Below are 55,703 nucleotides of genomic sequence, written 5' to 3' on the forward strand. Positions count from 1 at the left end.
GAGAGACGCAGAATCGCACGTTCGGGCACCGAATCGTGCGATTCTGCGTCTGCTCGGCGATCCTGCCAGCGCGCCGCCCCGTCCGGTGGTATCACGGGAGAAGGCGTAGGCGTAATCCATCGTCCCGGGTCGGGCTAGGAGCACACGCACGTGGTTGACACGGCAGACGTGAGGACTGAACCGTCGCCCGGTGATGAGCGTGTCGACGCCGCCACCGCCGAGCAGTCACCGCACGCCTTGCTCGCCCCGCTGCTACCGGGCGGTGAACCAGTCGAGTCGCTGCTGCGCAAGGCGCAGTACTTCACCGCCGGCACACCCACTCCCGACCATCGCGAGGTACACCGGCGCGGCGGCCGCGGCGCCGAGGAGTTCTACCGCGAGCGGTGGCGGCACGGCAAAGAGGTGCGCTCGACGCACGGGGTGAACTGCACCGGCTCGTGCTCGTGGAAGGTGTTCGTCAAGGAAGGCATCATCGCCTGGGAGACCCAGGCCACCGACTATCCGTCTGTCGGCCCGGACAGCCCCGAGTACGAGCCGCGCGGCTGTCCGCGGGGCGCCTCGTTTTCCTGGTACACCTATTCGCCGTCGCGGGTGAAGTTTCCGTACGTCCGCCAGCCGCTGCTGGAGATGTGGCGGGAAACCCGTGCGCGCCTTGAAGATCCGGTCGAGGCGTGGGCCGAGATCACCGCCGACCCGGCACGCACGGCCCGGTACAAAGAGAATCGCGGCAAGGGCGGGTTCCTGCGCACCACGTGGCAAGAGGTCAGCGAGCTGATCGCGGCCGCCCACGTGCACACGATCAAGACCTACGGCCCCGACCGGGTGGTGGGGTTCTCTCCGATTCCGGCGATGTCGCAGGTCTCCTACGCCGCGGGCACGCGGTTCTTGTCGATGATCGGCGGCACGATCCTGTCGTTCTACGACTGGTACGCCGACATGCCGCTGGCCTCGCCGCAGGTCTACGGCGACCAGACCGACGTGCCGGAGTCCGGCGACTGGTTCAACTCGGCGTACCTGATCATCTGGGGCACCAACCTGCCGATCACCCGAACCCCGGACGCGCACTTCATGGTCGAGGCCCGCTACCGCGGGCAGAAGGTCGTCGTCGTCAGCCCCGACTACTCGGATCACACCAAGTTCGCCGACGATTGGCTCGCGTGCGCGCCGGGCGCCGATGGCGCGCTGGCGATGGCGATGGGCCACGTGGTGCTATCGGAGTTCTTCCGCGACCGGCAGGTGCCCTACTTCCAGCAGTACGTGAAGACCTACACCGACCTCCCGTTCCTGGTGACCCTGCGCGAACACGGCGATGCGTATGTGCCCGACCGGTTCCTCACCGCCGCCGATCTCGGCCACAACGACGAACGCGCCGTGCACCAGACCGTACTGCTTGATGCCAAGACCGGAGAACCGGTCGTGCCCAACGGCACGCTGGCCGACCACTACACCGACGCAGGCAAGGGCAAGTGGAACCTCGACCTCGGCGACGTCGACCCGGTGTTGAGTCTGCACGGCCGCGGCGGCGAGGCGGTCGCAATTGACTTGCCCCGCTTCGACATCGGCGAGACCGAGGGCGGCGCGGCGATCCGCCGCGGCGTCCCGGTGATGCGAATCGGTGATCGCCTGGTGACGACGGTGTTCGACCTGCTGATGGCCCACTACGCGGTGCGCCGCGACGGGCTGCCCGGCGAGTGGCCCACCGGCTACGACGATGCGTCGCAACCGTATACGCCGGCGTGGCAGGAGGCGATCACCTCGGTGCCCGCCGCCGCGGCAGCACGGGTCGCCCGCGAATTCGCCCGCAGCGCAGAGCTTTCCAAGGGCCGGTCGATGATCGCGATGGGCGCGGGCACCAACCACTGGTTCCACTCCGACCAGATCTACCGCACCTTCTTCACACTGACCATGCTGTGCGGCTGTCAGGGCGTCAACGGCGGCGGCTGGGCGCACTACGTGGGGCAGGAGAAGGTGCGGCCGCTGACCGGCTGGCAGCAGGTCGCGTTCGGGCTGGACTGGCAACGGCCCACCCGGCACATGACCGGGACGTCGTTCTTCTACTTGCACACCGACCAGTGGCGCTACGAGCAGTTCGGCGCCGACGAACTGTCCACCCCGCTGGGCCCGGGACTGTTTCGCGGCAAGGCGGTGGTCGACGCGCTGGCCCAAGCCTCCCGGCTGGGCTGGACGCCCACCTTCCCCACCTTCGACCGCAACACGCTGGAATTGGCCGACGCGGCAGCGCAGGCCGGTAAGAGCGTCGCGGATTACGTGGTCGACGAACTGCAAAGTGGCCGTTTGCATTTCGCCGGTGAAGACCCGGACAACCCGGTGAACTTCCCGAGGGTGCTGACGGTGTGGCGGGCCAACCTGCTGGGGTCCTCGGGCAAGGGCATGGAGTACTTCATGAAGCACCTGCTCGGCACCCACAACGCAGTGCGCGCCGACGAGACCCCCGAAGAGCTGCGCCCGGCAGAGGTGCGCTGGCACGACGAAGCACCCTGCGGCAAGCTGGATTTGGCCGTGGCCATCGACTTCCGGATGACCAGCACCTGCACGTATTCCGACGTCGTATTGCCGGCGGCCACCTGGTACGAGAAGCACGACATCTCCACCACCGACATGCATCCATTCGTGCACTCGTTCAACCCGGCCATCCCCCCGCCGTGGGACGCCCGCACCGACTTCGACGCGTTCGCCACCATCGCACGTGACTTCTCCCGGCTGGCCGCCAAGCACCTGGGGACCCGCACCGACGTGATCGCCGCCCCGCTGCTGCACGACAGCGCCGACGAGCTGGCCCAGCCCGGCGGGGTGGTGCGCGACTGGCGTTACGGCGAATGCGAGCCGGTGCCCGGCAAGACCATGCCGAAGCTGGTGACCGTCGAGCGCGACTACGGCGCGGTGGCCGAGAAGATGGCCGCGCTCGGCCCGCTGGTCGAGACGGCCGGCACCCAGGTCAAGAGCGTATCCTGGAAACCCGTTGCGGCCGTGGACTTTCTGGCCCGCAAGAACGGCACCGTGCACCGCGGGGTCGCCGCCGGGCGGCCGTCGCTGGCCCGCGACGTCCACATGGCCGAGGCGATCCTGGCGTTGTCGGGCACCACCAACGGCGCGGTGGCACTACAAGGCTGGGAGGCGCTGGAGGAGCGCACCGGCATGCGTCTGGCGGACCTGGCCGAGGAGCGCGCCGGTGAACACATCACATTCGAGGACACCCAGATCCAGCCGCGCTCGGTGATGACCTCACCTGAGTGGTCGGGCAGCGAGACCGGCGGGCGCCGCTACTCCCCGTTCGTCGTCAACGTCGAACGCAAGAAACCCTGGCACACGCTGACCGGGCGGATGCACTTCTTCCTCGACCACGACTGGATCGCCGAATACGGCGAGTGGCTGCCGGTTTACCGGCCACCGCTGAACTACTCGAGACACTTCGGCAACCAGGCACTCGGTGAGGAAGGCCGGCCCGACGTCACCGTGCGCTACCTCACCCCGCATTCCAAGTGGTCGATCCACTCGGAGTACCAGGACAACCTGCACATGCTGCGGCTGTTCCGCGGCGGGCCGGTGATCTGGATGAGCCCGGCCGACGCCGCCACAATCGGTGTGGCCGACAACGATTGGATCGAGGCCTACAACCGCAACGGCGTGGTGGCCTGCCGGGCCGTCGTCACCCACCGGATGCCCAAAGGCACGGTGTTCATGTACCACGCGATGGACCGGCATCTGATGACCCCGAAGTCCGAGGTGTCGGGATGGCATGGCGGCGGCGATAATTCGCTGACCCGGCTGGCGGTCAAACCGACCCACATGATCGGCGGCTACGCCCAGATGTCGTTCGGCTTCAACTATTACGGTCCCACCGGCAACCAGCGCGACGAGATCACCGTCATCCGTCGCCGCTCGCAGGAGGTGCAGTACTGATGCGGGTGATGGCGCACGTGGCGATGGTGATGAACCTCGACAAGTGCATCGGCTGCCACACGTGCACGGTCACCTGCAAGCAGGTGTGGACCAACCGGCCCGGAACCGAGTACGTCTACTTCAACAATGTCGAAACCAAGCCCGGCATCGGCTATCCCAAACGCTACGAAGACCAGGAACAGTGGCACGGCGGCTGGACCCTGGACCGCAAGGGCCGGTTGCAACTCAAGGCGGGCGGGCGGCTGCGCAAGCTGCTGTCGATCTTCTACAACCCGGACCTGCCCAGCATCGACGACTACGGCGACCCGTGGACGTATGACTATCAGACCGTCATCGACGCGCCGCTGGGCACCGCAAACCCCAGCGCGCACTCGATTTCGGCGCTGACCGGACGCGACATGACCGTACAGTGGGGCAGCAACTTCGACGACGACCTGGCCGGCGCACCCAAGTTCGCCGTCGACGACCCGAACCTGGCCGGCCTCGAGGACCGGGTCAAGATGGAATTCGAGCAGGTATTCATGTTCTACCTGCCGCGCATCTGCGAGCACTGCCTCAACCCGTCGTGTGTGGCGTCCTGCCCGTCGGGGGCGATGTACAAGCGCGCCGACGACGGCATCGTGCTGGTGGACCAGGACCGCTGCCGGGGCTGGCGGTTCTGCGTGTCCGGATGTCCTTACAAGAAGGTGTATTTCAACCACCGCACTGGCAAGGCGGAAAAATGCACATTCTGCTATCCGCGCACCGAGCAGGGCATGCCGACGGTCTGCTCGGAAACTTGCGTGGGCCGGCTGCGCTATCTGGGCCTGTTCCTCTACGACGCCGACAAGGTGCTGGGTGCGGCCGCCACGCCCGACCTTCAAGACCTCTACGAGGCCCAGCTCGGCGTGTTCTTGGATCCGAATGACCCGACCGTGCAGGCCGAAGCCGCACGGGCGGGCATCCCGCACGACTGGATTCAGGCCGCGCAGCGCTCCCCCGTCTACGAGCTGGCGGTGCGGCACAAGGTCGCGCTCCCGCTGCACCCGGAATTCCGTACGCTGCCGATGGTTTGGTACATCCCGCCGCTGTCACCGGTGGCCGACGTGGTCAATGCCGCCGGCTACGACGACAACCCCGACAACGTGTTCGCGACCATCGACGCGCTGCGCATCCCGATCGAATACCTTGCCAACCTGTTCACCGCCGGCGACGCCGAAGTGGTGCGCACCGTTCTGCGCAAACTGGCTGCGGTGCGGGCTATTCAGCGCGCCGGGCAGCTCGGCCTCGACGTCGACGAGAACCTGCCCGCATCGGTCGGCGCCACCACCGACGATCTCGCCGACCTGTACCGGCTGCTGGCCATCGCGAAATACGAAGAGCGCTATGTGATTCCGCCGGCACACACCGAAGAGGCCGGCAAGCTGATGGGTCAGCACGAGCAGCTGTTCTGCAGCCTCGACACCGACGGCGGCCCCGGCATGGGCGGTTACGGCCCTCCCGAAACAGACGGTGGCAGAAGAGGTTTCAACCTGCTGAACTGGAACGGCAAGGACCGGGCGCCCGGGATGTTCCCCAAGGCTGGCCAATGAACACCGCCACGGTCAAGCTGGCCTCGGTGCTGCTGCAATACCCGACGACGGCACTGTTCGACGGTCTCGACGCGCTCGAGAAGTTCGCTGCCGACACCACCCCGAAGCCGGCGCGGGAATCGTTCGGCCGGTTCCTGGGCTGGCTGCGCGCCACCCCGCCCGACGAGGTGGCGCAGCACTACGTGCAGACATTCGACCTGCACCGGCGATGCACGCTGTATCTGACCTACTACCGCTACGGCGACACCCGCAAGCGCGGCATGGCGATGGTCATCTTCAAAACCGCTTACCGCGACGCCGGTTTCGTCCCCTCCGACGACGAGCTGCCCGACTACCTGCCGATGGTGCTCGACTTCGCCGCGCTGTGCCCGCGGGGCAAGCGGCTGCTCGCGGGACATCGCGCCGACCTGGAGTTGTTGCGGCGCAACCTGACCAAGGCCGAATCGCCCTACGCCGACGTCGTCGCCGCGGTGATCGCCGACCTGCCCGGCCTCGGCAAGCGGGAGCTGGAGCAGGTGCGGGCCGCCTGGGAGGCCGGCCCGCCCCGCGAAGACGTCGGGCTGGAGCCGTTCGCCCCGCCCGAATACCTCTCCGGCTACGGAAGCGGGGGCGCGCCATGGCAACCATGACCACCTGGAACATCTGGTGGTGGGTGATCCTGCCCTACATCGCGCTCGTCGTCTTCGTCGTCGGCCACATCTGGCGCTGGCGCTACGACCAGTTCGGCTGGACCAGCCGCTCGACCCAACTGCAGGAGCGCCGGCTGCTCAAATGGGGTTCGCCGCTGTTCCACTACGCCACGTTCGCCGCGATCGCCGGACACGTCCTGGGCATCCTCGTGCCCAAGGAGTTCACCGACTGGCTCGGCATCCCCGAAACCTGGTACCAGGATTTCTCCGCGGTCGCCGGCTCGACCGCCGCGGTCGGCATCCTGATCGGCGCCGGCATACTGACGTTCCGCCGCACCGCCATCCCCCGCGTGCGCGCCACCACCAGCGCCGTCGACTACCTGGCGCTGATCCTGCTCGGCATCATCGTGCTGCTGGGCATCTTCCTGACCCTCGGCATCGAGGACACCTCGCACTACGAGTACCGCAACACCGTCGGCGTCTGGTTCCGCAGCCTGTTCGCCTTGCACCCCAACGTCAGGGCGATCACCAGCGCGCCGTGGCTTTACCAGGTGCACGCCGTCGCGTCGTGGGCGATCTTCCTGGTGTGGCCGTTCAGCCGCCTGGTCCACGCGTGGAGCTATCCGCTGTGGTACTTGTGGCGGCCCTATATTGTCATCCGCAGCCGTGTCGCGAAGCAGCCCCAAGAGCCGGGCACCGGCGGGCGGAAGTGGCGAAAGATTGGTGTCCCTTACTGAGACCGACCGGGCAACCGGCGTCCGCGAAGCAGTACGAACGCTGCATCCCGGCTACTTCGCGCTGGTGATGGCCACCGGCATCGTGTCGATCGGGATGCACAACCACGGCATGTACGCGCTGTCGGTGGTGTTGCTGTGGCTGGGCTTTTTGTTCTTCGCCGTCCTGGTCGTTCTGACCACGGCACGGATCGTTCTTTTCCGCGCCGACTTCGCCGCGGACCTGCGCGACCCACGCCGCGCGTTCGGGTCCTTCACGTTCGTTGCCGCCGCCGACGTGCTGGGCACCCGGCTGGCCGTCGACACCCATTACCGAATTGCGTTGGCGCTGTTGCTGGTCGGCTCGCTGGCGTGGCTGGTTCTGGGCTACGTGGTGCCCTGGGCCGCGGTGTTGCGCACCACGCACCGGCCGGTTCTGCAGCACGCCAACGGCACCTGGTTCATCTGGGTGGTGGCAAGCGAGTCGGTCGCGGTGCTCGCGGCAGCGCTGGAACCCGAGCTGGAAACCGGGCGACGGGAACTGGCGCTGCTCGCGGTGCTGTGCTGGTCGGTCGGGGTATTCCTCTACGGCGCCGCCGGCATCTTCGTCGGCGCGCGGATGCTGCTTTACGGGCTGAAACCCGAGGACCTCACCCCGCCGCTGTGGGTGTCGATGGGCGCCACCGCGATCACCGTGGTCGCCGGCGCCCGGATCGTCGAGATGGCACACGCGCCGATGGTCGACGCCACCAGCGGCCTGATCGCCGGAATGTCAGTGGTGTTCTGGGCCTTCGGCACCTGGCTGATCCCGCCGCTGATCGGCGCCGGCATCTGGAAGCACGTGGTGCATCGCATCCCGCTGCGCTACGAGGCGCCGCTGTGGAGTGTGGTGTTCCCGCTGGGCATGTACGGGGTGGGCGGCGACTACCTGGGCAAGGCCGACCGGCTGCCGATCGTGGAATACATCGGCGCCGACGAAAGCTGGATCGCCTTGGCGGCGTGGGTGATCACGTTTGTCGCGATGCTGCACCACGTGGTGACCACGCTCAGGCGTCCGGAGGCGCAAAGCTCCAGTTGTCCGGATTCTTCTGTGAGTACAGCACCGGCAGCAGCTGACCCATCGTCGGCCAGTCGTCGACGTTGACGGCCATGCGCTGATAGACGGGGTGCTCGTTGACGGTCGGCCCGTTGATCACTCCGGCGATCGTGACGAACTGCTGGCCGGCGGCGTCGGGCCGCGGACTGACGCCGGTCACCAGCAAGGTCCCGCTGAGCGCGTCGGCGGTCCGTCGCTGACGCAGCCTGGGCGCCAAGAGCACCAGCACCGCGCCGATCAGCAAAAGAAGCACACCGATTTCCCAGCCCATTCGGCCATGGTAGGACTACCACCATGACGCGCCCCGACGATCTCGCCGTGGCGTTGGCACTGGCGGACCGCGCCGACGCGGTGACGCTGGCCCGGTTCGGTGCGCTGGATCTGCAGGTCGACACCAAACCGGACCTCACGCCGGTGACCGACGCCGACCGGGCCGTCGAAACCGAGCTGCGCGAGGCGCTGGCCCGCGAGCGTCCCGACGACAGCATCGTCGGCGAAGAGTTCGGCGGCTCAACGGCTTTCAGCGGGCGGCAGTGGGTTGTCGACCCGATCGACGGCACCAAGAACTTCGTCCGCGGGGTGCCGGTGTGGGCCAGCTTGATCGCGTTGCTCGACGACGGCGTGCCGCGCGTCGGGGTGGTCAGCGCACCCGCGCTGCAGCGGCGGTGGTGGGCGGCCGCCGGCGAGGGCGCGTTCACGACGGTCGGCAACTATCCGCCGCGACGGCTGTCGGTGTCCTCGGTGGCGGAGCTGAGCGCGGCCAGCCTGTCGTTCTCCAGCCTTTCCGGGTGGGCGCAACTCGGGCTGCGCGACCGCTTTGTCGAACTGACCGACGACGTGTGGCGGGTGCGCGCCTACGGCGACTTCTGGTCGTACTGCCTGGTGGCCGAGGGGGCCGTCGACGTCGCCGCCGAACCGGAGGTGTCGGTGTGGGACCTTGCCGCACTCGACATTTTGGTGCGCGAGGCGGGCGGGACGTTCACGAGCCTCGACGGTGCGCCCGGCCCGCACGGCGGCACCGCGGTGGCCACCAACGGACTGTTGCACGAGCAGGTGCTAGCCAGGCTGCGCGCGTAACCTTAAGCGTCGGGAGCTTTCGCGATGACCGACCCGTTCACGATCCCGACACAGCACTGGCATCGCCTCGACGACGGCCGGATTCAGTGCGACGTGTGTCCGCGGGCCTGCAAGCTGCACGAGGGCCAGCGCGGCCTGTGCTTCGTCCGCGGCCGCATCGGCGATCAGATCCAGCTCACGAGTTACGGGCGCTCGAGCGGGTTTTGCGTCGACCCGGTCGAGAAGAAGCCGCTCAACCACTTCCTGCCCGGCTCGGCGGTGTTGTCGTTCGGCACCGCGGGCTGCAACCTGGCCTGCAAGTTCTGTCAGAACTGGGACATCTCCAAGTCCCGCGAGACCGACACCCTGACCAGCCGCGCCACGCCGGACGACATCGCCCGGGTTGCCGACGAATTGGGTTGTCGCAGTGTGGCTTTCACGTACAACGATCCGACCATCTTCTGGGAATACGCCGCAGATGTCGCCGACGCCTGCCACCAGCGGGGCATCGAATCGATCGCGGTGACGGCGGGCTACATGTGCGCTGCGCCACGCGCGGAGTTCTACCGGCACATCGACGCCGCCAACGTCGACCTGAAGGCGTTCACCGAAGACTTCTACCGCAAGGTGTGCGTCGGACATCTCGACGACGTGCTGGACACACTGATCTACCTGTGCCGCGAAACCGACGTGTGGGTGGAGATCACCACGCTGCTGATACCCGGCCGAAACGACAGCGACGCCGAGATCGCCGCGCAGTGCGCCTGGATCGCCGAGAACCTGGGCGTCGATGTGCCGGTGCACTTCACCGCATTTCACCCGGACTACAAGATGACCGACACGCCGCCGACCCCACCGGCGACGCTGATGCGGGCCCGGCGGATCGGCATCGCGGAAGGCCTGCGCTACGTCTACACCGGAAACATCCATGACCCCGACGGCGGAACCACCTCGTGTCCGGGGTGCGGGTCGGCGGTCGTCGTGCGCGACTGGTATGCGATGCGGGGCTACGCGCTGACCGACGACGGCCGCTGCCGCGAGTGTGGTTTCCGGGTGGCGGGTGTCTACGACGGCCCGGCGGGGCAATGGGGGCGACGGCGCCTGCCGCTGCTGACCAGCCTGAGCAAGGTGTGAAGTATTTAACAGGCGCGTTCTATCTTACTCCGGAGTAAGATCGGCGGTACCGCATTGGCCCAACGACCGTGCTCAATAAAAAGGCTGCTGACATGACCAACACCGTCCCCGCCACCAACGGACGCCCCAAGCGAACCGGCCGAAAGACCGCCGTCGGCGAATACAAACACAAGCGAACCGGGATCGACATCAGCCTGGCGCTGCTCACCCCGATCGTCGGCCAGGACTTCCTGGACAAATACCACCTGCGCGACCCGCTGAACAAGACCCTGCGCTACGGCGTCAAGACGATGTTCTCCGCCGCCGGCGCCACCAACCGGCAATTCAAGAAGGTTCAAGGCCTGCGCGGTGGGCCCACCCGGCTGAAGGCAAGCGGCAAGGACTACTTCGACCTGACGCCCGACGACGACCAGAAGCTGATCGTCCAAACCGTCGAAGAGTTCGCCGAAGAGGTGCTGCGCCCGGCCGCGCATGACGCAGACGAAGCCACGACCTATCCGCCGGACCTGATCGCCAAGGCGGCGGAGCTTGGCATCACCGCCGTCAACGTTCCGGAAGACTTCGAGGGCATCGCCGAACACCGCTCCAGCGTCACCAATGTGCTTGTGGCCGAGGCGCTGGCGTACGGCGACATGGGTTTGGCCCTGCCGATTCTGGCGCCCGCGGGTGTGGCGGCGGCGCTCACCCATTGGGGCAGCGCCGACCAACAGGCCACGTACCTCAAGGAATTCGCCGGCGAGAACGTTCCGCAGGCGTGCGTGGCGATCGCCGAACCCCAGCCGTTGTTCGACCCGACGGCCCTGAAGACCACAGCAGTGCGCACTCCGAGCGGCTACCGGCTCGACGGGGTGAAGTCGTTGGTGCCGGCGGCCGCCGACGCCGAGCTGTTCATCGTCGCCGCGCAACTCAACGGCAAGCCGGCGCTGTTCATCGTCGAGTCGTCGACGAAGGGCCTGACCGTCAAGCCCGACCCCAGCATGGGCATCCGTGCGGCGGCGCTGGGCCAGGTCGAGTTGGACAAGGTGTCGGTACCGTTGAGCGCCCGCCTCGGCGAGGACGACGCCAGCGACGCCGACTACTCCGAGGCGATCGCGCTATCCCGGCTGGGTTGGGCGGCATTGGCGGTCGGCACCTCGCACGCGGTGCTCGACTACGTCGTGCCCTACGTCAAAGAACGCGAAGCGTTCGGGGAGCCGATCGCCCACCGCCAGTCGGTGGCGTTCATGTGCGCCAACATCGCGATCGAGCTCGACGGCCTGCGGATGATCACCTGGCGCGGCGCGGCACGGGCCGAGCAGGGCCTGTCGTTCACCCGTGAAGCGGCGCTGGCCAAGCGACTCGGCGCCGACAAGGGCATGCAGATCGGCCTGGACGGCGTGCAGCTGCTCGGCGGTCACGGCTACACCAAGGAACACCCGGTCGAGCGGTGGTACCGCGACCTGCGAGCCATCGGCGTCGCCGAGGGCGTCGTAGTTATCTAAAAGACCTGCAACCCGAAAGACCAATCATGGCAATCAATTTGGAACTTCCCCGCAAGATGCATGCCGTCATCGACAAGGCGCACCAGGGTGCCGCCGAGATGATGCGGCCGATCGCACGCAAGTACGACCTGAACGAGCACGCCTATCCCGTCGAGCTCGACACGCTGGCCAACCTGTTCGAAGGAGCCGTCGAATCCAACGGCCTGGGGCTCTCCGGGGCCGAAGCGTTCCGAGCGAGCGAAAGCAAGGACGAAAACCGCAACGGCGCCAACATGGCAGCGGTGCTGCAAGCGTTGGAAGCCAGTTGGGGCGACGCGGCGATGATGCTCTCGATGCCCTACCAAGGGCTGGGAAACGCCGCGATCTCCGGTGTGGCCACCGACGAACAGCTGCAGCGCCTGGGCAAGGTGTGGGCGGCGATGGCCATCACCGAACCGGGATTCGGATCGGACTCCGCCGCCGTGTCGACCACCGCCAAGCTCGACGGCGACGAGTACGTGATCAACGGCGAGAAGATCTTCGTCACCGCGGGTTCGCGCGCCACGCACATCGTGGTGTGGGCGACGCTGGACAAGTCGAAGGGGCGTCCGGCGATCAAGTCGTTCATCGTGCCGCGGGAGCACCCGGGTGTGACTGTCGAGCGGCTCGAGAACAAGCTGGGCATCAAGGGCTCCGACACCGCGGTGATCCGGTTCGACAACGCACGGATCCCCAAGGACAACCTGCTGGGCAACCCGGAGATCGAGCCCGGCAAGGGGTTCGCCGGGGTTATGGAGACCTTCGACAACACCCGGCCGGTTGTCGCCGCCATGGCCGTCGGTGTAGCCCGCGCCGCCTTGGAGGAGCTCCGCAAGATCCTGACGAACGCCGGTGTCGAGATCTCCTACGACAAGCCGTCGCACGCCCAAAGTGCCGCCGCCGCAGAGTTTTTGCGGATGGAGGCCGACTGGGAGGCCAGCTACCTGCTGACGCTGCGTTCGGCGTGGCAGGCCGACAACAGCATCCCCAACTCCAAAGAAGCGTCGATGGCCAAGGCCAAGGCCGGCCGCGTCGGCAGCGACATCACGTGTAAGGCCGTCGAATTGGCCGGCACCGCAGGCTATTCCGAGCAGTCTCTGCTGGAGAAGTGGGCACGCGATTCGAAGATCATGGACATCTTCGAGGGCACACAGCAGATCCAGCAGCTGGTGGTGGCGCGACGGCTGCTGGGGCTGAGTTCGGCCGAACTCAAGTAAGTTTGCGCGCCCCGCGCCGTGCGCCAGCGTGCGGCTGGCCGCACGCTCGACGCCGACTGTGTGCCTGGCCGCACACTCGGGCTAGCTGAACAGGCCGGTGACCGTTCCTTCGGTGTGGGCCATCGCCTGGCCGGCCTCGCTGATCGTGTTTGCGAGGTTCTGCAACGCATCGTTGAGTTCCGTCGCGGTGCGATCCCACCGGGTCTGGATGGCGTGGTAGGCCTCCGAACCGGACCCGGTCCACGCCGCCATCAGCGTGGTCAGCGAACCCCGGCCCTCGTCGAGCAGGCCGTGGGTGGTCTGGACCGCAGCCTGAAGGTCACTGGCTCCGCCTTCGATGCCGGCGAAGTTCCATACCTGTTCAGTCATCGCGTTGCTCCGTTTGCGTTTGCGGTTGCATCGATGCTACTGGATGCGTCGGTGTGCTCATGACACCAATTTCGGCGGTGCTCGCTGGTCTTTGGTGCCGCGGCTCGGCGGCCATTCGGTAGTTATGCCGTCGACAAACGCGGTAGCTCGACCATCGAGATTTCGTGAGCCTCGCCCGGCTCGATCCCCATGGCGCGCAACAAAAGCTCGGCCGTCGACGACCCGGCCTCGCGCCAGGTCTGATGGCCTTCGAGCACCATCCACATCGCGCTCACAGTGGCGCCGAGGACCAGCGAGGCGATGCTGTCGACGCCCAGCGAGCCGAAGTCGTACCGACCGGCTGCGACGCCAGCGCTGATGTCACGCATGGGCGGTCCGGTCATCACGGCGCGCAGTGATTCCTCGGACAATCCGAACTTAACGGCGAAGCGGCCGAGGGTCGGATTCTCATGCGCGTAGCGAACCCACAATCGCACGCCGGTAGCTAGCCGCGCCGCGGGGTCGTCGATGCCGGCGAAGCTCGCCGAGACTCGCTGATGCAGGTCTGCGCTGAATTCGGCGACCACGCGATCAAACAAGTCACTCACGGACCCGATATTGCGGTAGAGGGTGCCACGGGCCACGTTCGCCGCTTGGGCCAATTCGCTGATGGTCAACTGCGTCGTTCCCTTTTCGACGAACAGTCGGACGGCGGCGTCGCTGATCCGCTGATCCGTGGGTGTGGTCATGGAGCTTTCCTAGGTTCGGTCCAACGAACGATCAGATAGTACACCTATGTTCCATCAATGCAGATTTTGCAATGTGAGAGGCATACTTGACTAATATTGAACATATATGTTCAATACTTCTAACGCACACGGAAGCCAACACACCATGACGAAGACAGCGCACCAAGACCTGCACAGCGAGCAGGGCGCCCTCGCGGGCGAGCATCCAGGCCGATCACGCAACCCGGTCATCAAGGTTCACGACATCGCGTGGTTGGAATTCGAGAAACCCGACCTGACCCTGGCGGAGGCGTTCGCGCACGCCTTCGGTTTCGCAACCGTCCTGCGCAGCGACACCGAACTGCAACTGCGCGGCACCGACGCGGGCGCACCGTGCGTGATCATCCGCCGCGGCGCAACCACACGCTTCCGCGGTATAGCGTTCACCGCGCACGACGAGTCCGACCTGCTTCGGTTGGCGAAGGCGACCGGCGCGCGGACCCGCCCATTGCCCGACACCATCCGCGGGCTGACCGTCGACCTGGTCGATCCTAGCGGCATCCCGGTACGCGTTGTGGCCGGCACACATCCGCTCGAAGCGCTTGCCGGACACCAAGTACCTCACACGTTCAACTTCGGCCACGACCTTCGTCGCGTCAACGCCACCCAACGACCGCCACGCATTCCCACCAAGGTCCAGCGACTGGGCCACGTCGTACTTCAGAGCACCAAATACCTTGCCGCACTGAACTGGTACCTCGACAACCTCGGGATGATCGTCAGCGACTTCCTGTTCTTCCCCGGCCAGCGTGACCGCGGACCGGCCCTCAGTTTCATCCGCTGCGACCGCGGTTCGACGCCCGCCGATCACCACACCCTGGCCCTAGTACTGGGCCCGTCAAACCGCTACGTGCACTCGGCGTATCAGGTGTGTGACCTCGACGCGCTTGCAGCCGGCGGCGAGTATCTCAAAGACCATGGCTACCAACGGTCCTGGGGGATCGGCCGGCACATCCAGGGTAGTCAGATCTTCGACTACTGGCGCGACCCCGACGGTTTCCTGGTCGAGCACTTCACCGACGGCGACATGTTCGACAACACCCTCGAACCCGGTTGGGCACCGTTCACCGCCTCGGGCCTCGCGCAATGGGGACCACCGGCCACCAAGGACTTCCTGGGCACCAGCCCGAGACACGCCCGCGGCGAAGCCCTAGCAGTGTTGACCGCGCTTCGCGGCGACAACGAATTCGACATCCACCGCCTCATCGGCCTACTGAAAGTTGCCAAGTCATGACCATCTCCATCCTGCACACCGTCGACGCCTGGTGGGTCGAAACCCCAACTGGTGCAGCCAAGATCGATACCAGCGCAACCACCACCGCCGGGATGCTGGCCGACCGCGCCACCATCGACGCCGCCGCCACACGCGGCGATACCGTTCCCGTCGACAGCCTCGACCTGGTGTCGCCGGTGACCACGCCGTGCCGGGTGGTGGCGCAGATGACCAACTACGCCTCCCATGTCAAGGACGCCGGCATGGATCCCAAGACCATCCCGCTGACGTTCTTCCGCAAGTCGTCGGCGTCGATCACCGGGCCGCTCGATCACATCGTCAAACCGGCCCATGTCCGATTCCTGGACTACGAGGTCGAGATCGGTCTCGTCATTGGCCGCGACATTCCTGTCGGCACAACCATTTCCGATACAAACCTGTCCGAATTCATCGCCGGATTGGTGGTTACCAACGATGTGTCGGCGCGCGACATCCAGCTGCCGCAGACCCAGTTCTACGAGGCGAAGTCCTACCCCACCTTCACCCCGGTCGGGCCCGCGTTGGTGCTGCTGGACGCGAACGAACTGAAACGCTTTGGCGACCTTCGGCTGCGATTGCGCGTGAATGGTGAACTGCGCCAGGACATGCTGGTCGACGACGACATGCTGTACCGGCCGGTGCAGGCGCTGCAGTCGCTGGCACGCTTCCAGGATCTGGCCGCCGGCGACCTGATCATGACCGGTACTCCCGCCGGCACCGCGCTGAGCGCCCCGCCAAAGCCGATCGAGATCATCGGCTCGCTGCTACCGCCCGCGGTGAAGTGGAAGGCCTTCTTCAAACGGCAATCCGGCAACACCAAGTATCTGCACGACGGGGACGTCGTGGAGACCGCCATTGCCACGGACGACGGCGCCGTCGACCTCGGCGCTCAGCGCAACACCGTGAGGTACGCATGAAACGCAAACCATCCCGAGTCCCGGTCTACAAGCCAGACATCTACTCCGTCGACGCCATCATCGATCCTTACCCTCATTACCAGCGGCTACGGGGCCTCGGTTCAGTGGTGTGGTTGACCAAGCAGAAGGTGTTCGCGCTTCCCCGCTACGCCGAGTGCAAGGCCGTGCTGCTCGACGACAACACCTTCCTGTCCGGAAAGGGGGTCGCCCTCAATCCGATCAGCAACCGACTGTCCCGCGGCACGACACTCACCAGCGATGGCGCCGAACACGACCAGCGACGGAAGCTTCTCGCGCACCGGATGCTACCGCGCGCGTTGCGTGAGATAAGCGACAGCGTGGACGCGACGGCTTCGGCGGTCGTCGAAGCGGCGCTCCACAAAGGCGAGATCGATGGTGTCAGCGACCTCGCGGCCGCGCTTCCACTCGCCGTCGTTCCCGACCTCATCGGTTGGCCCCGAGACCAACGCGATCACCTCATCGAGTGGGGTGGGGCCGCGTTCGACGTCCTAGGCCCGCTCAACTGGCAAGCGATCAAGGCAATGCCCGGTACGTTACGCATGCTGCGCTTCGCGCGCCGCGTCGTACACCAGCGCACGTTTCTCGACGGCAGCATTGCACACGAACTGATGACCGCCGCCGACCAAGGAAAGCTGTCGCACACCGAATGCCCGCCGCTGATGGTCGACTATCTCGTGCCATCGATAGACACCACCATGAGTGCCATCTCCAATACGCTGTACTTGTTCGCCAGACACCCCGAGCAGTGGCAGCTACTCAAGGACAAGCCGACGCTGATGGCGAACGCCATCAATGAAGTGGTCCGCTACGAGGCACCACTGCGCGCATTCGCGCGCTGTGTGCGCCAGCCGACTGAAATCGACGGTGTGACAATTTCTTCCGGCACGCGCGTCCTGGTGATGTTTGCCTCGGCGAACCGAGACGAACGTGAGTGGGAGGAGCCCGTGGTCTTCGATATCCGCCGCGACGCCGGCCGTCAAATCGGGTTCGGGCAGGGCGCCCACGCCTGCGCCGGTCAAAGCTTGGCTCGAATGGAGGCGACCGCCGTGCTTCGCGCGCTCATCGAGAGGGTAGGCCGGATCGAAGTCGCCGGCCCACCGACATGGGCGATCAACAACATCATTCGCCGCCATGAACGCCTGCCCCTCAAGCTGATCGCCGCGTAGCAACCATTCCTCGATCGGAGCGTCATGCACCTTGCATTCATCATCGTATCCGCTTTCTTGGCGCTGGAGATGGCTGTCACCGGAGTTCCAAAGCTCCTACAGCTCAGTGTTGTTCGAGCAAGCGCGGAGCATCTTGGGGTAAGCGCCGGGCTGGACCGAATCATTGGAGTGGCCGAGGTCGCGGCGGCAGCGGCTCTATTGGTTGGAATCGCCTTTCCTGCGCTGTCCATCCTGACCGGTGCCGCGGTGTGCCTACTCATGTTCGGCGCCGTCGGCTACCACATCAAAGCCGAAGACAAAGCCGCCAGGGCGCTCCCGGCAGTGCTGACGGCTGCAGCTGCCATCGCGGTGGTTGCGCTCGCTGCCGCCGCACCGGGTGGATCGTGGTCAACGATCCTGTGATCCCCTCTACCGTCGTCGCCACCACGGGCCGGCAATGTCAATCGTGTACTACGTCCCTACCGAAGACGACGAGGTCCTCGTGTCAACCATGGCGGGACGGGCGAAGGCGAACGCCGTAGCACGGGATGGGAAGGTCAGTCTTTGCGTGCTCGGCCGAGCGCTGGACGTTCTCTTTCCTTCAGGTGTACGCCGACGCCGTCATAGACCGTGACCCGAGCCGGTCGTTGACGTGATGATGGCCGTTAGCTGGTGTCGCCCTTGTATAAGTCGCAGCGGACCGGTGCTCACTCCACCGAGTCCTTCTCGGCACTCAGGTCAAGCGCGATGTCGACGAGCATGTCCTCTTGGCCACCGACCAACCCGCGGCGTCCGGCCTCTTCGAGCAGGGTGCGGGCGTCGACGCCGTAACGTGTTGCGGCGGTTTCGGCATGGCGCAGGAAGCTCGAGTACACCCCTGCGTAGCCGAGTGTGAGAGTTTCGCGGTCGACGCGCACCGGTCGCTGCTGCAGCGGGCGGACGATATCGTCGGCGGCGTCTTGAAGGGCATGAAGATCGCAGCCGTGCTTCCAGCCCAGGCGGTTGGCAGCCGCAATGAACACCTCGAGCGGTGCGTTGCCGGCGCCTGCGCCCATGCCCGTCAGTGAAGCGTCGACGCGACATGCGCCGTGCTCGACGGCGACGATCGAATTGGCGACACCCAGCGACAAGTTGTGGTGGGCATGAATACCGATTTCCGTTGTGGGTAGCAGGCTTTGGCGCAACGCGTCGACGCGGTCCGCGACGTCACCCATGGTCATGGCACCGCCGGAGTCGACGACATAGATACAGGTGGCACCGTACGCTTCCATGAGCTTGGCCTGACCGGCCAGTGCGGTGGGCGTAGTCATATGGCTCATCATGAGGAAGCCGACAGTATCCATCCCAAGTTCGCGCGCTGCAGCAATGTGCTTGGCGGAGATGTCGGCTTCGGTGCAGTGCGTGCCCACCCGCACGACATCGGCACCCGCGGTGTGTGCGTCCTTCAGCTCGCGCACGGTGCCGATGCCGGGCAGTACCAGAGTGGCAACCTTGGCATTTTGAACTACGGCGACAACGGCTTCGATCCATTCCAGGTCGGTGCGGGCGCCAAAACCGTAGACGCAGCTCGATCCACCCAGTCCGTCGCCATGCGCGACCTCGATGGAATCCACCCCGGCGGAGTCAAGTGCCGCAGCAATGGTCGCGGCTTGCTCGATGCTGTATTGGTGGCGCACAGCATGCATGCCGTCGCGCAGGGTGACATCGCTGACGTAGATCATGATGTGGCTCCGGCACCCGTGACTTCGACCAAAACGCTCACCCGGGAGCCGGTGAACTTGCCAGTCTCGGGGATATGCAACGGGTTCTGAGAACTGAACGTTTCGAACTGAATACGCTGCTTCAGCCGGTAACCGGGCACGGACTCTCTGACACGCTCGACCATCGCCAGCACGTCGCTCTCGATCCGCTGATGGTCAACGCCCCCGTCGACGAGGCAGTAGACCGTGTTGCGCATCATGATGGGCGGCTCGGCCGAGTTGAGGACCATGATCGCCTTGGCGCGCTGCGCTCCGCCGTCGACTTGCAGTGCGGCCGCTGCGGTTTCGATGAATTCATCGATGCCCGCGCGAGTGCCGGGGCTGGCCGACTTCGAGGAGATCGACGACACAACCTCGGCATACGACACAGTTCCGCTGCGCGCCACCGCGGTGACGATCGGCACGGTGGCTGCCAGAGTGAGGTCGAGCTCGGTACCCATGGTTGTGCCTTACGTGAAGCTCAGCGACACCGCACCGAGACCGCTGATGGTGGTGGCGACGTCGTCGCCGGCGTGTACGAACGGGGCCGAGGTGATCGATCCGGAGATGACGAAATGACCGGGCATGATCTCGGTTCCGAATGAACCCAGCGCGTTGGCAAGCCAGGCGACCGCGGCAACGGGATCGCCCATCACCGCGGCACCCGTCCCCGAGTCCATTTCGGTTCCGTTGGCGCACAACGATGCCCGCGCACAGGACAGGTCGATGGCATCGTCGAACGACACCCACTCACCGAGGACAACTGCTCCAGAACTGGCGTTATCCGCGACGGTGTCGGGCAGCGTCAGCCGCCACTTGTCGATTCGGCTGTCGACGACCTCCAACGCGACAGCCACCGCCTCCGTGGCGTCGCGGACCTCGTCGACCGTGATCCCAGGTCCGCGCAACGGAGCCCGGAACAGGAAGGCGACCTCGGCCTCGACCCGGGGCGCGCAGAACCGAGCGACGGGCACCGCCGATCCGTTGGCGAGCACCATGTCGTCGAGGATGTAGCCGAAATCGGGTTCGTCGACCCCGAGCAGCATTTGCATCGACTCGGAGGTGAGGCCGATCTTGTGACCTACCAGAGCGCGCCCGTCACGGAGGCGGCGATGCAGATTGACCTGCTGGATGGCATAGGCATCAGCGACGGCTAGCCCGGGATAGCGCTCCGTGAGCGGACCAATCGGCGTTCGGGTGGTTTGAGCCGCATTCAGCAGATCGGCACTCTCTTGGATCACGTTGCGTGTCAGGGTCATTGGCCGGCGCTCTCGGATAGCATCCGCGCGGCGGTGTCGTAAAGCGCGTGGGCATGCAACTCGAACAGCCCGATCAGGTCCACGGCGTCGCCGCCGATCTCCTTGGCGATGAACAGCCCGTCGGCGCCGGCGATCGCGTAGGTGACCAGTTGGTGGATCTGGGCGTCGGTAAGTCCTGGGCCCAGTTCAGCCAGCGTCGCGGCAAGCTGCTCCTGCGTTTGCGTCCGGACTTGGATGAACATCGCTCGCGCCCGCGGCTCGACGGGTCGACGTTCCAGCGCCAGCATCAGCCCGAGTCGAATGAAGTCGGGTGAGTCCAGCAGGGCCTTCGCGATTTGCATCGCCATGCCCACGACGCGCTCATCTGCTGCGCCTTCGCTGGGGACCTGCCAGGCCTTCAACCAGCCGGCGAAGCTGCGCTCGATGACCGCCGCGATCAGGTCGTCCTTGTCCTTGAAATGCCAGTAGATGGAACTGGCCGGTAAACCGCATTTGGCGCTGACCAGCGCGATGCTGGTGCCTTCGTAGCCGCGCTCCGCCGAGATTTCGGTGGCGGCGTCGAGGATGCGTTCCCGTGACAGTTCGCCGTCGGCGCGCTTGCGCCGTTTCGGCTGATCCTTAGCTGCCATTCCGGTCTCCTCTTGACTCCGTAATGATCGCTACATTACCGTAGTGATCACTACAGAACAAGCCCTGACGACAAGAGGCCATCGTGAGCACTTCAGATAGCTATGACGTAGCCGTGATCGGTTATGGGCCGACCGGTGCCACAGCCGCGAACCTGTTGGGGCAGGCCGGCCTGAAAGTGCTTGTGGTCGAGCGTGATTCCGATGTGTATAACCGAGCGCGGGCGATCTCCACCGACGAAGAGGTGATGCGGATATGGCAGTCGGTGGGCCTGGCTGACCGCTTGCAGCAGGACATGCTGCCCGACCGGCCGCTGAACTTCGTCGACGCGGACGGCGTTCCCTTCATCGACCTGAAAATCACCTCGCGCGGGAGCGGACATCCACCGCAGCAGTTCCTGTATCAGCCCGCGGTCGACCACGTGCTGCGCGAGGGCGTGCAGCGTTTCGCGGACGTCGACGTGCTGCTGGAACACGAATGCCTGCGTGTACTGCCTCAGGGCGCCGAAGTCGAGCTCATGCTGGCCGACTTACGTACCGACACCTTCAAGCGGTTTCGCGCGTCTTATGTGATCGCCGCCGACGGTGGATCCTCGGCAACCCGCGGTCATCTGGGCGTCGGCTACACCGGCCGCACCTATTCTGAGCGCTGGGTCGTCATCGACACCAAAGTCCTCAAGGAATGGGATACCCACGACCGCTTGCGGTTCCACTGCAATCCGGCCCGACCGACTGTCGACTGCCCCACCCCCCTCGGCCACCATCGCTGGGAGTACCCCGCGCGCGAATGCGAAGACGACCAAGAACTGTTGCGCGAAGCCGCAATTTGGAAGGTGTTGGGCGACCAGGGAATTACGCCCGAGAATGTGAAGATCCTGCGGGCCGTCATCTACAGCCACCACGTCCGCGTCGCAGACCGTTGGCGGGTGGGTCGGGTCTTTCTGGCCGGCGATGCCGCGCACGCCATGCCGCCGTGGATCGGCCAGGGCATGTCGGCCGGAGTGCGCGACGTCGCCAACTTGTGCTGGAAACTTGCCGCCGTCGTCCGCGGACAAGCACCCGACTCGCTGCTCGACTCTTACCAGGCCGAACGTCAACCCCACGTCATCGAGGTCACCCGGCGTGCCTGCTTCGCCGGCCGGATCATCACCGAGCGCAACCGAGTCGTCGCCGCGGTACGCAACCATGTGCTGCGCACGCTCACCCGTCTGCCCGGCCTCGACGCCCGCCTGCAGAGACTGACCTGGATCCCCGATGCCCGCTACCGCGAGGGCTTCTTCGCCGCCGGCAATCACCGTGCTGTCGGTTGGCAGATCCCGCAGCCGTGGGTGTCGGACGCCACGGGTGCGAGGGTTCGCCTCGACGATGTCCTCGGCGGGCGGTGGGCCATCCTGCATGTCGGCGCGCCGCCGGCCGGCGCGCAGGCCTGGACCGAACTGGGCGTTCCGTCTCTACAGATCACCGAACCCACGCTGATCGATTGGCTGCGGCGGAAAAGGGCGGCGGCCGTCGTACTGCGACCCGACGGATTCATTTATGCCGCAGCCGAATCCGGACACCAGCTGCCCCTACCGCCAGCCATCCGCGTCAAGACTGAGGCCACCGCATGACCACAACCAATTTGACCGAACACACTGTCACGGTGGCCGGCAAGCCGATCTTCGTAGCCGAAACCGGCAGTGGCTCTCCAGTGGTGATGCTGCACGGCGGCGGCCCCGGCGCCTCCGGTGTTTCCAACTACTCGCGCAACATCGACGCGCTTGCAGCACGCTTTCGGGTGATCGTGCCCGACATGCCCGGCTACGGACGCTCATGCAAGGGCGTCGACCAGCATGACCCGTTCGGCTACCTCGCCGACATGATCCGCGGCCTGCTCGACGAACTCGGTGTCCACATCGCACATCTGGTCGGCAACTCCTACGGCGGCGCGGCCGCCCTGCGGCTGGCCCTGGACACGCCGGACCGGGTCGCCAAGTTGGTACTGATGGGCCCCGGCGGCATCGGCACCACCCGCGGTCTTCCCACGGCCGGGCTGAAGAGTTTGCTGTCGTACTACGGCGGCGACGGTCCCAGCCGGGACAAGCTCGAGAAGTTCATCCGCAATTACCTTGTCTACGACGGTGCTTCGGTCCCCGACGACTTGATCGACCTGCGGTATGCGGCGTCGATCGATCCCGAGGTGGTGGCGAATCCACCACTACAACGCCCGTCCCGGGCGACGGCGCTGCGAACGCTGTGGCGCATGGACCTGACCCGAGACTCCCGGCTCACGGATCTGCTTACCCCGACACTGATCCTGTGGGGCCGCGACGACCGAGTCAACAGGCCGTCCGGTGGGCCGATGCTGCTCAACCTGATGCCCAACGCGCAACTGGTGATGACGTCGCACACCGGCCACTGGTTGCAGTGGGAGCGCGACGAGCTCTTCAACCAGCTCGTCACCGAATTCCTGAGCACACCTTCGGTTTTCGGCTAATGGACATTTTCGGCAACGTGCACCTCGGCTACGTCGTCATCGAAACCGACAAGTTCGGCGACTGGCGCCGTTTCGGCCGCGACGCCATCGGCATGCATCTGGATGAGACGCTGTCCGATGTGATCCGGTTTCGGCTCGACGACAGCGAATGCCGCTTCCTGCTGCAGCGCGGCCCGGCCGAAGATGTCACCGCGCTGGGTTGGCAACTCGACGACCACAACACCTTCGACGAAGTCATCTCGCGGGTCACCCGGCAGGGAGTGCCCTTGACCGAAGGCACTGCAGAGGAAGCCGCGCTGCGTGGTGTCGAGCGACTTGTGCGGTTCCCCGGACCGAACGGCTTGGCGCAGGAGATCTTCACGCGCGCGTACTCCAGCAGCACACCGTTGGAAATTGCGGTGCGCGACGGCTTCGTCACCGCGGAAGCCGGGATTGGACACGTCGCCGTGACGACAAAGAAGCCGCACCAGGTACATGGCTACTACGACACAGTGTTCGGCGCGCGGTTGTCCGACTACATCGACGAAACCATCAGTGGTGTCAAGCTGAAAATCCGCTTCCTACGAGTCAACCAGCGCCACCACTCGGTGGCGATCGCCGCCGTTAACCGGCTACCGATCAACCCGATTCGCACCCGTGTTCAGCACCTCAACATCCAGGTCGCCGATCTCGACGACATGGCGGCCTCCTATCAACGGGTCAAAGAACTCGGCTTTTCCATGGCACTGGCCATCGGCCAGCACACCAACGACCGTGAGCTGTCCTATTACGCGACGACGCCATCGGGTTTCGAATGGGAAGTGGGATGGAACCCGATTGTCGTCGACGAAAAGACCTGGGAACCCACGACATACCAGGGAATCAGCATCTGGGGCCACACGCCGGAGGGACAGACCATCGTCGACAAACTTATTCAGTTCAAAACGGCGGCCGCCTCGCTGGTCCGCCGCGAGGACGTCATCCCCGCACTATCCGGCAAGGAGGACGCGTGGCGCGAATCGACACCCATCATCACCTGATCCCGCCCGATTACCGAAAGGCGTTGCAGAAGGCTGGAATCGACGAAGCCGGCGGGAGGGCGCTGCCTGACTGGAGCCCGGAGGCGTCGTTGCAGACGATGGCCGAGCTCGACATCGGCACCGCGATCCTGTCGGTGTCTACCCCCGGTACCACCTTCTTGTCTAGCGCGGCCGACGCCGCCGCGCTGGCGCGTGACCTCAACGACTACAGCGCCGAGTTGGCTGCGACACAGCCTGACCGGTTCGGGTTTTTCGCCACCGTGTCGATGCCCCACATCGATGCCAGCGTCGCGGAAACCATTCGGGCACTCGATGGATTGAAGGCAGATGGGGTGGTGCTGCTAGCGAACAACGCCGGGGTGTACCTGGGCCAAGACGGCCAGGACCCGCTGTTCGAGGCACTCAACGAGCGCTCCGCCGTCGTCTTCATCCATCCCGCTGACTTGCCGGGACCGACCGTGCCGGGCATCCCGCCGTTCGCGGCCGACTTCCTGCTCGACACCACCCGAGCCGCCTACCTGCTGGTGCGCAACGGCATTCGAACCCGCTACCCCAACATCCGGTTCATCCTGAGCCACGCCGGCGGGTTCGTGCCGTATGCCAGTCACCGGATGGCGTTCGCGATCACCGCCGACACCGGGCGCAGTTGGGCCGACAGCATCGACGACTTCTCGAGTTTCTATTTCCACACCGCGCTGTCCTCCAGCGCTGCCGCACTGCCCAGCCTGGTGGCGTTCGCCAAGCCTGGCCACATCACGTTCGGGTCCGACTGGCCGTTCGCTCCGGTTGCGGCCGGAAAGCTCTTCGCGGCCGGGCTGGAAACCTATGCCGGGCTGGACGCCGATGGCCGCAGGGGCATCGAACGCACCAACGCGCTGGCACTGTTCCCTCGGCTTGGCGCTGCGCCACAACAGGTCTCACAGTCGCCTCTAGAAAGGGTGCGTCACGAGGTAAGCCGTTCCGTGATGCGAGGCATCGCGCGGTTGACGAACGCCCGGTAGTTATCCACAACCCCCGACGACAACCCGCGCGGCTCTGTCGGTCGGCCCACTTAACATGCCAACATGACGAACTGGATCAACACGGTCAGCCGTGACCACGTCGAACAGGGGGTACGCGGTCGCTTCACCCAGGCCAATCACGGCAAGCCGCACATGCTGCGCAAGATGGCGCGCGGTGACTGGATCATCTTCTACTCACCGAGAACCGTCTACCCCGACGGCGAGCCGCTTCAGGCCTTCACCGCCATCGGCCAAGTCGCCGATGACGAGCCATATCAGGCGAAGATGACGCCTGACTTCGAGCCATGGCGTCGTAACGTCGACTTCCTCGAGTGCACCGAGACGCCGATCCGGCCACTCATCGACCAACTCGACTTCATCGAAGACAAGGCTCGGTGGGGCTACAAGTTCCGCTTCGGCGTGTTCAAGATCGACGACCACGACCTGGAGGTGATCCGCACCGCGATGACGAACTCATGAACCACGGCGCGACGCTTCATAGCCCGCCGTCAACCGGAACACGGCACGGTCGATTGCCGGCACGATTTCCGTAACCTCGATCTCGCCTGCGGCAAACCGTCCCACGAGCCCATACACCAGACTCGATACGACGGTGTCGAGGTCGTGGACGAATTCGGGATCCACCTCGGCGAGCACCGCCATCGCTACCGGTAGCACGGCGTCGAAGCCGCGGCGGATCAGCCTCTCGCCACCGGGCGAGGTCCGCGCCCGAAAATACGCTTCGAGCATGGCGGGATGACGCTCCCACGGCTCGAAGATCGTGCGCAGCACCCGCATCAGCCCGGCATACAGCGACTCGTCGCTGTCGTGTGTCTGCGCCGTCAACCCGGCGTACCGGTTCTCGTCCATCCAGCAGTCGAGCGCGGCGAGGATCAGTTCGTCGCGAGTGGCGTATCGCTTGTAAATGGTGGCGAGCGAGGTCCGGGCGCGTCGTGCCACCTCCCGCAGTTGCACCGCGTCGTAGCCGTCGGTTTCCAAGATGTCGACGACGACGTCGAGCACCCGGTCGCGCTGCCGGGCCGATTCGTCGCTGCTCAGCGCTGCACTGGTCATTGAAATGCCCTTGCCCTCTTGGAGTAACCAGGTTACTCTACACCGGTAACCCGGTTACCCATACGCAACGAAGCGAGGACCGATGGGCGGTTTGGACGGCAAGGTTGCCTTCATCACCGGTGTGGCGCGCGGACAGGGGCGCAGCCACGCGGTCCGGCTGGCCCGCGACGGCGCCGACATCATCGGCATCGACATCTGCGCCGACATCGACGCCAACCACTACGCGATGGCCACCCGCGAGGAACTCGACGAAACCATCGCGCTGGTGGAAGCCGAGGGCGGCAAGATGGTCGGCGCCGTCGCCGACGTGCGCGATTTCCACCAGGTCAAGACGGCGCTGGATGCCGGCGTCGAGCATTTCGGCCGGCTCGACATCGTGTGCGCCAACGCGGGCATCGCGCCGGTGGCGTTTCGTCAGCTGAGCATCGAGGAGGAGTTGGCGCAGTGGAAGGCGGCGATCGGGGTGAACCTCGACGGCGCCTATCACACGGCCTGGGCGGCGATTCCGCATCTGCTCGCCGGCCAGCGCGGCGGGGCGATCGTGTTCACCAGTTCGACGGCCGGCCTGCGAGGCTTCGGCGGCCTGCAGGGGGGCGGGTTGGGGTACGCCGCCTCCAAGCACGGAATCGTGGGGCTGATGCGGACCCTGGCGAACACGTTGGCGCCCTTGAGCATTCGGGTCAATACGGTCCATCCCACCGCGGTACGCACCATGATGGCAGTCAACCCGGCGATGACGGAATTTCTTGAGAACTATCCCGAAGGTGGTGCGCACCTACAGAATCCGATGCCGGTCGAGATGCTGGAGCCCGAGGACATCAGCGCGGCCATCGCATACCTGGTATCCGATGAGGCCAAATACGTCACAGGGGTGACGTTTCCCGTCGACGCCGGCTTCTGCAACAAACTATGAGCAACGGACGGGTAGCCGGCAAGCGGGTCCTGATCACCGGCGCGGCACGCGGCATGGGCCGCAGCCACGCCGTACGCCTCGCCGAGGAAGGCGCCGACGTCATTCTGGTCGACATCTGCGCGCCCATACCGGAATTGGAATACTCGCTGGCTTCCGAAGAAGACCTCGCGGAGACGGCCAGACTTGTCGAGAAGCACGACCGCCGAGCTGTCACGAAAGTTGTCGACGTGCGTGACGCGGCGGCGCTGGCGTCCGCCGTCGACGACGCGGTCGCCGACTTCGGCGGCCTGGACGGCGCCGTCGCCAACGCCGGTGTGTTGACTGTGGGGACATGGGACAAGACCACACCCGAACAGTGGCGCACGGTCGTCGACGTCAACCTGATCGGGACGTGGAACACCTGCGCCGCAGCACTGCCGCACCTTGTCGAGCGCGGCGGCAGCCTGGTCAACATTAGCTCGTCGGCCGGACTCAAAGGCACACCACTGCACCTGCCGTATACCGCATCGAAGCACGGCGTGGTCGGCTTGAGCCGGGCGCTGGCCAATGAGCTTGCCGCACAGAATGTCCGGGTCAACACGGTACATCCGACCGGTGTCGAAACGGGTATGCGCCCGCACTCGCTGCAGAGCCTGCTGACCGAGGAACGGCCTGACCTCGTCCCGATCTTCCTCAACGCGCTTCCCGCGATCATGGCCGAGCCCGTCGACATCAGCAATGCGGTGCTGTTCTTGATCTCCGACGAGTCCCGGTATGTGACCGGATTGGAGTTCAAGGTCGACGCGGGCGTCACCCTCAGATAGGCGGAACCATGAGCACGCAACGCTCCGAGCAGGGCAGGCGACAGTTCACCGAGGTGATGACATTTCCACCTCCCGACGATTCCAGCGCGACGGCAACGGGGTTGGTCGACTTCGTCTTCGGCGACGTCTGGTCGCGCCCCGGTCTGAGCCGACGAGACCGGCGGTTCATCACACTCCCCTGCGTCGCCGCGGCCGACGCCCAAGAACCGCTCGACCAGCACGTCTACGCGGCGCTCAACAGCGGCGATCTATCGATCACCGAAATGCGAGAAACCGTCCTGCATTTCGCCGTCTACGCCGGTTGGCCCAAAGCGTCACGGTTCAACATGGCCGTCGACGCGCAGTGGGAACGCATCCATCGCGAACGCGGGCTTCCGCTGCCGCCCGCCGAACCGCTGCTGCCGCTGACCACTCCGAGCGATCCGGAGCGCCGACTGGCCCGCGGAGAATCCTCGTTCCGGGAGATCAACTGCGTGCCGTATGTGCCGCCCCGCGACAACCCCTACTCCGGGGCGGGCATCCTCAACTTCGTCTTCGGCGAGATGTGGCTACGGCCAGGACTCGGCATGAAAGAGCGGCGGCTCGTCACGGTGGCGTGCGTGGCGATTCAGGACGCGCCCATTCCGATCATGTCCCACGTCTACGCCGCACTGAAGAGCAAGGACGTGAGCTTCGATGAAATGGACGAGGTGGCACTGCATTTCGCTGCCTACTACGGATGGCCCAAAGCAATGCACCTCAACCAGGTCATCGCCGAACAGAAAGCGCACGTGCTGACCGAGTGGAGTACGCAAGCCTCATGACTTCACTCACCGGCACACCGTCCGGACCCCTCATCGGTGGAGACCGGATCACTGAATCATCCGGCGGAACCTACCAGCACATCTACCCCGCAACCGGTCGCCCCAACGCGACGATTCATCTGGCCGGTTCTACCGAAATCGACCTTGCGGTCGATTCCGCGTGGCAGGCGCACAGTGAATGGGTGTCGCTGTCCGTCGACCAGCGCCGTGATCGGCTCATCGACCTCGCCGACGTGGTGCACGAACACCTCGACGAATTGACGCGGCTCAACGTGAGCGACTACGCCGTACCGATCTCGTTGGCGGGCAACGCGATGCTGCTGGAGCGGTTCCTGCGGCATTTCGCCGGCTACGTCGACAAACCACACGGACGCAGCACACCGGTGGCCGGATCCTTCGATGTCAATCTGGTCGAGCGCGAACCCTACGGGGTGGTGGGCGTCATTACACCGTGGAACGGCTCGCTGGTGGTAATCGGGTCGTGCGTGGCGCCGGCGTTGGCCGCCGGCAACGCAGTGGTGCTCAAACCATCGGAGGTCGCACCGCTTGCCGCCTTGCGATTCGGCGAATTGTGTTTAGCCGCAGGCTTACCGGTGGGGCTGGTGAATGTGGTGCCCGCCGGACCGGATGGTGGCGACGCTCTTGTCCGTCACCCCGGGGTCCGCAAAATCCACTTCACCGGCGGCGCGGCGACCGCCCGCAAGGTCGTCCGTGCCGCCGCGGAGAATCTGACGCCCGTCGTCGCCGAACTCGGCGGCAAATCGGCAAACATCGTCTTCGACGACGCAGACCTCGACGCCGCGGCGCAGCGAGCGGCTTTCCAGGGACCGGTTATGCAGTCGGGCCAGAGCTGCGCGTGCGCCAGCCGGGTGTTGGTGCAGGAGTCCGCGTACGACGCTTTCCTGGACAAGTTCGCCGCCGCAATCGAAACCGCCCTTGTCGGTGACCCATTGGATCCGGGCGTGATGGTCGGGCCGGTGATAAGCCAGGATGCTGCCGATCGCATTGTCGCCGCGATCGACCAGACCGTCGCCGACCGGTCGGGAGCGTTGATCCTCGGCGGCAAACGGATCGGCGGCGAGTTGGCGGACGGCTACTTCATCGAACCGACGGTGTTCGGTGACGTCGACAACCGGTCGGCCCTGGCCCAATCCGAGACCTTCGGGCCGGTGGCCGCCGTGATGAGGTTCCGAGAAGAAGCCGACGCGGTGCGCATCGCCAACGACACGGTGTATGGCCTGAACGCTTTCGTTCAGACCACCGATCTGGCGCGCGCCCACCGCGTTGCGCGGCAACTGCAGGCCGGCTCGGTGTGGATCAACCAGTTCAGCGACATCTCACCACAAGGCCCGTACGGCGGTTACAAACACAGCGGGTTCGGACGCACCGGCGGGCTCGAGGGGTTGTACGAATTCCTGCAGACCAAGAACATCCGTATTGGGATGCCCGCTACTTGAGCATGCTGCCCGCGTCGACAGTGACCGGAAGGCCGGTGATGTAACGGGATTCGTCGGAAGCGAGGAACAACACCGCGTTGCTGATGTCGACCGGCTCGACCCAGCCGATCGGCAGCACGTGCATGAACTGCGCGGCGACCTTGAGGTCGTCGCGGCCGGGGTTTTCCAGGTCCGGCCGGAACAGTTTCATCGTCCCCTCGTTCATGAACATCGGCGTGTTCACGTTGGTGGGGTGAACGGAGTTGACCCGGATGAAGTGCTGGCCGAGCTCGACGGCGAAGGTCCGCATCAGACCCACCACCCCGTGTTTGGCCGCGATGTAGTGCCCGGTGTGCGGGTAAGCCTTGAGGCCGCCGACTGAACTGGTCAGGATGATCGAACCGCCTTGGCCTTGGGAGATCAGGTGTGGCACACCGGCTTTCACGGTTTTCCAGACCCCGGAAAGGTTGACGTCGATCATGTCGACCCAGTCGTCTTCGCTGGTTTTGTCGAGGGTCTGTCCACCGTTGCCGATCCCGGCGTTGGCGCAGATGATGTCGAGCCGGCCGAGCTGTTCGACACCGCTGTCCACCGCCGCTTTCAGCGCGTCGAAGTCACGCACGTCAACCTCGGCGGTCACCACGCGGCCGTCGAGTCCCTTGACGAGGTCGGCGGTTTCGGCCAGATCATCCGGCGTGGACGGCGGGATCTCGCTGCTGCTTCTGATCGGTTTGCAGATGTCGACCGCGATGATGTCGGCGCCTTCCTGGGCCAGACGTACCGCGTGGCTGCGTCCCTGGCCGCGGGCCGCGCCGGTGATGAACGCAACCTTGCCCTCGACTCGTCCGCGCATGACTGCACCTCACTGATTTGTTGGTCGATCGATCAGGAGCGTGGCACTAAACGGCCGGCCTGTCAACAGCCGGCGCCTTGAGTAGGTCCAGCTGGCGTTCGACGAATGCGCGCAATTCCTCGTGGCCCTGGGTGACACCGACCGCGCTCTCGTTGCACAGGCTGCGCGCGGTCTGCGCGATCAGCATCGAGATCGCCACCGGCGGATACTCAGCGAGATCGATACCGTTGGCGCGCAGCACCATGGTCACCGCGGCGGTCTCGATGTCGCGCACACGTTCGGCATACGCCTTGAGTTCGGCGCCAATTGCCTTGCGGTGGTTGGCCAAAGCCATGAACTCGGCGTTCAGGGTTGTCGCGGCGGGATCGCTGTTCAACAGCCATAGCGCCTGGATCGGATCATCCTCGGTCAACACGGCGCGCATCCGTGCCAACGCCGCCTCCGCGCCCGTGCGCAGGACTTCCACGAACAGGTCGTCCATCGTCGGAAAGTAGTAATAGACCAGGGCTTGCTTGACACCGGCTTCCGCGGCCACCCGACGGGAAGTAGCTGCGGCATAGCCTTCTTCGCGCATGACCCGGGCGGTCGCCTCGATCAGCTTGCGACGGGCCCCGACTTCGCCATTCTTCTTGCTCCGCGGACTCGCGGGTTTGCTTGACCGTCGGCTGCGATCCGTGGTAGGCATACCTCATCCTAACAATTTGGTCGATCGATCAGTCAACGGCACGATGAAGGGTTTTGAGCTCATGACCGATCTGGCCGACGTCGACTACTTCACCGACGCCGACGTCGCGCAAGACCCGTACGCGTACTGGGACTATCTGCGCAATCAAGGCCCCGTGTTCCGGGAGCCGCACTATGGGGTGGTGGCCGTCACCGGCTACCAGGAAGTGCAGGCCGCCTTCAAAGACGTGGACTCCTTCTCCGCGGTCAACGCGATCGGCGGCCCGTTCCCGCCGCTGCCGTTCACGCCGGAAGGGGACGACATCACCGACCAGATCGCGGCGCACCGCCACGAATTCCCGATCTTCGAGCACATGGTCGTCATGGACCCGCCCGAGCACGACAAGGCGCGCTCCCTGTTAGGGCGCCTCCTGACACCGCGCCGGCTGCAGGAAAACAAGGACTACATCTGGCAATTGGCAGACCGGCAAATCGACGAGTTCGTCGGCAAGGGTCGATGCGAGTTCCTCGGCGAGTACGCCAAGCCGTTCGCGACGCTGGCGATCGCCGATCTGCTCGGGGTACCCGACGAGGATCGCCCGCAGATCCGTCGCAACCTCGGAGCCGGGACGGCGCCGGGCACCAGGGTCGGCGCTCTCGATCACGAGCCCGTCGGCAGTAATCCCCTGCAGTACCTTGACGATTTGTTCAGCGGCTACATCGCCGAGCGGCGAGAACGGCCTCGCGACGACGTGCTCACCGGCCTGGCCACCGCCACCTATCCCGACGGTTCCACCCCGCCGCTGCTGGAGGTGGTCAGGCCCGCCACCTTCTTGTTCGCCGCCGGACAAGAGACGGTGACCAAGCTCCTGAGCTCGGCGGTGCAGGTGCTCGGCGACCAGCCCGAGCTGCAGCAGCGTCTGCGTGCAGACCGCAACCTCGTCGGCCCGTTCATCGAAGAGGCACTGCGCATGCAGAGCCCGACCAAGGTCGACTTCCGGCTCGCACGCAAGACCACCACGCTGGGCGGGGTGCGTATCCCCGCCGGCACGGTGCTGATGTTGTGTTTGGGGGCAGCCAACCGCGACCCGCGAAAGTTCGACAACCCCAACGAATTTCGGGTCGACCGCAAAAACGTCCGCGAGCACATCGCCTTCGGCCGCGGTATTCACACCTGCGCGGGTGCCCCGCTGGCCCGGGTGGAAGGGCAGGTCACCGTCAACCGCCTCCTAGACCGGACCCGCGACATCGCGATCAGCGAGCCCAAACATGGGCCTGCCGGCAACCGTCAATACCAGTACACACCGACCTTCTTGCTGCGCGGACTAGCCGAGCTGCACATCGAGTTCACCCCGGCCGACTGACGAAAACAGGTACGCTACGCCGGTAACCTGGTTACAGGAGAAGTGCAAATGACCATCGCCAACGACACCGACGTCTACTACGACCCCTACGACGTCGACATCGTCGCCAACCCCTACCCCGTCTATGCGCGGCTTCGCGAAGAAGCGCCGATCTATTACAACGAGCGCTACGACTTCTGGGCGCTGTCACGGCATTCCGACGTCGAGAAGGCAGTGGCCAACTGGGAGACGTTCTCCAACAGCCGCAGCGACATCCTCGAACTCATCCAGTCCGATTTCGACATGCCGCCCGGCGTCATGATGTTCGAAGACCCGCCGATGCACACCATGCTGCGCGGCCTGATGTCACGGGTCTTCACGCCGCGGCGGATGGCGGCGATCGAAGACCAGATTCGCCGATACTGCGTGGGCTGCCTCGATCCTCACGTCGGCTCCGACGGATTCGACATCATCGCCGAGCTGGCCGCGATGATGCCGATGCGGGTGATCGGCATGTTGCTGGGGATCCCGGAAGACGAGCAGATCAGTGTTCGCGATGCCAACGACGCCAACCTGCGTACGAAGGCGGGCGCACCGATGAAGGTGGTCGACGCCGACCGGATCGCCGATGGGCGAATCTATTCCGACTACATCGACTGGCGGGCCAAGAATCCCTCGGACGACCTGATGACCGCGCTGCTCAATGTCGAGTTCGAAGACGAGCACGGCGTGACGCGGAAACTGACCCGCGACGAGGTGCTGCGCTACACCCAGGTCGTCGCCGGGGCGGGTAACGAGACCACTGGCCGGCTGATCGGCTGGCTGGCCAAGGTGTTCGCCGAGCACCCCGACCAACGCCGTGACGTGTTCCAGGACCGGTCGTTGCTGAATCGCGCCGTCGACGAGACGCTGCGCTTCGAGCCGACGGGCCCGCATGTCGCCCGTTGGATGGCAAGGGATTTCGAGTGCTACGGCACGACGGTGCCGGCGGGCAGCGCGATGCTGCTGCTGTTTGGTGCGGCCAACCGAGACCCGCGCCGATTCACCGATCCCGACACGTTCAACATCCACCGCAACGACGGGTCGCATTTGACCTTCGGCAAGGGCCTGCACTATTGCCTCGGCGCGAACCTTGCCCGGTTAGAGGGCCGGGTCGCGCTCGACGAGTTGCTCAACCGCTGGCCGGAATGGGACATCGACTACGAGACCGCGCAGCTGGCGCCGACATCGACGGTCCGGGGCTGGGAGCGGCTGCGCATCGTGCTGCCCTGACGGGCTTACGGAACAACCGCTTTGAGCTTGCGGGTAAGCCGTTCGGCCGACTCCAACAGCTTGCTCTTTACGTCGTCGAGGCCTGCGTCGACCAGCGAATGCTCACGCTTGCGCCATCGGCCTGCGATCATCACCGCTTCGATGTTGGCAAGGCTGGCGTGCAGCGCCGCGGCGATGGGATCGTATGCGGGCCAAAGGTTCAGTGCGCGGGCGTCGATGAGGACCAGGTCGGCTTGCATCCCTGGCTCGAGGCAGCCGACTGTATCGGCCAGACCGAGTGCTCGTGCTCCCTCGACCGTCGCCCACGACAGTGCCTGCTTGCTGGTCACCGAAGCCGTTGGAGACATCATGCCCGTTGCTTGTCGGTGTTGTTGGTGGTCGAGACCGCGCTCATGGACGAGCGCGATCTTTGCAGCAGTGAGGATTTCGCCAGATACCGCGGTGTCGGTGTCGGTGCCCACCGACGGTGCCGCGCCAAGGCGCAGCAGTCGTCCGGTGATCGGCGTGCAATGGCCGTGACCGAGTTCGTTTTCCGGCGTGGTGGTAAAGCTGACGCCGGCCCCCACCAACGTCTCGACCCAATAGTCGCTCAGGCCCGCACCGTGCACGATGTTGGTCCGCTCCCCGAATAGTCGAGCGCTGCGTACGGCTTCCCAAGCCGCGGCCGGCTGACCGCCGCTTTGGTGCATCGATGCGACCAGGTCGCGCTCGTCGGCGGCACGCAAATCTGCCACCGCCACATCGGGAGTCGAGTGTTGCGGCCCGGCGATCGCCATTCCGACGGTGAGCAACTCGTGCGCCCGAGCCGGGCCGTCGAGCAATCGGTCTATCTCAGCCAGCGGATGGGCGACGTCGGGGGCCCGGCCCGGCGTGCCGTGCAAGAACACGGCGCGAACGCCGGATTGCTGCAAACCCGCGATGGCGGCGTCGGTGTGCTCTGGTGTGGGGTTGTTATGGCACCAGTCGCCGAGTGTGGTTGTACCGCAGGAGATTTGGTTCAGTGCCCCAGCAAGGTTGCCGATGTAGATGTCGTCCGGGGTGTAATGCTGGGCGACGATGCCGTGCATGCGGTGCAGGTATTCCAGCAAGGTCCAGTCGGTACCCGCGAGACGGAGAGCGCTCTGCCAGGTGTGCAGGTGTGCATTGATCAGGCCGGGAATGATGATGCGCCCCGCCAAATCGACGGTTTCGGTATCGGGCCGCTCGATCGGCTCACCGATGTCGACGATGCGGTCGCCGTCGATGAGGATATCGATGGCTTCGGCATCGGGCCTGCCCGGTGACATCGTGATCACCTGTGCCCCATGGAGCAGCGTGCAGCTCACGGACAAGGCGCCTCAAACAAGGTCAGGCGCGTCCCACGGGACGGTACCTGAAATCCAGTGGGTGATCTGCTCTGCCTGATCGTTGCGGTACAGGTGCCGCGGCGGCTGCGCGAACGTCGCGTAGGGCCGACAGCGAACCACCACGCGGTTTTCCTTCTCGGCCATCGCCTCGACAACCGGGCGACCTTCATCGGGTAGCGGTTCGCCCGACATCCGGCCAGCCACCGCCATCATGACATCCACGACCAGGTCGCGGTCGTCCTCGAGCACCGCGTCGGCGTACACCTGCAGATAGGCGAACGGCCAACGTTCGTCAAGCACGCACAGACTCACCTTGCCATCCCGAGCGATAACCCGAGCCTTACCGCGTCCGGCCATTGTGGACACCAGCAACTCGTCCTCGCCGGTGGGAATGTAGTACACGATCGACATGGCCGGGCCGTGGTTTTTGCGGCGGTAGCCGAAGACACACGTGCGATGTGTGCGGACAAATTCGCGCCGCTCCGAAGGGAGCATCTCGCGGTCGGTCGGCGCCGTGAATGGCTCCGTGGCAAGCGGTAACAGCATGAGCAGGATCCTTTCCACCGTCTTCGCAGCCGGACATGGAGAAAGCCGCGTGACATAATGGATACAGTGTTGCCGATATTGTGCAGACTGTCAAGAGCCGCAATACTGGCCCGGTGACCACCCCACAAGCTCGGCGATCCCGCGGGCGCCCGCCGGTCCCACTCGATCGGATTGTCGACACGGCGCTGCAGATCGTGGATGAGGAAGGCGCCGACGCGTTGTCGATGAGAACGCTTGCGCAGCGGCTGGAGTCAGGAACGGCCACGCTCTACCGCCACTTCGCCAACCGGAGCGAATTGATCGCCCAGGTCGTAGACCGCGTCTTCGGCGACGTGGAATTCAGCGCCGAAGATCTCGCCGGACGGGGGTGGCAGCCGGCGTGCGAGTCGTTCGCACGGGCCATGTTCGAGGTGTTTCGCCGCCACCCCAACGTGACGCCTCTGCTGAGCGAGCAGGCACCGATCGGCCCTAACGCGATGGCGCAGCGCGAGCGATTGTTGGCAGTGCTGTTGGACAACGGGTTCACGCCGCAACTCGCGGCACGTTCGTACGCGACCGTGTCCCGCTACGTATTGGGCTTCGCCATGCAGCTCGCCGGTCACGAATTCGACGATGCGAAGCTGACCGGCCACTTAGCCACGCTGGACCCGCAGGAATTTCCCGCGACCCTCACCGTGGCCGACTACCTGCCCGTGCCGTTGGACGAAGAATTCGCGCTCGGTCTCAAGCTGATAGTCGACGGCCTCGCCAAAATGCGGCGCGGCGCAAAGCGATAGGGCAAGCGCGTGCTTGCTCCTAGCGGCGGACGTCTGCCGCCATCAGGCGGCGACGGCGGCCTTCACCCAGACGCCCGACGAGGGCTAGCGTCGAAAACTATGGAGACGTTTCAGGCACTGATGGCCCGCAAAGAGGGCGACGACATCACTACCTCGGTCGAGACGCTCAGCGCATCCGACCTGCCACCCGGCGACGTGACAATTCGCGTGCACTATTCCAGCGTCAACTTCAAGGATGCGTTGGCGCTGACGCCGGGCGGCGGCGTGGTGCGCGACTACCCCGTCGTACCGGGCATCGACCTGGCCGGCGAGGTCGTCGAGGCGCAGTCGCCGGACTTCGCCGCTGGCGATTCCGTAGTCGCCCACGGCTATCAGATAGGCACCGGCCACCACGGCGGCTACGCCGAATATGCCCGACTGCCTGCGGATCAAGTGGTCAAGCTCGGCGCACTGAGTCCGCACGACGCGGCGGCGATCGGCACCGCGGGATTCACTGCCGCGATGAGCGTGCAGGCGCTGATCGACTGGGGCGTGGCGACCGATGCCGGACCGGTCGTGGTGACCGGTGCCAGCGGTGGCGTCGGCACGATCAGCGTGGACCTGCTCGCCGGTGCCGGCTACCAGGTGGTGGCGTCGAGCGGAAAGACGGAGGCGGCAGACCGGCTGAAAAGCCTTGGTGCCGCTGAGGTTATCGGCAGGCTGCCAGCCGATCCGGACGCCAAGCCGCGGCCGCTGGCCAAGGCACGATGGGCCGGCGGGGTCGACTGTGTGGGCGGTGCGACACTGGCCGACGTGCTCAGCGCCGTCGACTACGGCGGCGCGGTGGCCTGTAGCGGGCTGACCGGCGGCCCCGCCCTGCACACCACCGTGATGCCGTTCATCCTGCGCGGCGTGGCGCTACTCGGCATGGACTCGGTGCAGATGCCGATCGGCCCTCGCCGCGAGTTGTGGGCGCGTCTCGGCGATTCGTTGCGGCCACGCCACCTCGCGGAGATCACCACCGATGTCGACATCAAAGACGTCGTCGACGTGATCGACCAGGTTCGCGCCGGTGCGTTCTCCGGGCGGGCCGTGGTGCGGGTAGCCGGCGGCTTTTGAGGGCGAGCAGACGCAGACTCGCATCGACACGCCGCGCGGAGTGCGATTCTGTGTCTGCTCGCCCTTGTGCAATCGGAAAAACAAAAGTAACGTCACTTTCAGTTCTAGCCTGCCGCCCTCAGGAGCCACCGATGGAATCCTTCGTCCACCTGCGCAAAGGCAAGACACCGCGTCGTCTGCACGCGGACCTCGACGGCCTCAAAGACGACGAGCTGGGCCGCGGCGGCTTCACCGGGCGCACCGCCAACATGTATCGCCGCCACGACCCCACCGCCTACCGCGCGCAAGGTCCGCTGCGGCCGATCGACGTGCTGACGAGCGAACTCAAACCGAGCGACGCCACCGACGCCAACGGCGGGTCGCTGTTGATGTTCTCGAACCCCGACTGCCGCATCTCGCTGTCTCGCCGCAGCGAACCGATGCCGTTCTATGTCCGGCACGTCGACGGCGATCTGCTGTGCTTCGTGCACGCCGGCGCGGGGGAATTGCAGACCGAGTTCGGGCCGCTTCGCTACCGGCAGGGCGACTGGGTGTATCTGCCGAAGGCGACGACGTGGCGCCAGCTGCCGGACAGCGAAACCACGCTGCTGATGATCGAGGCCACCGACGAGTTCCGGGTGCCGCCGCCCGGCGCGCTGGGCCGCCACTTCCCCTTTGACCCGTCGCAGGCCACCATCCCCGAGCCGGCGCCGCTGGAGGACGACGGCCGCGACGAGTACGAAGTCCGGCTCATCCATGACGGTGGCCCGACAACGCTGTTCTACCAACATAATCCGCTCGACGTCGAAGGGTGGCGCGGCGACAATTTCGCGTTCACGTTCAACATCTCCGACTACAACGTGGTGACCTCGGACAGCGTGCACCTGCCGCCCACCGTGCATTTGTTCATGCAAGCCACCGGCGTCTACGTGATGAACTTTCTACCCAAACCCGCCGAAGGCGTGCCCGGCACCGAACGCACACCGTGGTATCACCGCAACGTCGACTACGACGAGATCGCTTTCTTCCACGGCGGTTCCCTCTACGGCATCCCGATGCCGCCGGGGCTGGTTTCCCATGCGCCGCAAGGGGTTCACCACGGCGCGCCGGAGAAGGCCCGCGAACGCGCGCGCCGCAAGTTCGACGACTTTCACAGCGTCGACTGGCAGGTGATCGCCGTCGACACCCGCCGCCGGCTTACCCCGTCTGCCGAAGTGCTGGCGCACGACCTAGGACAACACTGATGACGCAAACCACCCGAGTCCGCCACGAGTACGACCGCATCCCGTATCTGGTTGCGTTCCAGAACAATTCCGGCGTGCGCGACGTCTACGGCGGACTGGCCGAGCTGGTGGTGCTGGAAAGCCACCTGCTCAAGCCGCGCACCAAGCCGTCGGACACCGTGCTGGTGTTCATGCATCCCATCGGCGGCGGCGCCTACCTGCCGATGATGAACGCCCTCGCCCGCGCCGGACACCATGTCATCTACTGCAACAGCCGATTTCGCGGCACTGACTCCGCTCTGCTGATGGAGAAAGTCGTGCAAGATCTCGGCGAGTGCATCAAGGACGCCAAGCAGCGGCTGGGTTACGAGAAGGTGGTGCTGGCCGGCTGGAGCGGCGGCGGCTCGCTGTCGCTGTTCTACCAGCAGCAAGCCCAGCACGCGACGGTGACGTCGAGCCCGTCGGGCGACGGCCCAGACCTCACCCAGCTGGACTTGCCTGCCGCCGACGGCATCATGCTGCTCGCCGCACACATCAGCCGCCACGGCACGCTGACTGAATGGCTGGACGCGTCGATACTCGACGAATCCGACCCCACCAAGCGCGATCCGGAATTGGATCTCTACAACCCGGACAACCCGAACCAGCCGCCCTACAGCGAGGAGTTCCTAACCCGCTACCGGCAGGCGCAGATCGACCGCAACCGACGCATCACTGCTTGGGTCAAAAGCAAACTCGCCGAACTCAAGGCCGCCGGCCGCCCCGATGACGAGTTCGCGTTCGTCGTGCACGGCACCATGGCCGACCCGCGCTGGCTGGACCCTAGCGTCGATCCCAACGAACGCACTCCGGGAACCTGCTATCTGGGCGATCCTCAAGTGGTGAACATGAGCCCGGTCGGCCTGGCGCGGTTTTCCACGCTTCGCAGCTGGCTGTCGCAATGGAGCTACGACGACGCCAACGGCGACGGCGTCGAGTGCGGCCGCGACATCGCCGTGCCGGCGCTGGTGATCGGCAACCTCGCCGACGACGCCTGCACACCCAGCCACACCCGGCGGCTGTTCGAGGCGATCGGTCATCCCGACAAGGAGATGCACGAAATCCCCGGCGCCACGCACTATTACGCGGGACCCGACCAACGGGACAAGCTACGCCAGGCCGTCGACGTCGTCACCGACTGGCTGGTGCGTCACGGTTTTGCGGAGGCCGAGTGAGCGGACCTTTGGAAGGCCTCCGGGTACTCGAGCTGGGCACCCTGATCGCCGGCCCTTTCGCCGGGCGGCTGCTCGGCGACATGGGCGCGGACGTCATCAAGATCGAGCCGCCGGGTAGCCCCGACCCTCTGCGCACCTGGGGCCAGGCCGAACTCGACGGGCATCACTTCTTCTGGACCGTGCACGCCCGCAACAAAAAAGCAGTCACACTGGATCTGCGCAAAGATCACGGGCGCGAACTGTTCCTCGATCTTGTCGAGAAGTCCGACATCGTGGTGGAGAACTTTCGCCCGGGCACCCTGGAGAAGTGGAACCTGGGCTACGACGTGCTGCGCCAACGCAATCGGGGCATCATCCTGGTGCGGGTCTCCGGCTATGGCCAGACAGGGCCGGACGCCCACAAGGCCGGATACGCCTCGGTGGCCGAGGCGGCCAGCGGGCTGCGTCACCTCAACGGCTTCCCCGGCGGCCCACCGCCCCGGTTGGCGCTGTCGCTGGGCGACAGCCTGGCCGGCATGTTCGCCGCCCAGGGCGCGCTGGCCGCCCTGTATCGCCGCAGTGTGACCGGCGAAGGACAGGTGGTCGACGTGGCGCTGACCGAATCCTGTTTGGCCATCCAGGAATCCACCATTCCCGACTACGACGTCGGCGGGGTGGTCCGCGGCCCGTCGGGCACCCGGCTGGAGGGCATCGCGCCGTCGAACATCTACCGCGCCGCCGACGGCAGCTGGGTGGTGATCGCGGCCAACCAGGACACCGTGTTCGCCCGGCTATGCACGGCGATGGACCGCCCGGAACTGGCGGCCGACGACCGGTTCGCCACCCACGGCGCCCGCGGCCGCAACCAGGACGAGCTTGACAAGATCATCGGCGACTGGGCCGCGCAGCGACAGCCAAGCGACATCATCGAAACCCTCAGCAGCGCAGGCGTGATCGCCGGCCACATCAACACCGTCGCCGAGGTGGTCGAAGACCCACAACTGCGGGCGCGGGGCATGATCGCCGAGCACTGGGACGAGCGGGTCCGGCGCTCGGTTCTAGGCCCCGGGATCGTGCCGGTGTTCTCCGAGTCCCCGGGCCGGATCCGCAACGCCGGCCCTGCGCTCCCGGGACAGCACAACGACGACGTCTACATCGGCGTGCTCGGCAAGACCGCGGAACAACTCGAACAGTTACGCGCCGAGGGGGCGCTATGAGCCATGTGACGATCCGCGAGGTCGCGCTGCGCGACGGGCTGCAGATCGAACAGCCAATCCCGTTGTCCGCCAAGCTGGAACTGCTGGAGGCGATAGCCGCCACCGGCGTGCGCGAGGTGGAGGCGACGGCGTTCGTGTCGCCGTCGAAGGTGCCGTCGATGGCGGACGCCGCCGAGGTGGCGGCCGAGCTGCACCGCTACCCCGACATCGACTTCTCCGCCCTGGTAGCAAGTCCCAACGGTGCCAAACGCGCCGTCGCCGCCGGCCTGCGGGCTATCGAGTACGTGGTGGCGGCGTCGGATGCGTTCAGCCACGCCAACGTCGGGCGATCGGCCGCCGAGGCCACCGCACAGATCGCCGACATCGTGACAATCGCCCACGCGGCCGACGTGACGGTCGAAGTCATCATCGCCACCGCATGGGACTGCCCGTTCGACGGACCCACCCCGCCGCAGCATGTCGTCGACATCGCCTCCGCCGCTTGCGAATACGGCGTCGACCGGCTGTCGATCGCCGACACCATCGGGACCACCACGCCCGGCCGGGTCAGCTCGCTGATCGCGACACTGCGCCCGGTCATCGGTGAGCTCCCACTGGGCGGGCACTTCCACAACACCCGAGGCGCCGGACTGGCCAGCGCCTACGCGGCCATCAGCGCCGGGGTCGAGCGGCTCGACTCCTCGGTCGGCGGGCTGGGCGGCTGCCCGTTCGCGCCGGGCGCCACCGGCAACATCGCCACCGAAGACCTGGTCTACCTGCTGACCGACAGCGGCATCGATGTCGACGTCGACCTGGGCAAGGCGATTGCCGCCGCCGACGTCGCGAGATCGGCGGTCGGCCATGATCTTCCCGGCGCGCTGCTGCGGGCCGGCGATCGGAAACGGGACTGATGCCCGCCGAGGTGCTCAGCGCCAAAGGCCGCCAGACCCGCCAGGCTATCGAGCAGGCGGCGCGCAAACTGTTCGCCGAGCGCGGCTTTCACGGCACCACCCTGGCCGACATCACCTCCGCCGCCGGCAAGTCGTCGGCGGCGTTCTACCGGTATTTCGCCGACAAGGAGGACCTGCTGGCCGCGCTGGCGGAATCGTTTCTGCACGACGTGGTCGCACCATCCGGACTCAGCCTGTCGTTACCCGAATCACCGGACGACACCGGATTTTTCACTTCGGTGGTGACCGGCTACTGGAACATGTTCAAGCAGAACATCGGCATCATGATCGCGGTGGCGCAGCTGGCCGCCACCCAGCGGCGGTTCGCCGCCGTGCAGAACGAATTTCGCCGCTTCGGGATGGACATCGTCGCCGCATCGGTGCGACGGGCCCAGGAGCAGGGATATGCCGCCGATCTCGACCCCGAGCACACTGCCGCCGCGATCGCGCTGCTCTTCGAGAACTTCACCACCGTATTCGTGGGCCCGTCCGAGCTGGGGGTGCACATCAGCGACGACGATGCGATCACCACCTTGTCGAGGATCTGGAAGAAAACCCTCTACGGCTTCTAAAAGGAGAACAGCGTGGATTTCACCCTGCCCGAACACCTTCCGCGGCTGCTCGCCGAGATGGACGCCTTCATCGAGGCCGAGATCGCGCCGCTGCAAGCCGAGAACATGCAGTACTTCGACCACCGGCGGGAGCATGCCCGCACCGACTGGGACAACGGCGGGATCCCGCGGCGCGAGTGGGAGGATCTGCTGGCCGAGATGCGTCGGCGCGCAGACAAGGCCGGCTGGCTGCGCTACGGGCTGCCGTCCTCACTGGGCGGCCGTGACGGCACCAATCTGGACATGGCTGTCATCCGGGAACACCTGGCCGCCAGGGGACTTGGCCTACACAACGATTTACAGGATGAGTCGTCGATCGTCGGCAACTTTCCGCAGGTGATCATGATGGAGCGGTTCGGCACCGAGACCCAGCGCAACGAGTGGTCGGAGGCGCTGATCACCGGTGAGCGTTCGATGGCGTTCGGGCTCACCGAACCGGCCCACGGCTCCGACGCCACCTGGCTGGAGACTCGCGCCGCACGGGACGGCGACGGCTGGGTGATCAACGGCGCCAAGCGGTTCAACACCGGCGTGCACCGGGCAACCCACGACCTGGTCTTCGCCCGTACCTCCGGTGAGCCGGGCCAGGCGACCGGAATCACCGCGTTTCTGGTGCCCACCAACGCAGACGGTTTCAGGGTCCCGTTCTACTGGTGGACCTTCAACATGCCGACCGACCACGGCGAAGTCGAACTCAACGATGTCCGGGTGCCCGACGACGCCGTGCTCGGCGAGGTGGACCGCGGTCTGGAGGTGGCGCAGACGTTCTTGCACGAGAACCGGATTCGGCAGGCCGCCAGCAGCCTGGGCGCCGCCCAATACTGCATCAACCGCGCCGCCGAATACGCCGGCAAGCGCACGGTGTTCGGCAAGCCGCTGTCGGTCAACCAGGCGGTCCAGTGGCCGCTGGCCGAGTTGCATACCGAGGCCCAAATGGTGCGGTTGCTGGTGTATTACGCGGCCTGGCACTTGGACCGCAACCACCACCTGGAGGTCTCGGACAAGGTTTCGATGGCCAACTATCGCGCCAACAGGCTGGTCTGCGACGCCGCCGACCGCGCCATGCAGATCTTCGGCGGGCTCGGCTACAGCCGTCACGAGCCGTTCGAACACATCTACCGTCACCACCGCCGCTACCGGATCACCGAGGGCGCCGAGGAGATTCAGATCCGTCGGGTGGCCCAGCGGCTGTTCAAGTTCGGCAAGAAGTGACCGACCTGGACACCGCGCTGGCACCAGTGGTGGCGACCGCGCTGGACGACGACGTCGCGATCGAGAACTTGCGGGCACTGACCGGCGGGGCCAGCCGCAGCACCTGGGCGTTCGACGCCGTCACGCCCGGCGCGCGCCGGTCACTGATTCTGCGTATCGGACCGCCCGACGACGTGCATGCCCCGATGGAGCTCGAGGCCCGCGTGCAGGCCGCAGCCGCGACGGCCGGGGCACCGGTACCCCATATCTTGGTTGCCTCCAATTCTACTGCTGCACTGGGTAATCCGTTCCTCATCTGCGACGAGGTCAAGGGCGAGACGATCGTGCGGCGCATCGACCGCCAGCTGGACGATGAAGGTCGCGGGCGACTGCTGCGCCAATGCGCGCAGGCGCTGGCGGCGATCCACCGGGCCGACCCGCAGGACGCAATGCTGGAAATCCAGGATCAACTCGGCGAGTGGCGCGACCGGCTCGACGCCATGGGCGATACCACCGCCACCTTCGAGTGGGCATTTCGCTGGCTCGACGCACATCGGCCGGAGCCGTCGCCGACGCGCCTGGTGCACGGCGACTACCGGATGGGCAACCTCATTGTCGACGGATCCGACCTGGCGGCCGTACTCGACTGGGAGCTGGTTCATCTCGGCGAGGTGTACGAAGACTTGGCCTGGTTCTGCATCCGGGCCTGGCGGTTCGGCGCGCCGGCCAGCCGTGCCGCCGGCGGGCTGGGCAGCATCGAAAACTTCCTGACTGCCTACGAGCAATCCGCCGGCATGACAGTCGACCGCGTGGCGTTTCACTGGTGGCTGGTGCTGGCCACCTTGCGCTGGGGGGTCATCTGCCGGTACCAGGCCGAGCGGCATTTGAGCGGACAGACCCGCTCGGTGGAGCTGGCGGCGATCGGCAGGCGAGTCTGCGAGACGGAGTGGGACCTGCTCACGCTGCTCGACGGGGCTGCCTCATGACCGGCCCTTACGGCCGCCCCACTACGGCCGAACTGGTCGCCGCCGTCGCCGAGTTCCTGGAAACCCATGTGCGGGAGGCGACTACCGGCCAGGTCAACTTCCATGCCCGGGTGGCGGCCAACGCGTTGCGCATCGTCGAGCGGGAACTGCTCGACGACTCGATCGACACCGTCACCGAGGCGCTGGCAGCCCTCGGCTTCGATGACGAAGCCCAGCTGGCGGCCACCATCCGCGCCGGCGAGCTGGACGCGGACGCCGAGAAGGTGATGTCGTGCCTGCGGACGCTGGTACGGCATCGGCTGGCCGTTGCCCACCCCGGATACGACCGCTAGTTGTCGCTAAAAGGCTTCTGCCGCACCGCAGTAACGCGGTAGCACTCGACGAAGTCGCCGTAGCCGCACGTTTCGGCCAGCGCCAGCTCGCCTTCCCGGTCCACTTCCTCGAGGTCGTCCATCCACTGTCGCACGTATACCGCACCGGTCTGGGGCGCCGCCGGCAAGGCTTGCTGCGCGGCGCGTAACCGGCTCAGGCAGCGGATGTACTGGTCGGCCAGTATCAGTCGATGCACGCCAGTGACCAAATCGATTGCCTCACCGGCCCATAACCGCACCATGCGGCGATAGGCGGTGATCTCTTCTCCGGGCAGCCCGGCGTCGCTGAGAACGAAGCGCGCCTTGCCCACCTCCGCCAGCAAGTCGGCTCGTCGTCGTTTCAGATTCTCCCGCGACGAAAACAGATCCCCGCCGATTCGGTCACCGGCGACCGGATCGGCGGGCCGGTTTATCGACGGAGGATGTATCGCGAGCCCGACGTCGACTCGTGCCCAATCGCCGAAACTCTCGGCCCAGAGGCCGAATTCGCCGATGGCCACGTTGAGCTCGGCGCGGTGAGAGTCGAGGTGGGCGGCGAATTTGCTTCGCCCCTTGGCCCTCATCAGCTGTGACGCCTCGACGGCTGCCTGCGTTAACGCGCCGTGCGCCGCGACCAGGGCGCAAATCTGGTCGCGGCCGCGCCGCTTGCTCTCGATGTCTATCACTGGTCCTTTACCGCGGTAGTTGCGTCGTGCGTCGCCATGGTCGAAGCGCTTCCCCCGCAGGAATCGAGATCGAATTCTTGGACGTGGCTCAACACATTATCGACCAGCTCGTCAAGGTCTGCGCGAGCCTCGATCTCAGCGAGTCGCCCGGCATCGCTGTAGGTGGCGACTCGGCGCGGTTGAAAGAGCTGGCAGCAGTCCTTTTGCGGCAGGGCGGCGATGTCCGCGGTGCCGATACGACGCGCCAGCGCGTCGGCCAGGTGCAGATACAGTCGCCGCTGCGCCACGATTTGCGCCTCACCGGCACCCCCAGGGCACGACCGCTGGATCCGACGGGCAGCCCGCCTTGACCGCGGTGGCGCTCCACGCCGAGGAAGATCTCACGGCGCAGTCGGTTCGCTGTCGAGATTTGGCGGACCACCGCCAAGTCAGAAGAGGCTGACGTCATTCTTCGGGAGTGCCCACATTCCTAGCGATGCTACCAACGGTCCACTGGCGCACTCCTGGCCCCGGCTGCCAGCCGCTGCTCGGACTTGCGTGAGTTTACAGACTGTGGTATCAAAAAGCTATGTCAATAGACATAGATTGTCTACCGTGACCGCGAGGCATGAGATGGTGTTGGTACGCGCAGATTCGTCCCGCGAGCTGGACCGGCTGACCCGGCAGCTCCTGGGTACCGCCGCCCGTCCAGCGGCCATGCCAATGGACGCCTGGCGAGATGGCGAAAAGTTCGTCATCGAGCTCGATTTGCCTGGCATGAAGCCAGATTCGCTCGATCTCAACATCGAGCGCAACGTGCTCACCGTCCGCGCCGAGCGACCCGGCATCGACCAGGCCCGGGAAGTGGTCGCCGCCGAGCGCCCGCGCGGTGTATTCAGTCGTCGGCTGTTTCTCGGCGAGAACCTCGACACCGACAAGATTGTCGCCAGCTACCGCAACGGCGTGTTGCGGCTGACCATCCCGGTTTCCGTACAGGCCAGGCCGCGGCGTATCGAGATCAACCGCAACGGCCGGAAACCCAGTGTTCAAGGTCTGCCGGCCGGCAGACGAGAACCGTTGTGGCGACGCCTATTGCGTCGTCGGTAGCGCCGGCCGTAGCCATCCGATGCGGGCTGCGGTTGCCGAAACCAACGAGTTGAACGCAGTCTCCCAGCCGCTGGGTGCGAGCGCACGTCGTATCTCGGTGGTCACCGAAGAGCCGCCCACGATCGGGCGCTGGAACAGGGTAGATACACGCTGAGCTCTACGCCGGCCGGCACACTGTTGGACCGGCCGGCGAGAAACGGCCAAAACCGTTGAGCCGCAGCTGGATATCTGATCGCCTCCTCAACCACCCGCAGCGGATGAGCCGTCCGCGCCTACTCGCGCGGACGACCGCCACCAACATGACCGGTTAGGCGGCGCTGATGGCTTGCTGGGCGCCTGACTGGATGGCGATCTTGCGTGGCTTGGCTTGTTCGGCCACGGGGACCGTCAGCCGCAGTACGCCGTCGGTGTAGTCGGCGCTGATGTTCTCGGTGTTCAGCTGGTCGCCAAGGAACAGCTGTCGACTGAACACCCCGTGCGGGCGTTCTGCGGTCACCCAGTCGTGTCCCTCCTCGCCCACGTACGAACGCTCGGCCTTGACCGTCAGCGCGTCGTGATCCACGGTGATGTCGATCGAGTCCGGCTTGATGCCCGGCAGGTCGAGCTCGACGACGTACTTGTCGCCTTCACGCCAGACATCCATCGGCATCGCCGCCGGACGCGTGGCGGTACCGACCGTGTTCCCCCATAGCTGCTGGGTGAGTCGGTCCAGGTCACGGAAGAGTGGTTCAAACCTCAGCATCGTTACCACCTCCTTCATCCAGGATCTGTCTTTGTCGTCATAGAAAACCTTCTGGCGGTGAGCCATATTCCCCGTGGCGGAGAAAAAATCCGAAAATTTTTGTCGCCGAGCAGAGGTACGGTCATGGCTGCGCAGCTTGGTACCACCGAGACGACACAGGAGCTGCCATGCCCGTCGCCGACGCCGCCGTCACCGCGGTGGCCGATCAGTTGTTCGCGGCGATCGAGAACAGCGACACAGCGACCGTGGCCCGGCTGTGGAGTGACGACATCGCGGTGTGGCGAGTCGGGGCCAGCCAGGATCGCGACAAGGTGCGGGCGCTGCGCGTCATCGACTGGTTCGTCGGTGCGACCGCGTCGCGCCGCTACGAGATCCTGGACCGCCAACTGTTCGCCGGTGGATTCGTCCAGCAGCACATCCTGCACGCCACCGGACACAACGGCGGATCGATCGCCTTGCGGGTGTGCATCGTGATTAAGTTGGGAGCCGACGCTCTGATCAGCCGTATCGATGAGTACTTCGACCCAGCCGAACTGGCTCCGCTAATGAGCTAGCCGGGCAACGGAGGTGCTGATGACCCGCGCCGGCGACGATGCAGAGCGAAGCGATGAAGAGGAGCGGCGCAGTGACCACCGTGGAAACGCTGCTGAGCGATCCGGACACCGCCGGGGTGTGGAACCTGGTTCCGGACCGCTCGACCGTCACCTTCAAGATCAGGAACTTCTGGGGCCTGATGAATGTGAAGGGCCAGTTCAACGACATCAGCGCTGATGGGCAAGTCACCGGTAAAGGCGCGGTCTTCGGCCGCCTCGACATCCAGACGGCGTCGCTGCGCACGGGCATCCGCAGGCGCGACGAGCACCTGCGCTCGGCCGACTTCTTCGACGTCGAGCGTTTCCCGGAGATCAGCGTCGTCGTCACGGCCATCCAGCCCACGACCGGCAACTCCGCCGATCTGCGGGCCACCTTCACCATCAAGGGGATCAGTGAGCCGCTGCCGTTGCCAGTCCAGATCAATGTGCTCGGCGACGGCTCGGTACGCATCACCGCGGAGATCACGATCGACCGGGCGCAGTTCGGCCTGGGCTGGAATCGGCTCGGGATGATCGCCAAGACGGCGACCGCATCGGCGGACGCCTGCTTCGTCCGTGGGCAGTAGGCTCTGCATCGTGCCTGCCACTAGCGACGCCCTGCGGATCCTCGTGTACAGCAACAATGCGAAAACCCGCCAGGATGTGATGCTGGCGCTCGGCAAGCGGGTCCATCCCGATCTGCCCGAGTTGAGCTACGTCGAAGTGGCGACCGGGCCGATGGTGATCAAGCAGGTCGACGCCGGCGGCATCGACCTGGCCATTCTCGACGGGGAGGCCACGCCGGAGGGCGGGATGGGCATCGCCAAACAGCTCAAGGACGAGGTCGCCCAGTGTCCGCCGATCGTGGTGCTCACCGGGCGCCCCGACGACGCCTGGCTGGCCAGCTGGTCCCGGGCCGAGGCCGCCGTCCCCCATCCGGTCGATCCCATCCAGCTGGGCCGCACGGTGGCCGGCCTGTTACGCACTCCCGTCTCCTGACGGGCGCGAATCACCCTAGCGCCGTGGCTATTTCGCGGCAGCGCTGACGCATACGCATGCCTTGCGCCGGTTGTGGCCGAGGTCACATCCGAACCCCTGAGCGGAGTGGCGCACACGATCGCTAGGCTGTGGTTGAGGTCACAGGAGACAGCCACGAGGAGCAGCGCCGCGCGATGAATCTCTACACGCCGATCCTGGTACTCGGGGGCATCGCCGCCGCTTTCGCGATCTTCTCGGTGGCCGTGGCGATGGTGGTGGGCCCGTCGCGGTACAACCGGTCGAAGTTGGAGGCCTACGAGTGCGGGATCGAACCCGCCCACCAGCCGGCAAATGCCCCGCACGCGGGCAGCGGACAGCGGTTCCCGGTGAAGTACTACCTGACCGCGATGCTGTTCATCGTCTTCGACATCGAAATCGTGTTCCTGTATCCGTGGGCCGTCAGCTATGACGCGCTGGGCGTGTTCGCGCTCGTCGAGATGGTGGTGTTCATGCTCACGGTGTTCGTCGCCTATGCGTACGTGTGGCGTCGCGGCGGCCTGACGTGGGATTGAGGTAGGGCGTGGGCCTGGAAGAGAAGCTGCCCAGCGGTTTCCTGCTGACCACTGTTGAAGCATTGGCGGGGTACTTCCGCAAGAACTCGTTGTGGCCGGCGACGTTCGGGTTGGCCTGCTGCGCCATCGAGATGATGTCGACGGCCTCCCCGAGATTCGACATCGCACGCTTCGGGATGGAGAGGTTCTCGGCGACGCCGCGTCAGGCCGATCTGATGATCGTGGCCGGCCGCGTCAGCCAGAAGATGGCGCCGGTGCTGCGCCAGATTTACGACCAAATGGCCGAGCCGAAGTGGGTTTTGGCGATGGGCGTGTGCGCGTCGTCGGGTGGCATGTTCAACAACTACGCGATCGTGCAGGGCGTCGACCACGTCGTGCCCGTGGACATTTACCTGCCCGGCTGCCCGCCCCGTCCGGAGATGTTGCTCTACGCAATCCTCAAGCTGCACGAGAAGATTCAGGAAATGCCGTTGGGTGTCAACCGGGAGCGTGCCATCGCCGAAGCCGAAGAGGCGGCATTGGCGGCCAGGCCCACGATCGAGATGCGCGGACTGCTGCGATGAGCTCACCCGAGGCGGCCGACCGCGACACCGAAGAAGTGATCGACGTCCGTCGCGGCATGTTCGGGGTCTCCGACACCGGTGACACGTCGGGATACGGCCGGCTGGTCCGGCAGGTCGCACTGCCCGGCAGCAGCCCGCGTCCCTACGGCGGCTACTTCGACGAGGTGGTCGACCAACTGGCCGAGGCGTTACAGGCCAAGGGGATCGAGTTCGCCGACGCGATCGAAAAAGTCGTGGTCTACCGCGACGAGCTGACCCTGCACGTGCGTCGCGAGATGCTGCCGCAGGTCGCCCAGCGGCTGCGCGACGAGCCCGGGCTGCGCTTCGAGCTGTGCCTGGGCGTCAACGGGGTGCACTACCCGCACGAGACCGACCGCGAACTGCATGCGGTGTACCCGCTCAAGTCGATCACCCACAACCGTCGCGTCCGGCTGGAAGTAGCTGCGCCGGATGCTGATCCGCACATCCCGTCGCTGTTTTCCATCTACCCGACCAACGACTGGCATGAGCGTGAGACCTACGACTTCTTCGGCATCATCTTCGACGGCCACCCGTCGCTGACCCGCATCGAGATGCCCGACGACTGGCACGGCCATCCGCAGCGCAAGGACTATCCGCTGGGCGGCATCCCGGTCGAGTACAAGGGCGCGCAGATTCCCCCGCCCGACGAGCGGAGGTCCTACAACTGATGAGCGATACAGGCGAAACGGTATTGATGGCCGGCGGCCAGGACTGGGAGCAGGTCATCGAGGCCGCCCGAGCCGGGGATCCCGGCGATCGCATCGTCGTCAACATGGGCCCCCAGCACCCGTCCACGCACGGCGTGCTGCGGTTGATCCTGGAGATCGAGGGTGAGACGGTCACCGAGGCCCGGTGTGGAATCGGCTACCTGCACACCGGAATCGAGAAGAACCTCGAATACCGGTACTGGACACAGGGCGTCACCTTTGTCACCCGAATGGATTACCTGTCACCGTTTTTCAACGAGACGGTGTTCTGCCTCGGCGTCGAGAAACTGCTCGGCATCACCGATGCGATCCCGGACCGGGTCAACGTCATCCGGGTGATGATGATGGAGCTCAACCGGATTTCGTCGCATCTGGTGGCGCTGGCGACCGGCGGCATGGAACTGGGCGCGATGACCGCGATGTTCCTCGGCTTCCGGGAACGCGAACTGGTGCTCAACCTGTTCGAGTCGATCACCGGTTTGCGGATGAACCACAACTACATTCGCCCCGGCGGGCTGGCTCAGGACCTGCCGCCGAACGCGGAGAGCGAGATCGCCGACTTCCTGAAGTTGATGAGCCGCCGGCTGGGCGACCTGGAGAACCTGCTCAACGAGAACTACATCTGGAAAGCCCGCACCCAGGGCATCGGCTACCTCGACCTCACCGGCTGCATGGCGCTGGGCATCACCGGCCCGGTGCTGCGCTCGACCGGGTTGCCGCACGACCTGCGGCGCGCCGAACCGTACTGCGGCTACGAGAACTACGAATTCGACGTGATCACCGACGACGGCTGTGATGCCTACGGCCGCTACATGATTCGCGTCAAGGAGATGAGGGAGTCGCTGAAGATCGTCGAGCAGTGTCTGGACAAGCTCAAGCCCGGGCCGATCAGGGTCGAAGACCGCAAGATCGCCTGGCCCGCCGACCTGAAGGTCGGGCCCGACGGGCTGGGCAACTCGCCCGAGCACATCGCCAAGATCATGGGCAGCTCGATGGAAGCGCTGATCCATCACTTCAAACTGGTCACCGAGGGCATCCGCGTTCCGGCCGGCCAGGTCTACGTTGCGGTCGAATCACCGCGCGGCGAGCTCGGTGTGCACATGGTGTCCGACGGCGGCACCCGTCCGTACCGGGTGCACTACCGCGACCCGTCGTTCACCAACCTGCAGGCCGTCGCCGCGATGTGTGAGGGCGGCATGGTCGCCGACGTGATTGCCGCGGTCGCCAGCCTCGATCCGGTCATGGGCGGGGTAGACCGATGACGGGCCCGCAAGGCGAGCCGGTGTTCCTCCAGCTCGGTCCGCCGCCCGAGGAGCCCGGACAGTTCGTGGTGGAGGGTGCCCCCGAGTCGTACCCGCCGGAAGTCAAGGCGCGGTTGGAAGTTGACGCCAAGGAGATCATCGGCCGCTACCCGAATGGGCGCTCGGCGTTGCTGCCGCTGCTGCACCTGGTGCAGTCCGAGGACTCCTGTTTGACGCCGGCGGGTTTGGAGTTCTGCGGCGAGCAGCTCGGACTGTCCGGCGCCGAGGTGGCGGCGGTCGCGAGTTTCTACACGATGTATCGCCGCGGCCCCACCGGCGACTACCTGGTCGGCGTCTGCACCAACACACTGTGCGCGGTGATGGGCGGCGACGCGATCTTCGAGTCCCTCAAAGAGCACCTCGGCATCGACAACGACCAGACCACCGAGGACGGCAAAGTCACGCTGCAGCATGTCGAGTGCAACGCCGCGTGCGACTACGCCCCGGTGGTGATGGTCAACTGGGAGTTCTTCGACAACCAAACCCCTGATTCCGCCCGGGAACTCGTCGACGGGCTGCGCTCGGGTAAGGCGCCGCGTCCGACCCGCGGCGCCGAGCTGTGCCCGTTCCGGCAGACCGAGCGGATTCTTGCGGGCTTTCCCGACCAGCGCCCCGACGACGGTCAGGGCGGCGCGGGTGAAGCCACGTTGGCCGGCCTGCGGGTGGCGCAGGAGCGCGACATGGAGGCACCCGCTACCAAGGACGGTGAATGATGCCGTCTCCCACGCGTTTAACGCCGGTGCTCAGCCGTTACTGGGACGATCCCGAGTCGTGGACGCTCAAGACGTATCAGGCGCACGACGGCTACCGGGCACTGCAGAAGGCCCTCGAGATGGAGCCCGACGCGGTGCTGCAGACCGTCAAGGACTCGGGGTTGCGTGGTCGCGGCGGCGCGGGTTTCGCGACCGGAACCAAGTGGTCGTTCATCCCGCAGGGCGACGAAGGCCCGGCCGCCAAGCCGCACTACCTGGTGGTCAACGCCGACGAATCCGAGCCTGGCACATGCAAAGACATGCCACTGATGCTGGCCACCCCACATGTGTTGATCGAGGGCAGCATCATCGCCGCCTACGCGATCCGGGCCAGCCACGCGTTCATCTACGTGCGCGGTGAGGTGCTGCCGGTGATCCGCAGGCTGCACAACGCGGTCGCCGAGGCTTACGCCGCAGGCTTTTTGGGCCGCGACATCGCCGGCTCCGGTTACGACCTGGAGATGGTGGTGCACGCCGGTGCGGGCGCCTACATCTGCGGCGAGGAGACCGCGCTGCTCGATTCGCTGGAGGGCCGCCGCGGCCAGCCCCGACTGCGCCCGCCCTTCCCGGCGGTGTCGGGACTGTATGCCTGCCCGACGGTGATCAACAACGTCGAGACCATCGCCAGCGTGCCCCCGATCATCCTCAACGGTGTCGACTGGTTCCGCTCGATGGGCAGCGAGAAATCGCCTGGCTTCACGCTGTACTCGCTGTCGGGGCACGTGACCCGGCCCGGCCAGTACGAGGCCCCCCTTGGCATTACGCTGCGCGAGTTGCTCGACTACGCCGGCGGGGTCCGCAAGGGCCACAAGCTGAAGTTCTGGACGCCCGGCGGGTCGTCGACGCCGATCCTGACCGACGAGCATCTGGACGTGCCACTGGACTACGAGGGCGTCGGCGAGGCCGGCTCCATGCTGGGCACCAAGGCGCTGGAGATCTTCGACGAGACGACGTGCGTGGTGCGTGCGGTGCGGCGCTGGACCGAGTTCTACAAGCACGAGTCGTGCGGCAAGTGCACGCCGTGCCGGGAGGGCACGTTCTGGCTGGACAAGATCTACGCCAGGCTGGAGACCGGCCAGGGCACGGCGGAAGACCTGGACAAGCTGTTCGACATCTCCGACACGATCTTGGGTAAGTCGTTCTGCGCGTTGGGGGATGGCGCGGCCAGCCCGGTGATGTCGTCACTGAAGTACTTCCGCGACGAGTACGTCGCGCACGTCGAGGGCGGCGGCTGTCCCTTTGATCCCCGAGAGTCCATGCTCACGAACGGAGAGCAATGACTAAGCCGGCCGACACCGAAAAGAGCGTCTCCCAGCCGGAGATGGTGACGTTGACCATCGACGGCACCGAGGTCAGTGTCCCCAAGGGCACGTTGGTGATTCGCGCCGCCGAATTGATGGGCATCCAGATCCCGCGGTTCTGCGACCACCCACTGCTGGACCCGGTCGGGGCCTGCCGGCAATGCCTCGTGGAGATCGAGGGTCAACGTAAGCCGATGGCGTCGTGCACGATTGCGGTGACCGACGACATGGTGGTGCGCACCCAATTCACCTCCGAGGCCGCCGACAAGGCGCAGCACGGCGTGATGGAACTGCTGCTGATCAACCATCCGCTGGACTGCCCGATGTGTGACAAGGGCGGCGAATGTCCGCTGCAGAACCAGGCAATGTCCAACGGGCGGGCGGATTCCC

Annotated in this window: 59 protein-coding genes and 2 pseudogenes (1 of these 61 running past the window's edge); 46 read left to right on the forward strand and 15 right to left on the reverse strand. The window is 65.6% G+C overall.

The genetic code is table 11. The features are described 5' to 3' along the window. Positions 1–237: 237 nt before the first annotated feature. Genes MFM001_RS09870 through MFM001_RS09890 form a run of 5 tightly spaced genes read left to right on the forward strand, consistent with a single transcriptional unit; the run spans position 238 to position 7,978 of the window. The gene (locus tag MFM001_RS09870; RefSeq protein ID WP_116375409.1) at positions 238–3,921 is read left to right on the forward strand and encodes a nitrate reductase subunit alpha; all 3,684 of its coding nucleotides are present in this window, start codon (positions 238–240) and stop codon (positions 3,919–3,921) included. Further along, positions 3,921–5,492, forward strand: a complete 1,572-nt coding sequence (gene narH / locus MFM001_RS09875) for a nitrate reductase subunit beta (protein ID WP_116375104.1) — start codon at positions 3,921–3,923, stop codon at positions 5,490–5,492. Before MFM001_RS09870 ends, narH begins: the two co-directional genes overlap by 1 nt. Then, positions 5,489–6,121, forward strand: a complete 633-nt coding sequence (gene narJ, locus MFM001_RS09880) for a nitrate reductase molybdenum cofactor assembly chaperone (protein WP_116375105.1) — start codon at positions 5,489–5,491, stop codon at positions 6,119–6,121. The genes narH and narJ overlap by 4 nt, the downstream gene beginning before the upstream one ends. Beyond that, positions 6,109–6,858 (forward strand): respiratory nitrate reductase subunit gamma, encoded by a 750-nt coding sequence (gene narI / locus MFM001_RS09885; RefSeq protein WP_238159078.1) that lies wholly within the window; start codon positions 6,109–6,111, stop codon positions 6,856–6,858. Before narJ ends, narI begins: the two co-directional genes overlap by 13 nt. Further along, on the forward strand, positions 6,845–7,978 hold the full coding sequence (locus MFM001_RS09890) for a tellurite resistance/C4-dicarboxylate transporter family protein (protein WP_255422233.1): 1,134 nt from the start codon (positions 6,845–6,847) through the stop codon (positions 7,976–7,978). The genes narI and MFM001_RS09890 overlap by 14 nt, the downstream gene beginning before the upstream one ends. Here the strand turns inward: MFM001_RS09890 and MFM001_RS09895 are convergent. Further along, complete coding sequence (locus MFM001_RS09895; RefSeq protein ID WP_116375107.1) at positions 7,881–8,201, reverse strand: hypothetical protein; 321 nt, start codon at positions 8,199–8,201, stop codon at positions 7,881–7,883. The two genes, MFM001_RS09890 and MFM001_RS09895, sit on opposite strands and share 98 nt — an antisense overlap. A 23-nt stretch (positions 8,202–8,224) precedes the next feature. Here MFM001_RS09895 and hisN point away from each other — a divergent pair, with 23 nt between their 5' ends. From hisN to MFM001_RS09915, 4 genes are all read left to right on the forward strand, one after another. Next, complete coding sequence (gene hisN, locus MFM001_RS09900) at positions 8,225–9,007, forward strand: histidinol-phosphatase (protein ID WP_116375108.1); 783 nt, start codon at positions 8,225–8,227, stop codon at positions 9,005–9,007. 24 nt (positions 9,008–9,031) lie between these two features. Further along, the gene (amrS, locus tag MFM001_RS09905; protein WP_116375109.1) at positions 9,032–10,120 is read left to right on the forward strand and encodes an AmmeMemoRadiSam system radical SAM enzyme; all 1,089 of its coding nucleotides are present in this window, start codon (positions 9,032–9,034) and stop codon (positions 10,118–10,120) included. Between the two features lie 92 nt (positions 10,121–10,212). Beyond that, positions 10,213–11,601 carry an acyl-CoA dehydrogenase family protein gene (locus MFM001_RS09910; RefSeq protein ID WP_116375110.1) on the forward strand — a complete coding sequence of 463 codons (1,389 nt, stop codon included), beginning with the start codon at positions 10,213–10,215 and terminating at the stop codon, positions 11,599–11,601. 26 nt (positions 11,602–11,627) lie between these two features. Next, positions 11,628–12,836, forward strand: coding sequence for an acyl-CoA dehydrogenase family protein (locus tag MFM001_RS09915; RefSeq protein ID WP_116375111.1), 1,209 nt, complete (start codon positions 11,628–11,630; stop codon positions 12,834–12,836). A gap of 81 nt (positions 12,837–12,917) precedes the next feature. On the opposite strand, the gene MFM001_RS09920 is transcribed toward MFM001_RS09915, so the two are convergent. Both MFM001_RS09920 and MFM001_RS09925 read right to left on the reverse strand, forming a co-directional pair. Further along, a complete protein-coding gene (locus tag MFM001_RS09920; protein ID WP_116375112.1) occupies positions 12,918–13,205 on the reverse strand; it encodes a WXG100 family type VII secretion target in 288 nt (95 codons plus the stop codon). A gap of 122 nt (positions 13,206–13,327) precedes the next feature. After that, positions 13,328–13,933, reverse strand: coding sequence for a TetR/AcrR family transcriptional regulator (locus MFM001_RS09925; RefSeq protein WP_116375113.1), 606 nt, complete (start codon positions 13,931–13,933; stop codon positions 13,328–13,330). A gap of 145 nt (positions 13,934–14,078) precedes the next feature. On the opposite strand from MFM001_RS09925, the gene MFM001_RS09930 reads away from it, so the two are divergent. From MFM001_RS09930 to MFM001_RS24825, 5 genes and pseudogenes are all read left to right on the forward strand, one after another. Next, complete coding sequence (locus tag MFM001_RS09930; protein ID WP_116375114.1) at positions 14,079–15,206, forward strand: VOC family protein; 1,128 nt, start codon at positions 14,079–14,081, stop codon at positions 15,204–15,206. Continuing rightward, complete coding sequence (locus MFM001_RS09935) at positions 15,203–16,141, forward strand: fumarylacetoacetate hydrolase family protein (RefSeq protein ID WP_116375115.1); 939 nt, start codon at positions 15,203–15,205, stop codon at positions 16,139–16,141. The genes MFM001_RS09930 and MFM001_RS09935 overlap by 4 nt, the downstream gene beginning before the upstream one ends. Further along, entirely contained in the window at positions 16,138–17,328 is a 1,191-nt protein-coding gene (locus tag MFM001_RS09940) for a cytochrome P450 (RefSeq protein WP_116375116.1), read from the forward strand. Before MFM001_RS09935 ends, MFM001_RS09940 begins: the two co-directional genes overlap by 4 nt. A gap of 24 nt (positions 17,329–17,352) precedes the next feature. Continuing rightward, positions 17,353–17,730: a DoxX family protein gene (locus tag MFM001_RS09945; RefSeq protein ID WP_116375117.1), complete on the forward strand. Its 378-nt coding sequence runs from the start codon at positions 17,353–17,355 to the stop codon at positions 17,728–17,730. A 34-nt stretch (positions 17,731–17,764) separates the two neighbouring features. Next, positions 17,765–17,977: pseudogene (locus MFM001_RS24825) on the forward strand (pyridoxamine 5'-phosphate oxidase); the annotation flags it as partial. Positions 17,978–18,014: 37 nt separating this feature from the next. Here MFM001_RS24825 and dmpG read toward each other — a convergent pair. The 4 genes and pseudogenes from dmpG to MFM001_RS09965 form a co-directional block, all read right to left on the reverse strand. Beyond that, positions 18,015–19,028: a 4-hydroxy-2-oxovalerate aldolase gene (gene dmpG, locus MFM001_RS09950; protein WP_116375118.1), complete on the reverse strand. Its 1,014-nt coding sequence runs from the start codon at positions 19,026–19,028 to the stop codon at positions 18,015–18,017. 11 nt (positions 19,029–19,039) lie between these two features. Further along, positions 19,040–19,477, reverse strand: a pseudogene (locus tag MFM001_RS09955) (acetaldehyde dehydrogenase (acetylating)); the annotation flags it as partial. Between the two features lie 39 nt (positions 19,478–19,516). Further along, entirely contained in the window at positions 19,517–20,305 is a 789-nt protein-coding gene (locus MFM001_RS09960; protein ID WP_116375120.1) for a 2-keto-4-pentenoate hydratase, read from the reverse strand. Then, positions 20,302–20,934 carry a TetR/AcrR family transcriptional regulator gene (locus MFM001_RS09965; RefSeq protein ID WP_116375121.1) on the reverse strand — a complete coding sequence of 211 codons (633 nt, stop codon included), beginning with the start codon at positions 20,932–20,934 and terminating at the stop codon, positions 20,302–20,304. Before MFM001_RS09965 ends, MFM001_RS09960 begins: the two co-directional genes overlap by 4 nt. A gap of 83 nt (positions 20,935–21,017) precedes the next feature. On the opposite strand from MFM001_RS09965, the gene MFM001_RS09970 reads away from it, so the two are divergent. The 5 genes from MFM001_RS09970 (at position 21,018) to MFM001_RS09990 (ending at position 25,907) form a co-directional block, all read left to right on the forward strand. Beyond that, positions 21,018–22,541: a bifunctional 3-(3-hydroxy-phenyl)propionate/3-hydroxycinnamic acid hydroxylase gene (locus tag MFM001_RS09970; RefSeq protein WP_116375122.1), complete on the forward strand. Its 1,524-nt coding sequence runs from the start codon at positions 21,018–21,020 to the stop codon at positions 22,539–22,541. After that, a complete protein-coding gene (locus MFM001_RS09975; protein ID WP_116375123.1) occupies positions 22,538–23,407 on the forward strand; it encodes an alpha/beta fold hydrolase in 870 nt (289 codons plus the stop codon). Before MFM001_RS09970 ends, MFM001_RS09975 begins: the two co-directional genes overlap by 4 nt. Further along, positions 23,407–24,426 (forward strand): VOC family protein, encoded by a 1,020-nt coding sequence (locus MFM001_RS09980; RefSeq protein ID WP_116375124.1) that lies wholly within the window; start codon positions 23,407–23,409, stop codon positions 24,424–24,426. Before MFM001_RS09975 ends, MFM001_RS09980 begins: the two co-directional genes overlap by 1 nt. Further along, the gene (locus tag MFM001_RS09985) at positions 24,396–25,427 is read left to right on the forward strand and encodes an amidohydrolase family protein (RefSeq protein ID WP_116375125.1); all 1,032 of its coding nucleotides are present in this window, start codon (positions 24,396–24,398) and stop codon (positions 25,425–25,427) included. The genes MFM001_RS09980 and MFM001_RS09985 overlap by 31 nt, the downstream gene beginning before the upstream one ends. A gap of 63 nt (positions 25,428–25,490) precedes the next feature. Next, positions 25,491–25,907, forward strand: a complete 417-nt coding sequence (locus MFM001_RS09990) for an EVE domain-containing protein (RefSeq protein WP_116375126.1) — start codon at positions 25,491–25,493, stop codon at positions 25,905–25,907. Here the strand turns inward: MFM001_RS09990 and MFM001_RS09995 are convergent. Then, complete coding sequence (locus MFM001_RS09995; protein ID WP_116375127.1) at positions 25,902–26,501, reverse strand: TetR family transcriptional regulator; 600 nt, start codon at positions 26,499–26,501, stop codon at positions 25,902–25,904. The two genes, MFM001_RS09990 and MFM001_RS09995, sit on opposite strands and share 6 nt — an antisense overlap. Before the next feature lie 82 nt (positions 26,502–26,583). Between MFM001_RS09995 and MFM001_RS10000 the strand changes: the two genes are divergently transcribed. From MFM001_RS10000 to MFM001_RS10015, 4 genes are read left to right on the forward strand one after another with little or no spacing between them, the layout of a single operon-like run. Then, a complete protein-coding gene (locus MFM001_RS10000; protein WP_116375128.1) occupies positions 26,584–27,414 on the forward strand; it encodes a mycofactocin-coupled SDR family oxidoreductase in 831 nt (276 codons plus the stop codon). After that, a complete protein-coding gene (locus MFM001_RS10005; RefSeq protein WP_116375129.1) occupies positions 27,411–28,217 on the forward strand; it encodes a mycofactocin-coupled SDR family oxidoreductase in 807 nt (268 codons plus the stop codon). The genes MFM001_RS10000 and MFM001_RS10005 overlap by 4 nt, the downstream gene beginning before the upstream one ends. Positions 28,218–28,225: 8 nt before the next feature. Beyond that, entirely contained in the window at positions 28,226–29,020 is a 795-nt protein-coding gene (locus MFM001_RS10010; RefSeq protein ID WP_116375130.1) for a carboxymuconolactone decarboxylase family protein, read from the forward strand. Further along, positions 29,017–30,477: an aldehyde dehydrogenase gene (locus tag MFM001_RS10015; protein WP_116375131.1), complete on the forward strand. Its 1,461-nt coding sequence runs from the start codon at positions 29,017–29,019 to the stop codon at positions 30,475–30,477. Before MFM001_RS10010 ends, MFM001_RS10015 begins: the two co-directional genes overlap by 4 nt. Here the strand turns inward: MFM001_RS10015 and MFM001_RS10020 are convergent. Together MFM001_RS10020 and MFM001_RS10025 are read right to left on the reverse strand one after the other, a co-directional pair. Further along, positions 30,470–31,309, reverse strand: a complete 840-nt coding sequence (locus tag MFM001_RS10020; protein WP_116375132.1) for a mycofactocin-coupled SDR family oxidoreductase — start codon at positions 31,307–31,309, stop codon at positions 30,470–30,472. The two genes, MFM001_RS10015 and MFM001_RS10020, sit on opposite strands and share 8 nt — an antisense overlap. A gap of 46 nt (positions 31,310–31,355) precedes the next feature. Continuing rightward, positions 31,356–31,907, reverse strand: a complete 552-nt coding sequence (locus tag MFM001_RS10025) for a TetR/AcrR family transcriptional regulator (RefSeq protein ID WP_238159103.1) — start codon at positions 31,905–31,907, stop codon at positions 31,356–31,358. Positions 31,908–32,055: 148 nt separating this feature from the next. Between MFM001_RS10025 and MFM001_RS10030 the strand changes: the two genes are divergently transcribed. Both MFM001_RS10030 and MFM001_RS10035 read left to right on the forward strand, forming a co-directional pair. After that, positions 32,056–33,336 (forward strand): cytochrome P450, encoded by a 1,281-nt coding sequence (locus tag MFM001_RS10030; protein WP_116375411.1) that lies wholly within the window; start codon positions 32,056–32,058, stop codon positions 33,334–33,336. Between the two features lie 48 nt (positions 33,337–33,384). Continuing rightward, on the forward strand, positions 33,385–34,587 hold the full coding sequence (locus MFM001_RS10035) for a cytochrome P450 (protein ID WP_116375134.1): 1,203 nt from the start codon (positions 33,385–33,387) through the stop codon (positions 34,585–34,587). A gap of 5 nt (positions 34,588–34,592) precedes the next feature. Here the strand turns inward: MFM001_RS10035 and MFM001_RS10040 are convergent, their stop codons facing one another. Next, complete coding sequence (locus MFM001_RS10040) at positions 34,593–35,912, reverse strand: amidohydrolase family protein (RefSeq protein ID WP_116375135.1); 1,320 nt, start codon at positions 35,910–35,912, stop codon at positions 34,593–34,595. Between the two features lie 12 nt (positions 35,913–35,924). Continuing rightward, the gene (locus tag MFM001_RS10045; protein WP_116375412.1) at positions 35,925–36,479 is read right to left on the reverse strand and encodes a pyridoxamine 5'-phosphate oxidase family protein; all 555 of its coding nucleotides are present in this window, start codon (positions 36,477–36,479) and stop codon (positions 35,925–35,927) included. 113 nt (positions 36,480–36,592) lie between these two features. On the opposite strand from MFM001_RS10045, the gene MFM001_RS10050 reads away from it, so the two are divergent. From MFM001_RS10050 to MFM001_RS10095, 10 genes are all read left to right on the forward strand, one after another. After that, positions 36,593–37,255 carry a TetR/AcrR family transcriptional regulator gene (locus MFM001_RS10050; protein WP_116375136.1) on the forward strand — a complete coding sequence of 221 codons (663 nt, stop codon included), beginning with the start codon at positions 36,593–36,595 and terminating at the stop codon, positions 37,253–37,255. Positions 37,256–37,354: 99 nt separating this feature from the next. Continuing rightward, on the forward strand, positions 37,355–38,353 hold the full coding sequence (locus MFM001_RS10055; RefSeq protein WP_116375137.1) for an acryloyl-CoA reductase: 999 nt from the start codon (positions 37,355–37,357) through the stop codon (positions 38,351–38,353). 131 nt (positions 38,354–38,484) lie between these two features. Next, positions 38,485–39,576 carry a homogentisate 1,2-dioxygenase gene (locus tag MFM001_RS10060; protein ID WP_116375138.1) on the forward strand — a complete coding sequence of 364 codons (1,092 nt, stop codon included), beginning with the start codon at positions 38,485–38,487 and terminating at the stop codon, positions 39,574–39,576. Then, positions 39,576–40,769, forward strand: a complete 1,194-nt coding sequence (locus MFM001_RS10065; RefSeq protein WP_116375139.1) for a S9 family peptidase — start codon at positions 39,576–39,578, stop codon at positions 40,767–40,769. Before MFM001_RS10060 ends, MFM001_RS10065 begins: the two co-directional genes overlap by 1 nt. Beyond that, positions 40,766–41,965: a CaiB/BaiF CoA-transferase family protein gene (locus tag MFM001_RS10070; RefSeq protein ID WP_116375140.1), complete on the forward strand. Its 1,200-nt coding sequence runs from the start codon at positions 40,766–40,768 to the stop codon at positions 41,963–41,965. The genes MFM001_RS10065 and MFM001_RS10070 overlap by 4 nt, the downstream gene beginning before the upstream one ends. Beyond that, positions 41,962–42,855: a hydroxymethylglutaryl-CoA lyase gene (locus MFM001_RS10075; protein WP_116375141.1), complete on the forward strand. Its 894-nt coding sequence runs from the start codon at positions 41,962–41,964 to the stop codon at positions 42,853–42,855. The genes MFM001_RS10070 and MFM001_RS10075 overlap by 4 nt, the downstream gene beginning before the upstream one ends. Beyond that, entirely contained in the window at positions 42,855–43,466 is a 612-nt protein-coding gene (locus tag MFM001_RS10080) for a TetR/AcrR family transcriptional regulator (RefSeq protein ID WP_116375142.1), read from the forward strand. Before MFM001_RS10075 ends, MFM001_RS10080 begins: the two co-directional genes overlap by 1 nt. Positions 43,467–43,478: 12 nt before the next feature. Continuing rightward, the gene (locus MFM001_RS10085) at positions 43,479–44,717 is read left to right on the forward strand and encodes an acyl-CoA dehydrogenase family protein (protein ID WP_116375143.1); all 1,239 of its coding nucleotides are present in this window, start codon (positions 43,479–43,481) and stop codon (positions 44,715–44,717) included. After that, complete coding sequence (locus tag MFM001_RS10090; protein ID WP_116375144.1) at positions 44,714–45,682, forward strand: phosphotransferase family protein; 969 nt, start codon at positions 44,714–44,716, stop codon at positions 45,680–45,682. Before MFM001_RS10085 ends, MFM001_RS10090 begins: the two co-directional genes overlap by 4 nt. Beyond that, positions 45,679–46,014, forward strand: a complete 336-nt coding sequence (locus tag MFM001_RS10095) for a DUF6285 domain-containing protein (protein WP_116375145.1) — start codon at positions 45,679–45,681, stop codon at positions 46,012–46,014. Before MFM001_RS10090 ends, MFM001_RS10095 begins: the two co-directional genes overlap by 4 nt. Here MFM001_RS10095 and MFM001_RS10100 read toward each other — a convergent pair. Both MFM001_RS10100 and MFM001_RS10105 read right to left on the reverse strand, forming a co-directional pair. Beyond that, positions 46,011–46,718, reverse strand: a complete 708-nt coding sequence (locus MFM001_RS10100) for a hypothetical protein (RefSeq protein WP_116375146.1) — start codon at positions 46,716–46,718, stop codon at positions 46,011–46,013. The two genes, MFM001_RS10095 and MFM001_RS10100, sit on opposite strands and share 4 nt — an antisense overlap. Continuing rightward, positions 46,715–47,005, reverse strand: a complete 291-nt coding sequence (locus tag MFM001_RS10105) for a hypothetical protein (RefSeq protein WP_192886904.1) — start codon at positions 47,003–47,005, stop codon at positions 46,715–46,717. The genes MFM001_RS10100 and MFM001_RS10105 overlap by 4 nt, the downstream gene beginning before the upstream one ends. A 325-nt stretch (positions 47,006–47,330) precedes the next feature. On the opposite strand from MFM001_RS10105, the gene MFM001_RS10110 reads away from it, so the two are divergent. After that, positions 47,331–47,804, forward strand: a complete 474-nt coding sequence (locus tag MFM001_RS10110) for an Hsp20/alpha crystallin family protein (RefSeq protein WP_304481779.1) — start codon at positions 47,331–47,333, stop codon at positions 47,802–47,804. 307 nt (positions 47,805–48,111) lie between these two features. Here the strand turns inward: MFM001_RS10110 and MFM001_RS10115 are convergent, their stop codons facing one another. Then, on the reverse strand, positions 48,112–48,546 hold the full coding sequence (locus tag MFM001_RS10115; RefSeq protein ID WP_116375414.1) for an Hsp20/alpha crystallin family protein: 435 nt from the start codon (positions 48,544–48,546) through the stop codon (positions 48,112–48,114). A 167-nt stretch (positions 48,547–48,713) separates the two neighbouring features. Here MFM001_RS10115 and MFM001_RS10120 point away from each other — a divergent pair, with 167 nt between their 5' ends. The 10 genes from MFM001_RS10120 to MFM001_RS10165 all read left to right on the forward strand — a co-directional run. Beyond that, a complete protein-coding gene (locus MFM001_RS10120) occupies positions 48,714–49,100 on the forward strand; it encodes a nuclear transport factor 2 family protein (protein ID WP_116375147.1) in 387 nt (128 codons plus the stop codon). Positions 49,101–49,171: 71 nt separating this feature from the next. Next, a complete protein-coding gene (locus tag MFM001_RS10125; RefSeq protein ID WP_192886905.1) occupies positions 49,172–49,705 on the forward strand; it encodes a YceI family protein in 534 nt (177 codons plus the stop codon). Positions 49,706–49,715: 10 nt separating this feature from the next. Then, positions 49,716–50,117 (forward strand): response regulator transcription factor, encoded by a 402-nt coding sequence (locus MFM001_RS10130; RefSeq protein ID WP_116375416.1) that lies wholly within the window; start codon positions 49,716–49,718, stop codon positions 50,115–50,117. A 173-nt stretch (positions 50,118–50,290) separates the two neighbouring features. Next, positions 50,291–50,668, forward strand: a complete 378-nt coding sequence (locus MFM001_RS10135) for an NADH-quinone oxidoreductase subunit A (RefSeq protein WP_116375417.1) — start codon at positions 50,291–50,293, stop codon at positions 50,666–50,668. Positions 50,669–50,676: 8 nt separating this feature from the next. Continuing rightward, complete coding sequence (locus MFM001_RS10140) at positions 50,677–51,231, forward strand: NADH-quinone oxidoreductase subunit B family protein (protein WP_116375148.1); 555 nt, start codon at positions 50,677–50,679, stop codon at positions 51,229–51,231. Continuing rightward, complete coding sequence (locus MFM001_RS10145) at positions 51,228–51,920, forward strand: NADH-quinone oxidoreductase subunit C (protein ID WP_116375149.1); 693 nt, start codon at positions 51,228–51,230, stop codon at positions 51,918–51,920. The genes MFM001_RS10140 and MFM001_RS10145 overlap by 4 nt, the downstream gene beginning before the upstream one ends. Beyond that, on the forward strand, positions 51,920–53,221 hold the full coding sequence (nuoD, locus tag MFM001_RS10150) for an NADH dehydrogenase (quinone) subunit D (protein WP_116375150.1): 1,302 nt from the start codon (positions 51,920–51,922) through the stop codon (positions 53,219–53,221). The genes MFM001_RS10145 and nuoD overlap by 1 nt, the downstream gene beginning before the upstream one ends. Further along, positions 53,218–53,973 (forward strand): NADH-quinone oxidoreductase subunit NuoE, encoded by a 756-nt coding sequence (gene nuoE, locus MFM001_RS10155; protein WP_116375151.1) that lies wholly within the window; start codon positions 53,218–53,220, stop codon positions 53,971–53,973. The genes nuoD and nuoE overlap by 4 nt, the downstream gene beginning before the upstream one ends. Next, positions 53,973–55,292 carry an NADH-quinone oxidoreductase subunit NuoF gene (gene nuoF, locus MFM001_RS10160; protein WP_238159080.1) on the forward strand — a complete coding sequence of 440 codons (1,320 nt, stop codon included), beginning with the start codon at positions 53,973–53,975 and terminating at the stop codon, positions 55,290–55,292. The genes nuoE and nuoF overlap by 1 nt, the downstream gene beginning before the upstream one ends. Beyond that, a protein-coding gene (locus tag MFM001_RS10165; protein ID WP_116375153.1) for an NADH-quinone oxidoreductase subunit G crosses the window boundary here: on the forward strand, positions 55,289–55,703 show its beginning. Its footprint extends 1,976 nt past the window's final position; the window shows 415 of its 2,391 coding nt (coding positions 1–415); the start codon lies at positions 55,289–55,291; the stop codon falls past the right edge of the window. Before nuoF ends, MFM001_RS10165 begins: the two co-directional genes overlap by 4 nt.

Origin of the sequence: Mycobacterium sp. MFM001, assembly GCF_003402475.1 — a bacterium.
Lineage (GTDB): Bacteria > Actinomycetota > Actinomycetes > Mycobacteriales > Mycobacteriaceae > Mycobacterium.

Excerpts from the sequence above, each read along its gene's own strand:
- narH (WP_116375104.1), top strand. The coding sequence starts at position 3,921 with ATGCGGGTGATGGCGCACGTGGCGATGGTGATGAACCTCGACAAGTGC.
- narJ (WP_116375105.1), top strand. The coding sequence starts at position 5,489 with ATGAACACCGCCACGGTCAAGCTGGCCTCGGTGCTGCTGCAATACCCG.
- narI (WP_238159078.1), top strand. The coding sequence starts at position 6,109 with ATGGCAACCATGACCACCTGGAACATCTGGTGGTGGGTGATCCTGCCC.
- MFM001_RS09895 (WP_116375107.1), bottom strand. The coding sequence starts at position 8,201 with ATGGGCTGGGAAATCGGTGTGCTTCTTTTGCTGATCGGCGCGGTGCTG.
- hisN (WP_116375108.1), top strand. The coding sequence starts at position 8,225 with ATGACGCGCCCCGACGATCTCGCCGTGGCGTTGGCACTGGCGGACCGC.
- amrS (WP_116375109.1), top strand. The coding sequence starts at position 9,032 with ATGACCGACCCGTTCACGATCCCGACACAGCACTGGCATCGCCTCGAC.
- MFM001_RS09910 (WP_116375110.1), top strand. The coding sequence starts at position 10,213 with ATGACCAACACCGTCCCCGCCACCAACGGACGCCCCAAGCGAACCGGC.
- MFM001_RS09915 (WP_116375111.1), top strand. The coding sequence starts at position 11,628 with ATGGCAATCAATTTGGAACTTCCCCGCAAGATGCATGCCGTCATCGAC.
- MFM001_RS09920 (WP_116375112.1), bottom strand. The coding sequence starts at position 13,205 with ATGACTGAACAGGTATGGAACTTCGCCGGCATCGAAGGCGGAGCCAGT.
- MFM001_RS09925 (WP_116375113.1), bottom strand. The coding sequence starts at position 13,933 with ATGACCACACCCACGGATCAGCGGATCAGCGACGCCGCCGTCCGACTG.
- MFM001_RS09930 (WP_116375114.1), top strand. The coding sequence starts at position 14,079 with ATGACGAAGACAGCGCACCAAGACCTGCACAGCGAGCAGGGCGCCCTC.
- MFM001_RS09935 (WP_116375115.1), top strand. The coding sequence starts at position 15,203 with ATGACCATCTCCATCCTGCACACCGTCGACGCCTGGTGGGTCGAAACC.
- MFM001_RS09940 (WP_116375116.1), top strand. The coding sequence starts at position 16,138 with ATGAAACGCAAACCATCCCGAGTCCCGGTCTACAAGCCAGACATCTAC.
- MFM001_RS09945 (WP_116375117.1), top strand. The coding sequence starts at position 17,353 with ATGCACCTTGCATTCATCATCGTATCCGCTTTCTTGGCGCTGGAGATG.
- dmpG (WP_116375118.1), bottom strand. The coding sequence starts at position 19,028 with ATGATCTACGTCAGCGATGTCACCCTGCGCGACGGCATGCATGCTGTG.
- MFM001_RS09960 (WP_116375120.1), bottom strand. The coding sequence starts at position 20,305 with ATGACCCTGACACGCAACGTGATCCAAGAGAGTGCCGATCTGCTGAAT.
- MFM001_RS09965 (WP_116375121.1), bottom strand. The coding sequence starts at position 20,934 with ATGGCAGCTAAGGATCAGCCGAAACGGCGCAAGCGCGCCGACGGCGAA.
- MFM001_RS09975 (WP_116375123.1), top strand. The coding sequence starts at position 22,538 with ATGACCACAACCAATTTGACCGAACACACTGTCACGGTGGCCGGCAAG.
- MFM001_RS09980 (WP_116375124.1), top strand. The coding sequence starts at position 23,407 with ATGGACATTTTCGGCAACGTGCACCTCGGCTACGTCGTCATCGAAACC.
- MFM001_RS09990 (WP_116375126.1), top strand. The coding sequence starts at position 25,491 with ATGACGAACTGGATCAACACGGTCAGCCGTGACCACGTCGAACAGGGG.
- MFM001_RS09995 (WP_116375127.1), bottom strand. The coding sequence starts at position 26,501 with ATGACCAGTGCAGCGCTGAGCAGCGACGAATCGGCCCGGCAGCGCGAC.
- MFM001_RS10000 (WP_116375128.1), top strand. The coding sequence starts at position 26,584 with ATGGGCGGTTTGGACGGCAAGGTTGCCTTCATCACCGGTGTGGCGCGC.
- MFM001_RS10005 (WP_116375129.1), top strand. The coding sequence starts at position 27,411 with ATGAGCAACGGACGGGTAGCCGGCAAGCGGGTCCTGATCACCGGCGCG.
- MFM001_RS10010 (WP_116375130.1), top strand. The coding sequence starts at position 28,226 with ATGAGCACGCAACGCTCCGAGCAGGGCAGGCGACAGTTCACCGAGGTG.
- MFM001_RS10015 (WP_116375131.1), top strand. The coding sequence starts at position 29,017 with ATGACTTCACTCACCGGCACACCGTCCGGACCCCTCATCGGTGGAGAC.
- MFM001_RS10020 (WP_116375132.1), bottom strand. The coding sequence starts at position 31,309 with ATGCGCGGACGAGTCGAGGGCAAGGTTGCGTTCATCACCGGCGCGGCC.
- MFM001_RS10030 (WP_116375411.1), top strand. The coding sequence starts at position 32,056 with ATGACCGATCTGGCCGACGTCGACTACTTCACCGACGCCGACGTCGCG.
- MFM001_RS10035 (WP_116375134.1), top strand. The coding sequence starts at position 33,385 with ATGACCATCGCCAACGACACCGACGTCTACTACGACCCCTACGACGTC.
- MFM001_RS10045 (WP_116375412.1), bottom strand. The coding sequence starts at position 36,479 with ATGCTGTTACCGCTTGCCACGGAGCCATTCACGGCGCCGACCGACCGC.
- MFM001_RS10055 (WP_116375137.1), top strand. The coding sequence starts at position 37,355 with ATGGAGACGTTTCAGGCACTGATGGCCCGCAAAGAGGGCGACGACATC.
- MFM001_RS10060 (WP_116375138.1), top strand. The coding sequence starts at position 38,485 with ATGGAATCCTTCGTCCACCTGCGCAAAGGCAAGACACCGCGTCGTCTG.
- MFM001_RS10065 (WP_116375139.1), top strand. The coding sequence starts at position 39,576 with ATGACGCAAACCACCCGAGTCCGCCACGAGTACGACCGCATCCCGTAT.
- MFM001_RS10075 (WP_116375141.1), top strand. The coding sequence starts at position 41,962 with ATGAGCCATGTGACGATCCGCGAGGTCGCGCTGCGCGACGGGCTGCAG.
- MFM001_RS10080 (WP_116375142.1), top strand. The coding sequence starts at position 42,855 with ATGCCCGCCGAGGTGCTCAGCGCCAAAGGCCGCCAGACCCGCCAGGCT.
- MFM001_RS10095 (WP_116375145.1), top strand. The coding sequence starts at position 45,679 with ATGACCGGCCCTTACGGCCGCCCCACTACGGCCGAACTGGTCGCCGCC.
- MFM001_RS10110 (WP_304481779.1), top strand. The coding sequence starts at position 47,331 with ATGGTGTTGGTACGCGCAGATTCGTCCCGCGAGCTGGACCGGCTGACC.
- MFM001_RS10115 (WP_116375414.1), bottom strand. The coding sequence starts at position 48,546 with ATGCTGAGGTTTGAACCACTCTTCCGTGACCTGGACCGACTCACCCAG.
- MFM001_RS10120 (WP_116375147.1), top strand. The coding sequence starts at position 48,714 with ATGCCCGTCGCCGACGCCGCCGTCACCGCGGTGGCCGATCAGTTGTTC.
- MFM001_RS10135 (WP_116375417.1), top strand. The coding sequence starts at position 50,291 with ATGAATCTCTACACGCCGATCCTGGTACTCGGGGGCATCGCCGCCGCT.
- MFM001_RS10145 (WP_116375149.1), top strand. The coding sequence starts at position 51,228 with ATGAGCTCACCCGAGGCGGCCGACCGCGACACCGAAGAAGTGATCGAC.
- nuoD (WP_116375150.1), top strand. The coding sequence starts at position 51,920 with ATGAGCGATACAGGCGAAACGGTATTGATGGCCGGCGGCCAGGACTGG.
- nuoE (WP_116375151.1), top strand. The coding sequence starts at position 53,218 with ATGACGGGCCCGCAAGGCGAGCCGGTGTTCCTCCAGCTCGGTCCGCCG.
- nuoF (WP_238159080.1), top strand. The coding sequence starts at position 53,973 with ATGCCGTCTCCCACGCGTTTAACGCCGGTGCTCAGCCGTTACTGGGAC.